Source organism: Streptomyces sp. NPDC050433 (assembly GCF_044458565.1).
Taxonomy (GTDB): domain Bacteria; phylum Actinomycetota; class Actinomycetes; order Streptomycetales; family Streptomycetaceae; genus Streptomyces.
In genome coordinates this window covers 1-56,392 of sequence record NZ_JBITIB010000001.1, presented here as the reverse complement: position 1 = coordinate 56,392, position 56,392 = coordinate 1, and the positions used below count along the sequence as shown (strand labels likewise).

General features: G+C 69.4%; 51 protein-coding genes, 4 tRNA genes and 2 pseudogenes (1 of these 57 cut by a window edge). 14 read left to right on the top strand and 43 right to left on the bottom strand.

Annotation, left to right across the window (positions count from 1 at the left end):
• From ACIBLA_RS00285 to ACIBLA_RS00265, 5 genes are all read right to left on the bottom strand, one after another.
• A protein-coding gene (locus ACIBLA_RS00285) for a MauE/DoxX family redox-associated membrane protein (RefSeq protein ID WP_363240235.1) crosses the window boundary here: on the bottom strand, positions 1-470 show its 5' portion. It extends 433 nt beyond the left edge of the window; the window shows 470 of its 903 coding nt (coding positions 1-470); it begins with the start codon at positions 468-470; its stop codon lies beyond the left edge, outside the window.
• Positions 471-498: 28 nt separating this feature from the next.
• On the bottom strand, positions 499-1,116 hold the full coding sequence (locus ACIBLA_RS00280) for a cell wall protein (RefSeq protein WP_363240236.1): 618 nt from the start codon (positions 1,114-1,116) through the stop codon (positions 499-501).
• A 14-nt stretch (positions 1,117-1,130) separates the two neighbouring features.
• Positions 1,131-1,553: a hypothetical protein gene (locus ACIBLA_RS00275; RefSeq protein WP_363240237.1), complete on the bottom strand. Its 423-nt coding sequence runs from the start codon at positions 1,551-1,553 to the stop codon at positions 1,131-1,133.
• 164 nt (positions 1,554-1,717) lie between these two features.
• Positions 1,718-2,386, bottom strand: a complete 669-nt coding sequence (locus ACIBLA_RS00270; protein WP_363240238.1) for a GPP34 family phosphoprotein — start codon at positions 2,384-2,386, stop codon at positions 1,718-1,720.
• A 129-nt stretch (positions 2,387-2,515) separates the two neighbouring features.
• Positions 2,516-2,989: an NUDIX hydrolase gene (locus tag ACIBLA_RS00265; RefSeq protein ID WP_399197388.1), complete on the bottom strand. Its 474-nt coding sequence runs from the start codon at positions 2,987-2,989 to the stop codon at positions 2,516-2,518.
• Positions 2,990-3,199: 210 nt separating this feature from the next.
• Between ACIBLA_RS00265 and ACIBLA_RS00260 the strand changes: the two genes are divergently transcribed.
• The gene (locus tag ACIBLA_RS00260; RefSeq protein WP_363240240.1) at positions 3,200-3,628 is read left to right on the top strand and encodes a hypothetical protein; all 429 of its coding nucleotides are present in this window, start codon (positions 3,200-3,202) and stop codon (positions 3,626-3,628) included.
• 5 nt (positions 3,629-3,633) lie between these two features.
• Here the strand turns inward: ACIBLA_RS00260 and ACIBLA_RS00255 are convergent, their stop codons facing one another.
• The gene (locus ACIBLA_RS00255; RefSeq protein WP_399197387.1) at positions 3,634-6,480 is read right to left on the bottom strand and encodes a poly(A) polymerase; all 2,847 of its coding nucleotides are present in this window, start codon (positions 6,478-6,480) and stop codon (positions 3,634-3,636) included.
• A complete protein-coding gene (locus ACIBLA_RS00250) occupies positions 6,480-8,192 on the bottom strand; it encodes an RNA ligase family protein (protein ID WP_399197386.1) in 1,713 nt (570 codons plus the stop codon). The genes ACIBLA_RS00255 and ACIBLA_RS00250 overlap by 1 nt, the downstream gene beginning before the upstream one ends.
• 691 nt (positions 8,193-8,883) lie before the next feature.
• Between ACIBLA_RS00250 and ACIBLA_RS00245 the strand changes: the two genes are divergently transcribed.
• Both ACIBLA_RS00245 and ACIBLA_RS00240 read left to right on the top strand, forming a co-directional pair.
• Positions 8,884-9,741, top strand: coding sequence for a helix-turn-helix domain-containing protein (locus ACIBLA_RS00245; protein ID WP_399197385.1), 858 nt, complete (start codon positions 8,884-8,886; stop codon positions 9,739-9,741).
• A 49-nt stretch (positions 9,742-9,790) separates the two neighbouring features.
• Positions 9,791-10,378 carry a Uma2 family endonuclease gene (locus ACIBLA_RS00240; RefSeq protein WP_399197384.1) on the top strand — a complete coding sequence of 196 codons (588 nt, stop codon included), beginning with the start codon at positions 9,791-9,793 and terminating at the stop codon, positions 10,376-10,378.
• A 119-nt stretch (positions 10,379-10,497) separates the two neighbouring features.
• Here ACIBLA_RS00240 and tuf read toward each other — a convergent pair whose 3' ends face one another.
• The 14 genes from tuf to ACIBLA_RS00170 all read right to left on the bottom strand — a co-directional run bounded on the left by tuf (position 10,498) and on the right by ACIBLA_RS00170 (position 28,651).
• The gene (gene tuf / locus ACIBLA_RS00235; RefSeq protein WP_023539362.1) at positions 10,498-11,691 is read right to left on the bottom strand and encodes an elongation factor Tu; all 1,194 of its coding nucleotides are present in this window, start codon (positions 11,689-11,691) and stop codon (positions 10,498-10,500) included.
• Positions 11,692-11,857: 166 nt separating this feature from the next.
• Positions 11,858-13,987 (bottom strand): elongation factor G, encoded by a 2,130-nt coding sequence (gene fusA / locus ACIBLA_RS00230; RefSeq protein ID WP_363240245.1) that lies wholly within the window; start codon positions 13,985-13,987, stop codon positions 11,858-11,860.
• Positions 13,988-14,025: 38 nt separating this feature from the next.
• On the bottom strand, positions 14,026-14,496 hold the full coding sequence (gene rpsG / locus ACIBLA_RS00225) for a 30S ribosomal protein S7 (protein ID WP_023539364.1): 471 nt from the start codon (positions 14,494-14,496) through the stop codon (positions 14,026-14,028).
• A gap of 3 nt (positions 14,497-14,499) precedes the next feature.
• Positions 14,500-14,871, bottom strand: coding sequence for a 30S ribosomal protein S12 (rpsL, locus tag ACIBLA_RS00220; protein WP_003948652.1), 372 nt, complete (start codon positions 14,869-14,871; stop codon positions 14,500-14,502).
• 354 nt (positions 14,872-15,225) lie between these two features.
• A complete protein-coding gene (locus tag ACIBLA_RS00215) occupies positions 15,226-19,131 on the bottom strand; it encodes a DNA-directed RNA polymerase subunit beta' (RefSeq protein ID WP_363240246.1) in 3,906 nt (1,301 codons plus the stop codon).
• A gap of 128 nt (positions 19,132-19,259) precedes the next feature.
• Positions 19,260-22,742, bottom strand: coding sequence for a DNA-directed RNA polymerase subunit beta (rpoB, locus tag ACIBLA_RS00210; protein WP_363240247.1), 3,483 nt, complete (start codon positions 22,740-22,742; stop codon positions 19,260-19,262).
• Positions 22,743-23,341: 599 nt separating this feature from the next.
• On the bottom strand, positions 23,342-23,728 hold the full coding sequence (rplL, locus tag ACIBLA_RS00205; protein WP_363240248.1) for a 50S ribosomal protein L7/L12: 387 nt from the start codon (positions 23,726-23,728) through the stop codon (positions 23,342-23,344).
• 85 nt (positions 23,729-23,813) lie between these two features.
• On the bottom strand, positions 23,814-24,371 hold the full coding sequence (gene rplJ, locus ACIBLA_RS00200; RefSeq protein WP_363240249.1) for a 50S ribosomal protein L10: 558 nt from the start codon (positions 24,369-24,371) through the stop codon (positions 23,814-23,816).
• A 294-nt stretch (positions 24,372-24,665) separates the two neighbouring features.
• A complete protein-coding gene (locus ACIBLA_RS00195; RefSeq protein ID WP_399197383.1) occupies positions 24,666-25,625 on the bottom strand; it encodes a hypothetical protein in 960 nt (319 codons plus the stop codon).
• A gap of 142 nt (positions 25,626-25,767) precedes the next feature.
• Positions 25,768-26,490: a 50S ribosomal protein L1 gene (rplA, locus tag ACIBLA_RS00190; RefSeq protein WP_363240251.1), complete on the bottom strand. Its 723-nt coding sequence runs from the start codon at positions 26,488-26,490 to the stop codon at positions 25,768-25,770.
• Positions 26,491-26,587: 97 nt separating this feature from the next.
• Positions 26,588-27,022, bottom strand: a complete 435-nt coding sequence (rplK, locus tag ACIBLA_RS00185; protein ID WP_023539372.1) for a 50S ribosomal protein L11 — start codon at positions 27,020-27,022, stop codon at positions 26,588-26,590.
• 202 nt (positions 27,023-27,224) lie between these two features.
• On the bottom strand, positions 27,225-28,100 hold the full coding sequence (nusG, locus tag ACIBLA_RS00180) for a transcription termination/antitermination protein NusG (protein WP_399197382.1): 876 nt from the start codon (positions 28,098-28,100) through the stop codon (positions 27,225-27,227).
• A gap of 79 nt (positions 28,101-28,179) precedes the next feature.
• A complete protein-coding gene (secE, locus tag ACIBLA_RS00175; protein WP_363240253.1) occupies positions 28,180-28,470 on the bottom strand; it encodes a preprotein translocase subunit SecE in 291 nt (96 codons plus the stop codon).
• Between the two features lie 108 nt (positions 28,471-28,578).
• A tRNA-Trp gene (locus ACIBLA_RS00170) sits at positions 28,579-28,651 on the bottom strand.
• A 226-nt stretch (positions 28,652-28,877) separates the two neighbouring features.
• Here ACIBLA_RS00170 and ACIBLA_RS00165 point away from each other — a divergent pair.
• Both ACIBLA_RS00165 and ACIBLA_RS00160 read left to right on the top strand, forming a co-directional pair.
• Complete coding sequence (locus ACIBLA_RS00165) at positions 28,878-30,104, top strand: pyridoxal phosphate-dependent aminotransferase (RefSeq protein WP_363240254.1); 1,227 nt, start codon at positions 28,878-28,880, stop codon at positions 30,102-30,104.
• 141 nt (positions 30,105-30,245) lie between these two features.
• The gene (locus tag ACIBLA_RS00160; protein WP_363240255.1) at positions 30,246-31,304 is read left to right on the top strand and encodes an adenosine deaminase; all 1,059 of its coding nucleotides are present in this window, start codon (positions 30,246-30,248) and stop codon (positions 31,302-31,304) included.
• A 17-nt stretch (positions 31,305-31,321) separates the two neighbouring features.
• On the opposite strand, the gene ACIBLA_RS00155 is transcribed toward ACIBLA_RS00160, so the two are convergent.
• Positions 31,322-31,924 carry a helix-turn-helix domain-containing protein gene (locus tag ACIBLA_RS00155; protein ID WP_363240256.1) on the bottom strand — a complete coding sequence of 201 codons (603 nt, stop codon included), beginning with the start codon at positions 31,922-31,924 and terminating at the stop codon, positions 31,322-31,324.
• A 107-nt stretch (positions 31,925-32,031) separates the two neighbouring features.
• Between ACIBLA_RS00155 and ACIBLA_RS00150 the strand changes: the two genes are divergently transcribed.
• A complete protein-coding gene (locus tag ACIBLA_RS00150) occupies positions 32,032-32,667 on the top strand; it encodes an NAD(P)H-binding protein (protein ID WP_363240257.1) in 636 nt (211 codons plus the stop codon).
• Positions 32,668-33,215: 548 nt separating this feature from the next.
• Here ACIBLA_RS00150 and ACIBLA_RS00145 read toward each other — a convergent pair.
• The 7 genes and pseudogenes from ACIBLA_RS00145 to ACIBLA_RS00115 form a co-directional block, all read right to left on the bottom strand.
• Positions 33,216-34,271 carry a UDP-N-acetylmuramate dehydrogenase gene (locus ACIBLA_RS00145; RefSeq protein WP_363240258.1) on the bottom strand — a complete coding sequence of 352 codons (1,056 nt, stop codon included), beginning with the start codon at positions 34,269-34,271 and terminating at the stop codon, positions 33,216-33,218.
• A gap of 68 nt (positions 34,272-34,339) precedes the next feature.
• Positions 34,340-34,843, bottom strand: a pseudogene (locus ACIBLA_RS00140) (MFS transporter); the annotation flags it as partial.
• Positions 34,844-34,931: 88 nt separating this feature from the next.
• Positions 34,932-35,360, bottom strand: a complete 429-nt coding sequence (locus tag ACIBLA_RS00135) for a MaoC family dehydratase (protein WP_363240259.1) — start codon at positions 35,358-35,360, stop codon at positions 34,932-34,934.
• A 5-nt stretch (positions 35,361-35,365) separates the two neighbouring features.
• The gene (locus ACIBLA_RS00130) at positions 35,366-35,818 is read right to left on the bottom strand and encodes a MaoC family dehydratase N-terminal domain-containing protein (RefSeq protein ID WP_363240260.1); all 453 of its coding nucleotides are present in this window, start codon (positions 35,816-35,818) and stop codon (positions 35,366-35,368) included.
• A gap of 118 nt (positions 35,819-35,936) precedes the next feature.
• A complete protein-coding gene (rpmG, locus tag ACIBLA_RS00125; RefSeq protein WP_003956487.1) occupies positions 35,937-36,101 on the bottom strand; it encodes a 50S ribosomal protein L33 in 165 nt (54 codons plus the stop codon).
• Between the two features lie 84 nt (positions 36,102-36,185).
• A tRNA-Met gene (locus ACIBLA_RS00120) sits at positions 36,186-36,258 on the bottom strand.
• 47 nt (positions 36,259-36,305) lie between these two features.
• Positions 36,306-36,378: transfer RNA gene (locus ACIBLA_RS00115), tRNA-Thr, on the bottom strand.
• Positions 36,379-36,685: 307 nt separating this feature from the next.
• Between ACIBLA_RS00115 and ACIBLA_RS00110 the strand changes: the two genes are divergently transcribed.
• Complete coding sequence (locus ACIBLA_RS00110) at positions 36,686-37,975, top strand: amidohydrolase family protein (RefSeq protein WP_399197381.1); 1,290 nt, start codon at positions 36,686-36,688, stop codon at positions 37,973-37,975.
• 72 nt (positions 37,976-38,047) lie between these two features.
• Positions 38,048-38,707: an SDR family oxidoreductase gene (locus ACIBLA_RS00105; RefSeq protein WP_399197380.1), complete on the top strand. Its 660-nt coding sequence runs from the start codon at positions 38,048-38,050 to the stop codon at positions 38,705-38,707.
• 59 nt (positions 38,708-38,766) lie between these two features.
• Here ACIBLA_RS00105 and ACIBLA_RS00100 read toward each other — a convergent pair.
• Positions 38,767-38,848 (bottom strand) — tRNA-Tyr (locus ACIBLA_RS00100).
• A gap of 226 nt (positions 38,849-39,074) precedes the next feature.
• Between ACIBLA_RS00100 and ACIBLA_RS00095 the strand changes: the two genes are divergently transcribed.
• Entirely contained in the window at positions 39,075-39,563 is a 489-nt protein-coding gene (locus ACIBLA_RS00095; RefSeq protein ID WP_164252294.1) for a YajQ family cyclic di-GMP-binding protein, read from the top strand.
• A gap of 107 nt (positions 39,564-39,670) precedes the next feature.
• Entirely contained in the window at positions 39,671-40,330 is a 660-nt protein-coding gene (locus tag ACIBLA_RS00090) for an alpha-ketoglutarate-dependent dioxygenase AlkB family protein (RefSeq protein ID WP_399197379.1), read from the top strand.
• Positions 40,331-40,356: 26 nt separating this feature from the next.
• On the opposite strand, the gene ACIBLA_RS00085 is transcribed toward ACIBLA_RS00090, so the two are convergent.
• From ACIBLA_RS00085 to ACIBLA_RS00025, 13 genes are all read right to left on the bottom strand, one after another.
• A complete protein-coding gene (locus ACIBLA_RS00085) occupies positions 40,357-40,626 on the bottom strand; it encodes a GlsB/YeaQ/YmgE family stress response membrane protein (RefSeq protein WP_363240264.1) in 270 nt (89 codons plus the stop codon).
• 323 nt (positions 40,627-40,949) lie between these two features.
• Positions 40,950-41,342, bottom strand: a complete 393-nt coding sequence (locus ACIBLA_RS00080; protein WP_399197378.1) for a YccF domain-containing protein — start codon at positions 41,340-41,342, stop codon at positions 40,950-40,952.
• A complete protein-coding gene (htpX, locus tag ACIBLA_RS00075; RefSeq protein WP_363240266.1) occupies positions 41,339-42,202 on the bottom strand; it encodes a zinc metalloprotease HtpX in 864 nt (287 codons plus the stop codon). The genes ACIBLA_RS00080 and htpX overlap by 4 nt, the downstream gene beginning before the upstream one ends.
• A gap of 188 nt (positions 42,203-42,390) precedes the next feature.
• Positions 42,391-43,962, bottom strand: a complete 1,572-nt coding sequence (locus tag ACIBLA_RS00070) for an NADH-quinone oxidoreductase subunit N (protein ID WP_399197377.1) — start codon at positions 43,960-43,962, stop codon at positions 42,391-42,393.
• Positions 43,959-45,539 (bottom strand): NADH-quinone oxidoreductase subunit M, encoded by a 1,581-nt coding sequence (locus tag ACIBLA_RS00065; protein WP_363240291.1) that lies wholly within the window; start codon positions 45,537-45,539, stop codon positions 43,959-43,961. Before ACIBLA_RS00065 ends, ACIBLA_RS00070 begins: the two co-directional genes overlap by 4 nt.
• A 27-nt stretch (positions 45,540-45,566) precedes the next feature.
• Positions 45,567-47,573, bottom strand: a complete 2,007-nt coding sequence (locus tag ACIBLA_RS00060; RefSeq protein WP_399197376.1) for an NADH-quinone oxidoreductase subunit L — start codon at positions 47,571-47,573, stop codon at positions 45,567-45,569.
• A complete protein-coding gene (gene nuoK / locus ACIBLA_RS00055; protein WP_399197375.1) occupies positions 47,570-47,968 on the bottom strand; it encodes an NADH-quinone oxidoreductase subunit NuoK in 399 nt (132 codons plus the stop codon). Before nuoK ends, ACIBLA_RS00060 begins: the two co-directional genes overlap by 4 nt.
• On the bottom strand, positions 47,968-48,543 hold the full coding sequence (locus tag ACIBLA_RS00050) for an NADH-quinone oxidoreductase subunit J (RefSeq protein ID WP_399197374.1): 576 nt from the start codon (positions 48,541-48,543) through the stop codon (positions 47,968-47,970). Before ACIBLA_RS00050 ends, nuoK begins: the two co-directional genes overlap by 1 nt.
• Positions 48,540-49,115 carry an NADH-quinone oxidoreductase subunit I gene (locus ACIBLA_RS00045; protein WP_363240271.1) on the bottom strand — a complete coding sequence of 192 codons (576 nt, stop codon included), beginning with the start codon at positions 49,113-49,115 and terminating at the stop codon, positions 48,540-48,542. Before ACIBLA_RS00045 ends, ACIBLA_RS00050 begins: the two co-directional genes overlap by 4 nt.
• Positions 49,116-50,084, bottom strand: coding sequence for a complex I subunit 1 family protein (locus ACIBLA_RS00040; protein WP_363240272.1), 969 nt, complete (start codon positions 50,082-50,084; stop codon positions 49,116-49,118). It abuts the gene before it with no gap.
• Positions 50,081-51,025 carry an NADH-quinone oxidoreductase subunit C gene (locus tag ACIBLA_RS00035; protein WP_399197373.1) on the bottom strand — a complete coding sequence of 315 codons (945 nt, stop codon included), beginning with the start codon at positions 51,023-51,025 and terminating at the stop codon, positions 50,081-50,083. The genes ACIBLA_RS00040 and ACIBLA_RS00035 overlap by 4 nt, the downstream gene beginning before the upstream one ends.
• Complete coding sequence (locus ACIBLA_RS00030) at positions 51,025-51,636, bottom strand: NADH-quinone oxidoreductase subunit B family protein (protein ID WP_363240273.1); 612 nt, start codon at positions 51,634-51,636, stop codon at positions 51,025-51,027. Before ACIBLA_RS00030 ends, ACIBLA_RS00035 begins: the two co-directional genes overlap by 1 nt.
• Positions 51,627-52,028: an NADH-quinone oxidoreductase subunit A gene (locus ACIBLA_RS00025; protein ID WP_363240274.1), complete on the bottom strand. Its 402-nt coding sequence runs from the start codon at positions 52,026-52,028 to the stop codon at positions 51,627-51,629. The genes ACIBLA_RS00030 and ACIBLA_RS00025 overlap by 10 nt, the downstream gene beginning before the upstream one ends.
• 256 nt (positions 52,029-52,284) lie before the next feature.
• On the opposite strand from ACIBLA_RS00025, the gene ACIBLA_RS00020 reads away from it, so the two are divergent.
• The 4 genes and pseudogenes from ACIBLA_RS00020 to ACIBLA_RS00005 all read left to right on the top strand — a co-directional run.
• A complete protein-coding gene (locus ACIBLA_RS00020; protein ID WP_399197372.1) occupies positions 52,285-53,496 on the top strand; it encodes a sensor histidine kinase in 1,212 nt (403 codons plus the stop codon).
• A 230-nt stretch (positions 53,497-53,726) separates the two neighbouring features.
• Entirely contained in the window at positions 53,727-55,043 is a 1,317-nt protein-coding gene (locus tag ACIBLA_RS00015; RefSeq protein ID WP_363240276.1) for a sensor domain-containing protein, read from the top strand.
• Between the two features lie 187 nt (positions 55,044-55,230).
• Positions 55,231-55,902, top strand: a complete 672-nt coding sequence (locus ACIBLA_RS00010) for a response regulator transcription factor (protein ID WP_363240277.1) — start codon at positions 55,231-55,233, stop codon at positions 55,900-55,902.
• Positions 55,903-56,186: 284 nt separating this feature from the next.
• A pseudogene (locus tag ACIBLA_RS00005) lies at positions 56,187-56,392 on the top strand (2-oxoglutarate ferredoxin oxidoreductase subunit alpha); the annotation flags it as partial.

The following is a 56,392-nucleotide window of genomic DNA, read 5'->3' as shown; positions in this document are numbered from 1 at the left end:
GTGGCGGCGGCCAGGAATCCGAGCGACGCGGCGGGCCGCCCCGAGACCGTGGACCACCAGCTGTCGTGCGTCATGGCCGCCGCCACGCCGCTCACCAGCACCATCCCGGCGCGTGCGAACGCGCGCCAGGTGATCGGTGTGTCCTCGTCCGCCGAGCAGCCGCACGACGACTCCGGGGCGAGCACCCGCCCGTAGGCGAGATAGCCGAGAAAGCCCACGCCGAGAAGGGCGGCGGCCGTCCCCGGCACCGGGTGCGCCGGAAAGGCCAACAGCCCTGCGGCGATGAGCAGTTCGCCGGCGCCGACGCCACGCAGCACCGTCGCCGCTCGCTCGCTGCTGCTCAGCATGCGGGCCAGCGCCGTCTTCGGCGCCTGGAGTACGGTGCCGCGGCTGAACAGTTTGACCGCGCCGGTCCAGCCCAAGAGACCGGCAAGGACCAGCGGGGCGAGGCCCGTTGTCAGTGAGAGCATCTCTCCGTCTCCCTCCTCGCTCCCGCCGTCAGTGCCCGACGGAGATACGGACGACGTCCACGGAGTTGTCGGACGGCCGCCAGGCGCCGAGGACTTGGGCACTCTGCCCGATACGCAACCGGGACAGGTCGGACGTGACCGCACGGCCGGCGTACGAGGCGTTCGTCGTGTCCGGGAGGACGTTGCCGACGACTTCGTGCTGACCGTGGGCGAGATGGAGCCGGTTCTTGGCGATGCCGCGGATCTGGGTGTCGAGGTTCACGATGTTCACCCACACCGCGTCGGCGGCGACGGTGCCGTCGGGCATCGGCACACCGCGGGCGTAGAGCCCGTCACCGATCTCGATCGCCGCGGCGGTGACGGCATGGACCTTCCACACGCTGGTGGCGTTGGTCATCTGGACACGCGCGTGGTCACCGTAGGAGCCGGCGACCTCCAGGACGCTGCCGGTGATGCCGGTGATCCGGCCCTCCACGAAGGAGGACTTGGCGATCGCGGGGTCGAGTGACGGCTCGGCGGCGAAGGCGGAGTCCGCGTCGAGGCCGCCGAGCGCGGTCGCGCCGACGATCGTGGCGCCGCTGAGGGCGGCGGTGGTGAGGAAGCGACGGCGGCCCAGGCCGCGTTGGTCGTCCTGACGAGTAGTCATGTCCGCTTCCTCCCTCACTCGTAGATGTAGACCGGCAACTTGCCGGAGCTGAGGTTGCCGATGGCCGAGAAGGCCGCCGGGGTCAGGTCCAGGACGCGGTTGGTGCGGCAGGCGCCGTTGCAGCAGGTCGCCTCGCCGCACCATTCCTTCGTACGCGGTCCGCAGTCGGTGATCGTGATGCAGACCGTCGCGCCGGAGCACTGGTGTCTGACGTTCATCACGGCGCCGCAGCCGCGTCTGGGGATGTTCTCGCCGCACAGGTCGGGCCGGGTGATGTCCCAGCACGCCTGTGACGCGTTGGGCCAGGCGCCGTGGTTGGCGCTCGACCGGCAGTTGCCGCAGGCGCCGCCGCCGGCGCTGCCGCACGGTCCCCACGCGGAACCGCAACAGAACCAACTCGTTTCACCAGCCCACAGGCTGGTGGATCCGCAAGCCATCGTGCCGCCTCTCTCGATTCAGAATTGACGAGTCCATGTCAAGTTCAGGAGAAGGTCGTGCGCTCGAAGCAACCCCATGATGCTGTCATCTACGCGCGTTGGCTAGAGGGCGAGTCGCCCCCTGCCGAGAGGGCGGCTCGCCCCCCTCCCGGCAGGCTGCGTTACTAGCTGGTGACGGCGACGGCCGTCCCCACGGACACCGCCGCCCCGGTCCGCACCACCGCGACGTTCACCGCTTCGGCGCCCCAACTGACCTGCTCCAGCTCCTTCGCACGCTTGTAGACCTTGCCCGACCACGGGATGGACCGGTGCAGGCTCGGCAGGGTGCCGCTCGCCGACAGCAGTCCGACCAGCGCCGCCGTACGGGCATCGGGCTCCGCGCCGTCCACCAGGACGGCACGGACCCTCTCCACGAGAGCCTTCTTGTGCCCGGTGTCCGCGGCCGTCGTCGCAGTCGTACGGAACAGCCCCAGCGTCTTCTTGGTCTCCCGGCGCAGCATGCCTCGCTCGACGAGCCGGTCGAGGACGGTCTCGCGCAACCCGGTGCCGATCTCGATGAGGAGGGTCTGCACACCTCGCTTCCGGGCGGCGACCTTCTCATGGGCGGCCCGGAGCACAGGATCCGCCGGCGGATCACCGGCGACGGCGTGCACCTTCAGGCCGTTCATTCCCCGGTCGTTCTCGTCGACCCTGACATGCTTGCCGAGACCGAGCTCAACGAGAACGGCGCCGCCCAGCGTGTAGTACAGCGTGCCCTCGCCCGCGATCGCTCCCGACTTGTCGTCGAACATCAGCAGCAGCAGGTCTTCGACGATGAGCGTCTCGTTCCGCATGGTCTCTTCATCCAACCGTTGGCATCGGAGGGCCGCAGTCAGGGGCGGGCCCTGTGGCCAAGCTAGGCCGGGACGAGGAGTGGGAGCAGAGCGGTCTGTCACCACTCTTCATGACAGATGTCATGAGGGTCAGTGCTGGATCAGCCCGCCGACCGCGACCGGAGCGACGTGGCCGGTCGCCGGAAGCGTCCGGGCCAGGGTCAGGCCGATATCGACCAGCGACGACCGGCGAAGGCCGGCCACGTCGGGAATCGGAGTCCAGACGGACTCCGCGATCTCGCCGTCCGGCTCGGGCCGCAGTTGGCCGCCGGTGATACGGACCTGGTAGAAGACGCCGACATTCTGGTGTTCCGGTCCGCCGGGGACCGCGCGTTCTGCCGCGGGGATGATCCTTGAGTCCACGCCGAGCAGGCGCTCGACCACCGCGTCGCAGCCGGTCTCCTCGGCGACCTCCCGGATCACCGCGTCGTACGGATCCTCCGCGTGCTCGACCCTGCCGCCCGGAAGCGTCCAGGTGGCCTCGCCTTTCAGCGGTACGTGACGCGCGAGCAGCACCCGCCCGCCCTCGATGCACACGGCGTACGCCGCCAGCCGGAAACTCATCCCGATCACTCCCCACCGAGTCCCCACCGAGCCGGTCGGCCCGTCACCCACATGAGTGAATCTCGGGCAACTGGGCTGGTTTATCCACGAGTTGGCGTGCATATTCTCGCGGTGGGCCTCCAGCGCCGGGTACACCCCTTCGCCGCGGCCGGCGGTCCAACCGGTACACCAGCCCGGACTGCCGGGCCATTTCCCCGCAGGAGGTCGTATATGCGCACCCGACTCGCCACCGTCCTCGGCGCCACCGTCATCGCCACGGGTACGGTCCTGTCCGCCCCCGCTGCTCAAGCGCAGCCCCAGGCCATTTCGGTCCCCTTCCACGTGGCGAACGGCAACACTTGGACCGACGGCACCATCACTTTCTTCGACCGCTCGGTGACGATCACGGGTACGCACAAGTCAGTCAGCACAGCAAGCTACCTGACCTACCGAAACACCAGCGGTTACACCCTTGCCTCCGGCGGAGGTCAGATGGGATACAGCCGCAACGACCTGTCCGAAGAAGCCCGTGGCAACACCAGGGCGTTCACCTTCAACGTCCCGGCCGATGCCCCGGGCGGCGCCGCCATCGTGCGCGTATGCCTCACGGACGGCTTGTTCACGCCCTTGACCTGCGACCTCTACACCCGGTCGGGCTGAGCAATTCACTGCTGGGGCGCCGACAGCGCGGGGCGGGAAAGTGTCGGCACGTCGCCGCCCCGCGCCCACGTGACCTCGACGCCCCGCAGACCCCGGCCCCACGCCTCCACGATGCCCGCGAGCGCCGCCGCGCCCGGTGGGTCGGTGCCGAGGCCGATCGCGTAGCGGACGGATTCGCCGTCCGTCGCGTACGGCCACGGCCAGGCGTGCGCGTCCCGTACCCCGGCCGCTTCGAGCGCGGTGAGCAGCGCCCGTACGCGGCCCCGGAACCGGCCCAGTGTGTCGGGGCGTCGCGTGTCCACCGTCGCCACCGCCCAGGCGGCGTGCCTGCGGTGCAGGGGCGGGGGCGCCGACAGCGTGGCGCGGTCGGCGCCGCCGGTCTCCAGGAGTTCCCAGGCCCGGTACAACTCCTGGACCAGCAGGTCACGGTGGCCGGGGCCGACCTGTTCCGTGCAGCTGCGGATCGGGGCGGTCGGGGTCAGGACGGTGACGGGGGCGGCGGTGGCGGCGGTGGCCGGGGCTGCGGCCAGGGCGCCGGTGACTCCGAGGCCGACCGGTAGCCGCCAGTCCCACGCCGCCCAGGTCCCGAAGAAGTGCCTGAGCAGGTCGTCGCCCACGAGGCTGCCGGCCTCACGGGTCGTGCGCGCCGCCAGCACCGCCCAGGCCAGACCGGGCAGCCCGCCGAACGGCGCCGAGTCCAACCCCCGCGCCCCCGCCCAGGTCTTCACGTCCCTCGCCAGCCCGGCGAACGCGTCGTGACGGTCGCCGACCGCGTCCCGTACCGCCGCCGCGTCGCTCACCGCGCTCAGCGCGACCGCCGCCGCCTCGCCCAGCTCGGCGCGGCGCTCCACGGCCCGCACCGGGTCCATGTCCCCGGTCGCCACCACCGCAAGGTCGACGTCCAACTCGCCCACCGCGAACCGGAGTCCGGGCACGCGTGCGCCCACCACCTCCCTTACGGGAGATGTGGCGCTCACCCGCCGCCGTATCCCCTCCATGTCCACCGCCTCGCCCGGCAGCACCGCCACCAGGTCCAGATCCGCCCCGGCGGACGCGCAGCCCATACGGCGGGAGCCGACGACGTGTACGGCGCCTTCGGGCAGGGTGCGGGCGAGCAGGCGCGCGCTCTCGTCGGCGTCGGCGGTGGGCTTCTTCAGAACTGGCGGGTCGTCAGCGAGCCAACTCACCTCCCCCGTACCGAGCGCCACCGTCGCCCGTACCCGCATCGGCTCGTCACCCCTGCGCGACAGCAGCACCAACTCACCGACCACAGACTGCACTTCGCCGACCCGTGCCTCGATGCCCGCCGCGACCCGCTGCGGGTCGTGGCTCCGCCCCAAGGTCAGATGCGGCGTGAAGCCCTCGGCCCGCCGCCCCGCGCAGCGCGGGAAGCCTCGCTCCAGCGCCCGCCGAAGCCCGGCCCACTCGGCGTCGCCGTCCGCCGCCGGGTCGAGCCAGAGCGTGGCGTCCTCGCGGTGCCCGAAGGTGTGCACCCCGCCCAGCCGCACCGTGAAGGGCGCGGTCCCGGCGGCGGCAGCGGCCACCAGCGGGGCCGCGCGTTCGAAGTCGGACTCGGGGACGAAGCCGAAGAGCACGTTCACGTGCGGCGGCCAGCGGTCGACCTGCGGGTCGTGCTCCCGCCGTACGGCCTGGATGGGGCCCCAGAGTTCGCGAGGAGGGATCCAGGCGACAGCGGTACGGGCGGTGGCGGCCACATCGAGCACATCGAGCACATCCACAGACACGCCGGCCGCCCCGAGGCCGACCTCCGCCGCCACCCCGTAATGGTCGGAGATGTAGAGCCCGTTCGCGTCCGGCGTGTCCCCGACCAGAGCCGCGCCGACCACCATCCCGCGCCCCCGCAGCAGCACCCGGTCCAACCGTCCGGCGCGCCCGGACAGCGAGGCCACCGCCGCCAGCGGATTGGCGACCGGATCGAACGTGGGCGTCGAGTCCTCGGAGCCGTACACCTCGCTCCAGGCGTCCCGCAGCCCGAGCACGGCGGCCGGCCCTTCGCTCCCACCGGCGCCGTCGTTGAAGTCACCGAGCAGGATCAGCTCGGCATCGACTGCGCCCAACCCCTCGGCGAGGGCGGCGAGTTCGTTACGGCGCCGGGCCGCGCCGTCCGTGGAGTGGTCGCTGCTCAGGTGCGTGGCGGCGACGACGAGCGGACCGGCCGCGGTCTCCACGGTGAGCGCGGTGACGGCCTTGTGCGAGCCGAGGATGTGGTGCCCCGCCTCACGTACGGGCAGTCGGCTCAGCAGCAGCAGCCCGTCGTCGTCCACGGCACGCCCGTCCGGGGCGCTGCCGATGGTGTAACTCGCCCGCACCCAGGGGGCGTTCAGCAGCATCGCCAGCAGATCCCGCTCGACCTCCTGGAGCGCGATGACGTCGGCGTCCGACTCCTCAAGGGCCGCGAGCAGCAGGGGACGCCGCGCGGCGGTATGGACGCGGTCGCTGTCGTAGCGGTCCCACAGCGTGTTCCAGGTGAGGACGCGCGGCGACGCGACCGTCGACGGAAGGGCGATCCCGGCCGGGCGCCAGCCCTCGGGACCGTACGCGTAGGGCGTCCCCGCGGTGAAGAACGGCGCCCGCAGCAGCCGGGGTTGGCGCACCCGCCCCGCGTCCGTGGTGTCGATCCGGTCGACGCCCGTGGCCCGGTCCCAGACCACCTCGCCGTCCGCCTCCACGAACAGCACGCGGTGCCACGGGATGTCGCCGCCGGGCACGAACGCGGGCAGCGGGATGCGGCCGGGGCTCGTGCCGCGCCGGCTGACGCCGAGGACGAAGCGCGCGGGGTCGAAGCGCGGGTCCCAGCGCACCTGGTGGTAGAGCTGATCGCTGGTCCGCATCACAGTCCCCCGCTCTCGACGCTGTCCGCGTCCTCGATGCCGCCGCCCGCCCCCACGTACCACGTACGGTGCGCGTCCCCCGGATACGGCGGTACGAAGCGGTGCAGCTGCCCCGCGAGTACGTCGGCAGGCACCGGGTGCGGCCGTACGCCGTTGCGCCTGATCAACTCGGCCTCGTCCACGAGCAGCACCGCGTGCGTGACGAACGCGTCGCGCCGCCGCGCCAACGCCCCCACGAGTGAACGCTGTTGCCGGTTGAGCGAGGTGGCGTCCCACACAACCGTGCCGCCCGTACCGCCCCGCGCGAGCGCCTGGTCGAGCCGGTCGAGACCGTCCCGGAGGACGTCCCCGTTGGCCCGCTGATCGGCACGCGCGCCGCGCTCCTCGCGCAACTCGTCCAGCGAGATCCGCGCCCCGATGCCGGTGAGTCCTCCTACGAAGGTGCTCTTCCCGCTCCCCGACGGACCGACGAGATGGATCAGCCGGGGAAAGTCCCCGGACCGCCACCGCCACGTCGCCGCCACCGCCTCCTCGACCGTGCTGAGGCGCCCCTCGGCCCAGGCGTCGCGGGCCTGCGCCCAGCACCGTTCGGTGGCGTCCGCACCCAGCCCGTCGAGCGCGGCGCGCAACCCGCGCCGCAGCGCCTCCAACGGCTCACCGTCCAGCAGCCCCGCCTCCTCGGCGATCAGCGCGGACCACTCGACCTGCTCCCCCGGCCGCCCTTCGGCCACCGCCCCGGCGACGGCGTGCAGCAACCCCAGGTCGACGGCGACGGCCATCCGCGCGAGCCCGGCACGGCGCGCCTCGTCGGGAAAGGGCCGGTGCAACCTCCCCTGCAAACCCACCAGGTCCGCGACGCGCCGCGCCTGCCCCATCCCGAGCGGCGCGACGAGCGCGCCGGCGAGCCGCCCGCGCGGCACGCGGTGCAGGAACGCGGCGAGGACCCCGCCCAGCCGGTCGTCCCCGTACCGCCCGGCGGCGTCGAGCCGCCCCGCGGCCTGCCGAGCCGCGCGCTCGTCGCCCTCCACACCCACGGCTCGCGCCAGAGCCCCCGCGTCCACGGCACCCCCCGACCGCACATCCCACAACGCGGCACCCGCCCCGAGCCCGTTCTCCACGACGGCGGCGTGCATCCAGTGCGTATCGGTCTGTACGTGGTGCGGCCGGACCCACTTGGCGAGCCGTCGCCCGAACTCCTCGCGTACGAAGCCCTCGACGGTCCGTACGACGTACCCTTCCTGCCGCGCCGGGTCCAACTTCAGTGCGCGCAGGGCCCGTTCGTCGAACACACCACGCCACAACACCACCGGCACCGGAATCCCCAGCCGCCGCAGCACCCGCACGGTCTCGTCCCAGCCGAGACAACGCTCGCCGTCCCACACGGAGAAGCCGTAGAACCAGCTCTCCAGGTCCTCGTACGCGAGGGAGTGCCGGGCGTACATGTTCTCCCCGCACACCCGCGTCCCGTCCGGGATCAACGCCCCGATCCGCCCCTGAAGCGCCTTCACCCACGCCCGCGACGGATGATGCCCGGAATCCAACGACCGGGCGTGCAGCCCGTCGCCGTACAGGGTGGTGTTCTCGCCGTCCATCTTCTCGGTGACGACGACTTCCCGCCCCCGCAGCCCGTCCAGATCGCCGACCCGCACATCGTCGGAGGCGACACCGGGCGACCAGGGCAAGTGGGCCGTCCTCGGATACGCCGTACGCATGCCCACTCCCCCGTGGCCCCGTGACCGCTTGCCCGGTAACCCTAGGAGCCCGACGGAACACGATCCATCGAATAACACCGAGGAAAAGCGAGGGCCCCGGAATGGGTTACGGAACGCGTCTTGAACACGCCATCGCCGAGATGGAGAGCCGCGACGACATCACGACGGAAAGGCGGCCCCCGAACAAGGAGTTGACGCCGGAGCGGCAGGCACCAAGGGCACATGGGGCTGGCACTATCTCTTCGCCGACGTCGACCTGACGGAAGTGAAATACCACGACGCCGTCGACAACCTCACCGCGATATTCGAGACCTTCCCCGTCCTGTTCCCCGACCACGACTACGAGCCGATGCGCGTACGCCTCCTCGAACGCCTTTGACCAAGTCGTGGGGGGGGGGGGGGGGGGGGGGGGGGGGGCCCGGCGCCCCCCCCCCCCCCCCCCCCCCCCCCCCCCCCCCCCACGACCCGGCCTCTCACGACCCAACTGATTAAAGGCACTTGGAAAGAAGGACCCTTTCCAACCCCTCCAACCCGTCCGTCACCCACATGGGTGATCTCGACCAACTGAGCTGGATTTCGGGCGGGTTGGCTGGCATATGCTCACGGCGACAACTCCACACATACGACGGCCCCCGGCCGGGACTGGCATCCCGATCGAGGGCCTGACCACGAAGGAAGCAACACCTTCCCCATGGCTCCTCAGCACTTTAGCGCGCCCCCGTGCGCCGAGTCCCCGGTTCCCCGCCCCACTCCCGGATCAGGTGTCGTCCACGACAACACCCGGCACACGAACCGCTACACGGTCGTCGGCAACCACCTCGCCCAGCACCGCGAGTTGACCCTCGTCGCGATCGGACTCGCCGTCCACATCCAGTCGCTTCCCGCAGGCGCCCGGATCGGCATCAAGTGCCTCACGGCCCGCTTCCCGGAGAGCGAGGCACGCATCGCCTCCGCGCTGCGCGAGCTGGAGGCGGCCGGCTATCTGGAACGCACCCGGCAACGCCTTCCCAACGGCCGCGTCATCACCCGCACGGTCTCCCACAACCAACCGGGCGCCGGTCCAGCACCCGCGCGCCCGGCCCTCAGGCCCACGCCCGCCCCGGCACCCGAGCCGCCCAACGCACCGACGGCTCCCGCTCCCCCACCGACCCCAAAACCGCCGCTCCCCGCACCCGCGGCCGAGGACCCCGCCCGCCTCAGCACCGCCGTCGCACTCCTGGCCGGCCTCCGCCGAGAGGACCCGCGCCTGCTGCTCACGGAGCTGGAGATCAAACGCCTGGCCCCCGCCGTCTCCGCCTGGCTGGAACGGGACGTCCCACCCGACGCCGTACACCGCGCGCTGACCGTGCGCTTCCCCGACGATCCGCGCCACCCTGCGGCGATCCTCGCCCACCGCCTCACCACCCAGCTCCCACCCCCACTCCCGGCCCGCCAGGCAACCCTCCGCCCAGCCCCGCTCCAGACCTGCGAAACCTGCGACCGCGCTTTCCGCTCTCCGGCGCCGGGCCACTGCCGCGGCTGCCGCCCAGACCTCAAAGAGGCCGCCTAGCATGAACGTGACGACCCTTGCGCCTGAGCACAGACGAGGAGCGCGCGCCATGACCATGGCCCCGGACGACGCACGGCACAGCACCCACCTGTACCGAACAATGCGGGACTTCGTTCAGTCCATGGACGACACGCTTCCCGGCAAGTTCGAGATCACCAAAGAAGGAATCGTCCACGACATGATGGCGCCCATCGGCCCCCACGAGCTGACCGCACTGCGTGTACGGAAACGCCTGGAGAAGGCGATGCCGGAAGAGCTGGTGGCCCACACGGGAACGCCCGATGTCGAAGACGAACCGGGACACATTCTGCGGCACCCAGACATCATGGTGATCGCCGAGGCGGACATGGAGGTCCGGGGTTCCTTCGCTCCCCGGACCCTCATCGCCGCCATCGAAGTGGTCTCCCTCTCCAACCCGGACAACGACTGGGTGGGCAAGATGCGGGACTACCCCCTGCTCGGCATCCCCGTGTACGTGATCTTCGACCCCCGTACGGGCTCAGGCGCCGTCCTGTCCGACATCCACCCGACGCCGGACGGCCCCCGCTACGCCACCCGGAAGGACTTCCAGTACGGCGAGGACGTCACCATCGCCGACTGGACAATCCCCACTGACAAGCTCCCCCGTTACGCGTAGGCCGGCGCCCCGCTCAGCACTCTCCCGCACAGCAGAAGGGCCCGTACGACCGAAGTCGTACGGGCCCTTCCGTTGGATGCTCCGAGAAGCTACCCGGTCAGATCAGACCTGATCGGCAATTACTTGCTGATCTTGGTGACCTGGCCGGCGCCCACGGTCCGGCCACCCTCACGGATGGCGAACTTCAGGCCCTCCTCCATGGCGACCGGCTGGATCAGCGAGACCGTCATGAGGGTGTTGTCACCCGGCATGACCATCTCGGTGCCCTCGGGGAGGGTCACGACGCCGGTCACGTCAGTCGTACGGAAGTAGAACTGCGGGCGGTAGTTGTTGAAGAAGGGGGTGTGACGACCACCCTCGTCCTTCGACAGGATGTAGGCCTGGGCCTCGAACTCGGTGTGCGGCGTGACCGAACCGGGCTTGATGATGACCTGGCCGCGCTCGACATCCTCGCGCTTGATGCCACGGAGGAGCAGACCGACGTTCTCACCGGCCTGGCCCTCGTCGAGCAGCTTGCGGAACATCTCGATGCCGGTGACCGTGGTGGTGGTCTTCTCGGTCTTGATACCGACGATGTCGACGGTCTCGTTGACCTTGAGCACACCACGCTCGATACGGCCGGTGACGACCGTGCCGCGGCCGGTGATCGTGAAGACGTCCTCGATGGGCATGAGGAACGGCTTCTCGACGTCACGCTCGGGCTGCGGGATCGACTCGTCGACGGCCTTCATCAGGTCGAGGACGGTCTGGCCCCACTCCTTGTCGCCCTCAAGGGCCTTGAGCGCCGAGACCTTGACGACCGGCAGGTCGTCGCCCGGGAACTCGTACTCGGAGAGGAGCTCACGGACCTCGAGCTCGACGAGCTCAAGGATCTCCTCGTCGTCCACCATGTCGGCCTTGTTCAGCGCGACGACGATGTACGGCACGCCGACCTGGCGGGCCAGGAGCACGTGCTCCTTGGTCTGCGGCATCGGGCCGTCGGTCGCGGCGACCACGAGGATGGCGCCGTCCATCTGCGCCGCACCCGTGATCATGTTCTTGATGTAGTCCGCGTGACCGGGGCAGTCGACGTGCGCGTAGTGACGCGACTCCGTCTGGTACTCGACGTGCGCGATGGAGATGGTGATACCGCGCTGGCGCTCCTCAGGAGCCTTGTCGATCTGGTCGAAGGCCGAGGCCTCGTTCAGGTCCGGGTACGCGTCATGCAGCACCTTGGTAATGGCGGCCGTGAGGGTCGTCTTACCGTGGTCGATGTGACCGATGGTGCCGATGTTGACGTGCGGCTTAGTCCGCTCGAACTTCGCCTTCGCCACTGGGGTCCTCCTGGAGTGGTTCTGTACGCCTTACTCATCGGCGCCAGGTGATCTTTGCTGGGATGCCGGGGCCCGGGGCACCGGTCACCCCGCACGGTTTCCCGTACGCGGTGTCCGGCGGCCCCAGGGCTTGCCGGTGACAAGCCTAAAGCGTGCTCGGGACGAGCTACTCGCCCTTGGCCTTCGCGATGATCTCCTCGGCGACGTTCCGGGGAACCTCGGCGTAGGAGTCGAACTGCATCGAGTAGCTTGCGCGACCCGACGTCTTGCTGCGGAGATCGCCGACGTAGCCGAACATCTCCGAGAGGGGCACGAGGCCCTTCACGACGCGAGCGCCGCTGCGCTCCTCCATGGCCTGGATCTGGCCACGGCGGGAGTTGAGGTCGCCGATGACATCGCCCATGTAGTCCTCGGGCGTGGTGACCTCGACGGCCATCATCGGCTCGAGAAGTACGGGAGACGCCCGGCGGGCACCGTCCTTGAACGCCTGCGAACCGGCGATCTTGAAGGCGAGTTCCGAGGAGTCGACCTCGTGGTAGCCACCGTCGAGAAGAGTGACGCGCACGCCCACCATCTCGTAGCCGGCCAGGATGCCGAACTGCATGGCCTCCTGCGCGCCCGCGTCCACCGAGGGGATGTACTCACGGGGGATACGGCCACCGGTCACCTTGTTCACGAACTCGTAGGTCGCGTCGCCGCCCTCGATGGGCTCCAACGCGATCTGCACCTTCGCGAACTGGCCGGTACCACCGGTCTGCTTCTTGTGCGTGTAGTCGATGCGCTCGACGGCCTTGCGGATCGTCTCACGGTAGGCGACCTGCGGCTTACCGACATTCGCCTCGACGCGGAACTCGCGCTTCATGCGGTCGACAAGCACCTCGAGGTGAAGCTCGCCCATACCACCGATGATGGTCTGGCCGGTCTCCTCGTCCGAGTGAACCTGGAAGGAGGGGTCCTCCTCCGCGAGTCGCTGGATGGCGACACCCAGACGCTCCTGGTCACCCTTGGACTTGGGCTCGATCGCGACCTGGATGACCGGCGCCGGGAAGTCCATGGACTCCAGGATCACCGGGTTCTTGTCGTCGCTCAGCGTCTCACCGGTGGTGGTCTGCTTCAGGCCCATGACGGCGACGATGTCGCCGGCGCCCACCGACTCGATCTCCTCACGCTTGTTCGCGTGCATACGGTAGATCTTGCCGATGCGCTCCTTCTTGCCCTTCACGGAGTTCAGCACCGCGGTGCCGGCCGTCAGGCGACCGGAGTAGATCCGGACGAAGGTGAGCTTACCCAGGTGCGGGTCGCTCGCGATCTTGAAGGCGAGGCCGGAGAACGGCTCGTCGTCGGAAGGCTTGCGCTTGATGACCTTCTCCGGGTCCTTGACGTCGTGGCCTTCGATGGCGTCGACGTCGAGGGGGGAAGGCAGGTAGCGGACGACCGCGTCGAGCAGGGGCTGAACGCCCTTGTTCTTGAACGCGGTTCCGCAGAAGACGGGCGTGACGGTGACGGAGTCGGCCGCACCCTTGGAGGCGAGCGTGATACGGCGGATCGCCGTGTGCAGCTGCTCCTCGGTGGGCTCCTGGCCCTCCAGGTACAGCTCCATCATCTCGTCGTCGTTCTCGGACACGACCTCAAGGAGCTTGCCGCGCCATTCGTCGGCGGCCTCGGTGTGCGTGTCCGGGATGTCGACGACGTCGTACATCTCGCCCTTGGTGGCCTCGGCGGACCAGACGAAGGCCTTCATCGACACGAGGTCGACGACGCCCTTGAAGTCCGCTTCTGCACCGATCGGAAGCTGCATGACGATCGGAACCGCGCCGAGGCGGTCCGAGATCATGTCGACGCAGCGGTGGAACTCCGCGCCGGTCCGGTCGAGCTTGTTGACGAAGCAGATACGCGGCACGCCGTAGCGGTCCGCCTGACGCCATACGGTCTCGGACTGCGGCTCGACGCCCGCCACGCCGTCGAACACCGTGACAGCGCCGTCGAGGACGCGGAGCGAACGCTCCACCTCGACGGTGAAGTCGACGTGACCCGGTGTGTCGATGATGTTGATCGTGTGATCGACATCGTTGAGCGGCCAGTGACAGGTCGTCGCGGCAGACGTGATCGTGATGCCGCGCTCCTGCTCCTGCTCCATCCAGTCCATCGTGGCAGCGCCGTCGTGGACCTCACCGATCTTGTAGCTCACACCGGTGTAGAACAGGATCCGCTCGGTGGTGGTCGTCTTGCCCGCGTCGATGTGGGCCATGATCCCGATATTGCGGACCTTGGCCAGGTCAAGCGAAGTGGTGGCCATGAGGCTCAATCTTCTCTCGGTCTCGATGTGGGCGCCGGCTACCAGCGGTAGTGCGCGAAGGCCTTGTTGGACTCGGCCATCTTGTGCGTGTCCTCACGCTTCTTGACCGAAGCGCCGAGGCCGTTGGAGGCGTCGAGCAGTTCGTTCATGAGGCGCTCGGTCATGGTCTTCTCGCGACGGGCGCGGGAGTAACCGACCAGCCAGCGCAGCGCGAGGGTGGATGCGCGACCGGGCTTGACCTCGATCGGCACCTGGTAGGTGGCGCCGCCGACGCGGCGGGACTTGACCTCAAGAGACGGCTTGACGTTCTCAAGCGCGCGCTTCAGCGTGATGACCGGGTCGTTGCCGGTCTTCTCGCGGAGGCCTTCCATGGCGCCGTACACGATCCGCTCGGCGGTGGAACGCTTGCCGTTGAGCAGAAGCTTGTTGATCAGCGACGTGACAAGAGGAGAACCGTAGACCGGGTCGATGATGACCGGGCGCTTCGGGGCAGGGCCCTTACGAGGCATTGTTTACTTCTCCTTCTTGGCGCCGTAGCGGCTGCGGGCCTGCTTGCGGTTCTTGACACCCTGGGTGTCCAGGGAACCGCGGATGATCTTGTAGCGAACACCCGGCAGGTCCTTCACACGGCCACCACGCACGAGCACGATGGAGTGCTCCTGCAGGTTGTGTCCCTCACCCGGAATGTAAGCCGTGACCTCGATACCGGAGGTCAGCCGCACACGCGCGACCTTCCGCAGGGCGGAGTTGGGCTTCTTCGGGGTGGTCGTGAACACACGCGTGCAGACGCCGCGGCGCTGAGGGGAACCCTCAAGGGCGGGCGTCTTGTTCTTCTCGACCTTGTCCTGCCGGCCCTTCCGGACCAGCTGCTGGATCGTAGGCACTACTTCTCCGGTTTCTGTGTGCCGTCGGTAAAACTAACCTGGAACATTCACCGACCCACGCGGTCGGGTGTGTCGAATACTGCAAGATCCCGCTGGAGGCGAGGAAAGCGCAGATCGCGGTGGCCTTTGTCCGAACTCACCATGCGGTTGAGGACACGCACAGGAGCCCAGGCACACCCCAGGCACAAGGTCTGAGCGTACCTACCTCATGGACTCCGGTCAAAACAAATGCCCCGCACCCGCTGTCGGCCCCCTCACACTCCCGGCCGACACCCGGTTCGCGGACGCCGAAAGGCGGTCACCCCGTACGAAACGGGGTGACCGCCCTTCGGTTCGCTACCTACTGATCGCTGCTTACTGGTTGTACGGACCGTAGTCGTAGTCCTCCAGCGGAACGGCCTGGCCGGAGCCCGTGCCGAACGGGGAGTAGTCGATGTCGTCGTAGCCCACCGCCGAGTACATCGCGGCCTTGGCCTCCTCGGTGGGCTCCACCCGGATGTTGCGGTAGCGGGAGAGACCCGTGCCCGCCGGGATGAGCTTTCCGATGATGACGTTCTCCTTGAGACCGATCAGGGAGTCCGACTTGGCGTTGATCGCCGCGTCGGTCAGGACCCTGGTCGTCTCCTGGAAGGACGCCGCCGACAGCCACGACTCCGTGGCCAGCGAGGCCTTGGTGATACCCATCAGCTGCGGACGGCCGGAGGCCGGGTGGCCGCCTTCCGTGACCACGCGACGGTTCTCGGTCTCGAACTTCGAGCGCTCGACGAGCTCGCCCGGCAGCAGTTCCGCGTCGCCGGACTCGATGATCGTCACGCGGCGCAGCATCTGCCGGATGATGATCTCGATGTGCTTGTCGTGGATCGACACGCCCTGCGAGTTGTAGACCTTCTGGACCTCGCCGACCAGGTGGACCTGGACCGCGCGCTGACCGAGGATGCGCAGCACGTCGTGCGGGTTGGTGGCACCCACGGTGAGCTTCTGGCCCACCTCGACGCGGTCACCGTCGCCGACCAGCAGACGGGCGCGCTTGGAGATCGGGAACGGCGTCTCCTCGCTTCCGTCGTCCGGGGTGACGACGAGCTTCTTCGTCTTCTCGGTCTCCTCGATGCGGACGGAGCCCGCAGCCTCGGAGATCGGCGCGACACCCTTGGGCGTACGGGCCTCGAAGAGCTCGACGACACGCGGCAGACCCTGCGTGATGTCGTCGCCCGCCACACCACCGGTGTGGAAGGTACGCATCGTCAGCTGGGTGCCGGGCTCACCGATGGACTGGGCGGCGATGATGCCGACCGCCTCACCGATGTCGACCAGCTTGCCGGTGGCCAGCGAACGGCCGTAGCAGAAGGCACAGGTGCCGACCGCGGACTCACAGGTCAGGACCGAGCGGGTCTTGACCTCCTCCACGCCGGCCGCCACGACCGCGTCGATCAGGACATCGCCCAGGTCGACGTTGGCCGGCGCGATGACCTTGCCGTCCACGACGACGTCCTCGGCGAGCATCCGCGCGTACACGGACGTCTCGACGTCCTCCGCCTTGCGCAGGACACCGTCGGCGCCGCGCTCGGCGATCCGCAGCTTGAGGCCGCGGTCGGTGCCGCAGTCCTCCTCGCGGATGATGACGTCCTGCGAGACGTCCACCAGACGACGGGTCAGGTAACCCGAGTCGGCGGTACGCAGGGCGGTGTCGGCCAGACCCTTACGGGCACCGTGCGTGGAGATGAAGTACTCCAGCACGGACAGGCCTTCACGGAAGGACGCCTTGATGGGACGGGGAATCGTCTCGTTCTTGGCGTTGGACACCAGACCACGCATACCGGCGATCTGACGCATCTGCATCATGTTTCCACGAGCGCCCGAATTCACCATCATGAAGATGGGGTTGGTCTTCGGGAAGTTCGCGTTCATCGCCTCGGCGACCTCGTTGGTCGCCTTGGTCCAGATCGCGATGAGCTCCTGGGTGCGCTCGTCCTTGGTGATCAGACCGCGCTCGTACTGCTTCTGGACCTTCTCGTCCTGCGCCTCGTAACCCTGGACGATCGCCTTCTTCGCCTCGGGCACGACGACATCGGAGATGGCGACGGTGACGCCGGAGCGGGTCGCCCAGAAGAAGCCGGCCGCCTTCAGGTTGTCGAGCGTCGCCGCCACGATGACCTTGGGGTAGCGCTCGGCGAGGTCGTTGACGATCTCGGAGAGCTGCTTCTTGCCGACCGAGTAGTCGACGAACGGGTAGTCCTCGGGCAGCAGTTCGTTGAAGAGCGCGCGGCCCAGGGTCGTACGCAGCCGGAACGGGTCGCCCTGCTGCCACTCGGCGTTGGTCTCGCCGTCCTCGCCGACCGGCGGGGTCCAGCCGCGCGGCGGGATGGTGCCCACCGGGAAGCGGATGTCGACCTTCGCCTGGAGCGAGAGCTCGCGGTTGTCGAACGCCATCGTGGCCTCGGCGCTGGAGCCGAAGGACCGGCCCTCGCCGATGACTTCGCGCTCCTCCTCGTCCGTGGTGAGGAAGAAGAGGCCGAGCACCATGTCCTGGGTGGGCATGGTGACGGGACGGCCGTCGGCCGGCTTGAGGATGTTGTTCGAGGACAGCATCAGGATGCGGGCCTCGGCCTGCGCCTCCGCGGAGAGCGGCAGGTGGACGGCCATCTGGTCACCGTCGAAGTCCGCGTTGAACGCGGTGCAGACGAGCGGGTGGATCTGGATGGCCTTGCCCTCGACCAGCTGCGGCTCGAACGCCTGGATGCCGAGGCGGTGCAGGGTCGGAGCACGGTTCAGCAGCACCGGGTGCTCGGCGATGACCTCTTCGAGGACGTCGTACACGACGGTGCGGCCACGCTCGACCATGCGCTTGGCCGACTTGATGTTCTGCGCGTGGTTCAGGTCCACCAGGCGCTTCATCACGAACGGCTTGAACAGCTCCAGCGCCATGGCCTTCGGCAGACCGCACTGGTGCAGCTTGAGCTGCGGTCCGACGACGATCACGGAACGGGCCGAGTAGTCGACTCGCTTGCCGAGGAGGTTCTGACGGAAGCGGCCCTGCTTGCCCTTGAGCATGTCGGACAGCGACTTCAGCGGACGGTTGCCGGGGCCCGTGACCGGGCGACCGCGGCGGCCGTTGTCGAAGAGCGCGTCGACGGCCTCCTGAAGCATGCGCTTCTCGTTGTTCACGATGATCTCGGGGGCACCGAGGTCAAGGAGACGCTTGAGGCGGTTGTTGCGGTTGATCACGCGGCGGTACAGGTCGTTCAGGTCGGAGGTCGCGAAGCGGCCACCGTCCAGCTGCACCATCGGACGCAGGTCCGGCGGGATCACCGGCACACAGTCCAGCACCATGCCCTTGGGGCTGTTGCTGGTCTGCAGGAACGCGGAGACGACCTTGAGGCGCTTGAGCGCGCGGGTCTTCTTCTGGCCCTTGCCGGTACGGATGATCTCGCGCAGCCGCTCGGCCTCTTCGTTCAGGTCGAAGGACTCCAGGCGCTTCTGGAGCGCCGCGGCGCCCATCGAGCCGTCGAAGTACGTGCCGAAGCGGTCACGCAGCTCGCGGTAGAGCAGCTCGTCGCCCTCCAGGTCCTGGACCTTGAGGTTCTTGAAGCGGCTCCACACCTCGTCGAGACGGTCGATCTCGCGCTGCGCACGGTCGCGCAGCTGCTTCATCTCACGCTCGGCACCTTCGCGCACCTTGCGGCGCACGTCGGCCTTGGCGCCCTCGGCCTCCAGCTCGGCCAGGTCGGTCTCAAGCTTCTTGGCGCGGGCTTCGAGGTCGGAGTCGCGACGGTTCTCGACCTGCTGGCGCTCGACGGAGACATGCGCCTCCAGCGAGGGCAGGTCGCGCGTACGGCGCTCCTCGTCCACGAACGTGATCATGTACGCGGCGAAGTAGATGACCTTCTCAAGGTCCTTCGGCGCGAGGTCGAGCAGGTACCCCAGCCGGGACGGAACGCCCTTGAAGTACCAGATGTGGGTGACGGGAGCGGCAAGCTCGATGTGGCCCATCCGCTCACGGCGCACCTTGGCGCGCGTGACTTCGACGCCACAGCGCTCACAGATGATGCCCTTGAAGCGGACACGCTTGTACTTGCCGCAGTAGCACTCCCAGTCCCGTGTCGGACCGAAGATCTTCTCGCAGAAGAGTCCGTCCTTCTCGGGCTTGAGCGTGCGGTAGTTGATGGTCTCCGGCTTCTTCACTTCGCCGTGGGACCAGGTCCGGATGTCGTCCGCGGTGGCGAGGCCGATCCGCAGCTCGTCGAAGAAGTTGACGTCGAGCACTTGTCGTCAATCCCTCTTTCGGGGTCGAGTCTCAATTGATGGTCTGAGGGGGTCCCCCCACGCCCCCAGGGCGTAGGGGGAGGGTCCTGGGAGAGCCGGCCGGATACGTGATCCGGCCGGCGAACCCGTCAGACCTCTTCGACGCTGCTCGGCTCTCGCCGGGACAGGTCGATACCGAGCTCCTCCGCCGCGCGGAAGACGTCCTCGTCCGTGTCGCGCATCTCGATGGACATACCGTCCGAGGACAGCACCTCCACGTTGAGACAGAGCGACTGCATTTCCTTGATGAGCACCTTGAAGGACTCGGGAATGCCGGGCTCGGGGATGTTCTCGCCCTTGACGATGGCCTCGTAGACCTTCACGCGGCCGGTCACGTCGTCGGACTTGATGGTCAGCAGCTCCTGGAGGGCGTAGGCGGCGCCGTATGCCTCCAGCGCCCACACCTCCATCTCACCGAAGCGCTGACCGCCGAACTGGGCCTTACCACCCAGCGGCTGCTGGGTGATCATCGAGTACGGACCGGTCGAGCGGGCGTGGAGCTTGTCGTCGACCAGGTGGTGGAGCTTGAGGATGTACATGTAGCCGACGGAGATCGGCTCGGGGAACGGCTCACCGGAGCGGCCGTCGAACAGGTGCGCCTTGCCGGAGGCCTTGACCATCCGCTCGCCGTCGCGGTTCGGGATCGTGGACTCGAAGAGTCCGGAGATCTCGTCCTCGCGGGCGCCGTCGAAGACGGGTGTCGCGACGTTGGTACCGGCGGCGACCTCGTCGGCGCCGATGCTCTTCAGCCGCTCCATCCACTCCTCGCTGCCCTCGACCTTCCAGCCCTGGCTGGCGAGCCAGCCGAGGTGGATCTCAAGGACCTGTCCCGGATTCATCCGGGACGGGACGCCGAGCGGGTTCAGGATGATGTCGACCGGGGTGCCGTCCTCAAGGAACGGCATGTCCTCGATCGGCAGGATCTTGGAGATGACGCCCTTGTTGCCGTGCCGGCCGGCGAGCTTGTCACCGTCGGTGATCTTGCGCTTCTGGGCGACGTAGACGCGGACCAGCTGGTTCACGCCCGGAGGCAGCTCGTCGCCCTCCTCGCGGTCGAAGACGCGGACACCGATGATCTTGCCGGTCTCGCCGTGCGGCACCTTCAGCGAGGTGTCGCGGACCTCACGGGCCTTCTCACCGAAGATCGCGCGGAGCAGGCGCTCCTCCGGCGTCAGCTCGGTCTCACCCTTGGGCGTGACCTTGCCGACGAGGATGTCCCCGGCCGTGACCTCGGCACCGATACGGATGATGCCGCGCTCGTCGAGGTCCGCGAGGACCTCTTCGGAGACGTTCGGGATGTCCCGGGTGATCTCCTCCGGGCCGAGCTTGGTGTCACGGGCGTCGACCTCGTGCTCCTCGATGTGGATCGAGGAGAGGACGTCGTCCTGGACCAGCCGCTGGCTGAGGATGATCGCGTCTTCGTAGTTGTGGCCCTCCCAGGGCATGAACGCCACGAGGAGGTTCTTGCCGAGCGCCATCTCGCCACGCTCGGTGGCAGGACCGTCGGCGAGCACCTGGTTCTCGACGACCCGGTCACCCTCGGAGACGATGACCTTCTGGTTGACGGACGTGCCCTGGTTGGAGCGGGAGAACTTGGCGATGCGGTACGTGGTGTACGTGCCGTCGTCGTTGGCGATGGTGATGTAGTCCGCGGAGACCTCCTGGACCACACCCTCCTTCTCCGCCTTGATGACGTCACCGGCGTCGACCGCGCAGCGGTACTCCATGCCGGTGCCGACGAGCGGCGCCTCGGAGGTGATCAGCGGCACGGCCTGGCGCATCATGTTCGCGCCCATGAGGGCACGGTTGGCGTCGTCGTGCTCCAGGAACGGGATCATCGCGGTCGCGACCGACACCATCTGGCGCGGCGAGACGTCCATGTAGTCGACGTCGTCACCGGGGATGTAGTCGACCTCGCCGCCACGGCGGCGGACGAGGACGCGCGGCTCGGTGAACCGCATCTCCTCGGACAGCGTCGCGTTGGCCTGCGCGATGACGAAGCGGTCTTCCTCATCGGCGGTGAGGTAGTCGACCTCGTCGGTGACGACACCGCCGACGACCTTGCGGTACGGGGTCTCGACGAAGCCGAACGCGTTGACCCGGCCGTACGAGGCGAGCGAGCCGATCAGACCGATGTTCGGGCCTTCGGGGGTCTCGATCGGGCACATGCGGCCGTAGTGCGAGGGGTGCACGTCACGGACCTCGAAGCCGGCCCGCTCACGGGAGAGACCACCGGGGCCGAGCGCGTTGAGCCGGCGCTTGTGGGTCAGACCCGACAGCGGGTTGTTCTGGTCCATGAACTGCGACAGCTGGCTGGTGCCGAAGAACTCCTTGATGGAGGCGACGACCGGCCGGATGTTGATCAGGGTCTGCGGCGTGATCGCCTCGACGTCCTGGGTCGTCATGCGCTCACGTACGACGCGCTCCATCCTCGCCAGACCCGTACGGACCTGGTTCTGGATGAGCTCGCCGACGTTGCGCAGACGGCGGTTGCCGAAGTGGTCGATGTCGTCGGTCTCGACCAGGATCTGGGTGCCGCTCTCGCCGACCGTCTCGGTCTCACCGGCGTGCAGCTTCACCAGGTACTTGATCGTGGCGATGATGTCGTCGGTGGTGAGCACACCGGCGTCCAGCGGCTCCGCGGCGCCGAGCTTCTTGTTCACCTTGTAGCGGCCGACCTTCGCGAGGTCGTAGCGCTTGGGGTTGAAGTAGAGGTTCTCGAGCAGCGTCTGGGCCGCCTCGCGCGTCGGGGGCTCGCCCGGCCGCAGCTTGCGGTAGATGTCGAGCAGCGCGTCGTCCTGGCCCTGGGTGTGGTCCTTCTCCAGAGTGGCGCGCATCGACTCGTACTCGCCGAACTCCTCCAGGATCTGCTCGGTCGTCCAGCCGAGAGCCTTGAGCAGAACGGTGACGGACTGCTTGCGCTTGCGGTCGATACGGACACCGACCATGTCGCGCTTGTCGATCTCCATCTCCAGCCAGGCACCCCGGGACGGGATGATCTTGGAGGAGAAGATGTCCTTGTCGGACGTCTTGTCGATCGACGAGTCGAAGTAGACACCCGGCGAGCGGACCAGCTGGGTCACCACGACACGCTCGGTGCCGTTGATGACGAAGGTGCCCTTGTCCGTCATGAGCGGGAAGTCGCCCATGAAGACCGTCTGGGACTTGATCTCGCCGGTCTCGTTGTTGGTGAACTCGGCGGTGACGAAGAGCGGGGCCGCGTACGTGAAGTCGCGCTCCTTGCACTCGTCGATCGAGTTCTTGGGCGGCTCGAAACGGTGGTCGCGGAACGTCAGCGACATCGACCCGGAGAAGTCCTCGATCGGAGAGATCTCCTCGAAGATCTCCTCCAGACCCGACTTCCTGGGGACGTCCTGGCCGCTCTCTAGAGCTGCCTCGACACGCGCCTTCCATACGGCATTGCCGAGCAGCCAGTCGAAGCTCTCGGTCTGCAGCGCGAGGAGGTTCGGAACCTCAAGGGGCTCCTTGATCTTTGCAAAGGAGATGCGCAGCGGGGCGGTGCTGGCGCCGTTGTTCGTATTCGTGGTCGAGGCGTTGCGCGAGGCGGCCAAGAGGGGGTCCTTCCGAGGGCTCGGACTCACTACGCGCGTACCGGTCCCGAGCTGGACACACCGGATGACAGGCCAGGAAAGGCCAGGTCAGTCGGCGATGTCATGCATGGGGGTGCCCCTGGTGACGGGCAGGGAGCAGCTAACAGGCAGCGCAAAGGGTCAGTGTAGCCACTTGGCACACTGATGTCCAGGCCGGGTTCTGCGAGACCCTCGTTGTTCTCAACACCTTGTCTCAACTGCGTTCAGACCCACGCCGTAGGCGCACATCGATCCTGCCCTCTTCGCCGCCGATCCATGCCTCGGATTCGGATCGATATGGCGACGCGTCCCTGAGAATTGCGCGCTGCGTGCGGTTCGTCAAGGCCCCCCGCCCCGTACGGATCGTCACCGGTCGTACGGAAGGCACGGCGATGATCACCATACTCGCCGCCGGCCGAAGAGCAAGGAACCGCTCGTACAACGGAGCAGGGCGGTCACCCGTACGGGGGACCGCCCTGCTCGTCAACGCTGTGCGCCTCGTCGGCGCGGGTCGCTTTCACACCGGCTCACGGGCGGCCGTTACGGCTCCGGGAGACAGGTTTCAGCGGGGTCCTACAAGGTCACTTGACCTCGACGGAGGCGCCGGCGCCCTTGAGGGACTCGGCAGCCTTCTCGGCGGCCTCCTTGGCGACCTTCTCGAGGACGGGCTTCGGGGCGCCGTCCACGAGGTCCTTGGCCTCCTTGAGGCCCAGCGAGGTCAGCTCACGCACGACCTTGATGACCTGGATCTTCTTCTCGCCGGCACCCGTGAGGATGACGTCGAACTCGTCCTGCTCGGCCTCGGCCTCGACAGCGGCACCGGCGGCACCGCCGGCGGCGGCGACGGCGACCGGGGCGGCGGCCTTGACGTCGAACTTGGCCTCGAACGCCTTGACGAAGTCAGACAGCTCGATGAGGGTCAGGGTCTCGAACTGCTCAAGCAGCTCGTCCTGGGACAGCTTCGCCATGATGGCGTCCTTCCACTAATTCGGCAGGTGCCGGATGTTTATGTGACGGCGGGCGTACGGGGGCCCGCTGCGACGCGGCGCCGAACTACTCGGCGTCGGCCTCGGCGGGAGCCGGCGTACCGGCACCGCCCTGCTCGACCTTGGCGCGAAGGGCGTCCGCGGTGCGGACGAACTCCGACAGCGGGGCCTGGAACGTCGCCGCGGCCTTGGCCATCGACGCCTTGATCCCACCGGCCACCTTGGCGAGCAGCACCTCGCGGGACTCGAGGTCCGCGAGCTTCTTGAACTCGTCGGCGCTGAGCGCCTTGCCATCAAGGACACCGCCCTTGATGACGAGATTCGGGTTGTCCTTGGCGAAGTCACGAAGACCCTTCGCCGACTCCACCGGGTCACCGGTGACGAAGGCAACCGCCGTCGGACCCGCGAACAGGTCGTCCAGCGTGTTGATCCCGGCCTCGTTGGCCGCGATCTTGGTCAGCGTGTTCTTCACCACGGCGTACTGGGCGTTCGCACCGAGGGAACGGCGCAGCTCCTTGAGCTGCGCCACGGTGAGACCCCGGTACTCGGTCAGCACTGCGGCGCTCGAACTGCGGAACTGCTCCGTCAGCTCGGCCACCGCGGCAGCCTTGTCGGGCCTTGCCATGAGCGTCGGCCTCCTTCCGGGTGATGAGGACCGCTCAGAAGGGGCTGAACAATGCGAAACGCCCCGGCGCAGGCGCACGGGGCGTAGCTCAACCGGGACGAACCCGGGAACTCTCCTCGATCACCTACGCGGGTCGTCCGCTTTCAGCGGATCCTTCGGCCGCCTCACCCTCTTGCGAGAGCGCGACGACGACCAGCGGTCTTTGGCTTCGTGTGAAGAGTACGTGACCGGGTTGTCCGCAGGCAAATCCGGTCGCCGGGGCCGTAAACCCGCCCCGGCGACGGAATGTGTGGATCAGATCCCGGAGCCGTCCGCCCCCGCGCCGGACTCGTCACCGAGGCCGCCCAGCATCTCGAACAGGTCGACGGTGTCAGCGGCCGGCGGCGCCTGGACGGAGGCCTTGGCCCCGTAGTCGCTGTAGTTCGCGCTGATCTTCACCTCGCCCTGCGGGGAGTCCATCCCGACCTTCATCTGCACCGGGTAGTCGTCCTCGTTGACCCAGACCTCGGTGTCGTACCCCTCGATGCCGGACTTCTCGATGTTGGCGAGGAGGTCCTTGCGCTCCTTCTCGCTGAGCACCTTGAGCCCCTCGTTCGACTCCATCATCTCGGCGACCGTGAGCGTGCCCTTGTAGTGCTGGGTCTCGACCCCGTCGATCTTCTCGGAGCCGACATGCTTCACGTTCGGCGAGTCGAGCAGCAGCGCGAGCTGCTGGGCCGGGTCCTGGTTCATGTTCTCCATGCCGCCGGTCAGCTCCTTGGCGACCGCCGGGTCCCCCGAGGCCTCCGCCGCCGCGGCCAGGTCCAGCTTTATCCAGCGCTTGCCGTCCATGTCCTTGGCCGCCTCGGCGCCCATGTCCATGTACATCGCGTTCTTGACCCACACCATCCGGATCTCGTCCGGGGCCTCGGGCTCGGACTGCATCATCGAACCGGACACGGTCATGTCCATCACCGTGGGGTCCCACCCCATGACACCGGACAGCTCCATGTCGCCGCCGCCCGCGCCACCCGTCATGCCCTGCGGCATCGACATCGTCATCGTGACCTTGGCGGACTTCGCCTCCGCCGTCTTCTCGTACGCGGCCGTCAGTACCTCCGTCACCGCGGAACGCGACTGCGGCGCGTCCTTCGCCGACGAACTCCCGGCCTTCTCCTTCGTGTCCGAGTCACCGCCCTGACAGCCCGCGACGCCTGCCACCAGCGCCACGGCCGTCAGCGAAACGCCAACACGCCCCCATGCCGACATGGTCATTCCCCACCCCTTTTTCCGATGTTCCTTGTTGCACGGTAACGCACGGAAGTGACAGCCGGCGCAAGCAAAAACCGGTCCTGGCACCTCAACAGAGGTGCCGGGACCGGCTCTTGACACGCGATGACGCGACTGCCGTCCAGGGTCAGACGGAGGCCGGGTCCTCCTCGACGAGGAGGTTACGAGTGCGGTTGGCGTCCAGCGGAATGCCGGGGCCCATCGTCGTCGCCAGGGTCGCCTTCTTGATGTAACGGCCCTTCGCGGCGGACGGCTTGAGACGGAGGATCTCCTCCAGCGCCGCGGCGTAGTTCTCGACCAGCTTCGTCTCGTCGAAGGAGACCTTGCCGATGATGAAGTGCAGGTTCGAGTGCTTGTCGACGCGGAACTCGATCTTGCCGCCCTTGATGTCGTTCACGGCCTTCGTGACATCGGGGGTGACAGTGCCGGTCTTCGGGTTCGGCATCAGACCACGCGGGCCGAGGACGCGGCCGAGGCGGCCGACCTTGCCCATGAGGTCCGGGGTGGCGACGACGGCGTCGAAGTCGAGACGGCCCTTCTGGACCTCTTCGATCAGCTCGTCGGAGCCGACGATGTCGGCGCCCGCGGCGCGCGCTGCCTCGGCACGGTCACCGGTCGCGAAGACCAGGACCCGGGCGGTCTTGCCGGTGCCGTGCGGGAGGTTCACGGTGCCACGGACCATCTGGTCCGCCTTGCGCGGGTCGACGCCCAGACGCATGGCGACCTCGACGGTGCCGTCGAACTTGGTGGTGTTGGTGTCCTTGGCGAGACGGACGGCCTCAAGCGGAGGGTAGATACGCTCCGCGTCGATCTTCGCGTCCGCGCTGCGGAGTGCCTTGCTGCGCTTCACTTCTGCTCCTGGTGATTCATTCAGGTGTGGAGTTCGTGGTGCGGGCCGCGCATGGCCCTGCCACTTGGCGCGCCCGAGCGGGCACGCCGGTCGGGACTCAGCCCTCGACCGTGATGCCCATGGAACGGGCGGTGCCGGCGATGATCTTCTCGGCGGCGTCCAGGTCGTTGGCGTTCAGGTCGGGCATCTTGGTCGTCGCGATGTCACGCACCTGGTCGCGGGTGAGCTTGGCGACCTTCTTGACGTGCGGCTCGCCGGATCCCTTGTCCACACCAGCGGCCTTGAGGATCAGCTTCGCGGCCGGCGGAGTCTTGGTGATGAAGGTGAAGGAGCGGTCCTCGTAGACCGTGATCTCCACCGGCACGACCATGCCACGCTGCGACTCGGTCGCGGCGTTGTAGGCCTTGCAGAACTCCATGATGTTGACGCCGTGCTGGCCCAGCGCGGGGCCGACCGGCGGTGCCGGGTTGGCCGCGCCGGCCGAGATCTGGAGCTTGATGAGCCCCGTGACCTTCTTCTTCTTGGGAGGCATGTGCTCTCTCCGGGTCCTAGTGAGAGTGTTCCGGCCCAGTCATCCGGTCATCCGGATGCGGGCATACCGCGCAACGATAACGGGTACAGCTGCACGGCCAAAAACCGAGCAGGTCAGACCCTCTCCCGCGAGCGGGCGGCAGCCCCCTGCGAAAGCCTGTCTGACCTGGACGGAAGTGGCTTGCGAGCGCGCGAGCCGCGCGTCAGTTCTTCTGGATCTGGTCGAAGCTCAGCTCGACCGGGGTCTCGCGGCCGAAGATCTCGACGAGGCCCTTGACCTTCTTCGAGTCGGCGTTGATCTCGTTGATCGTCGCCTGGAGCGTCGCGAACGGGCCGTCGGTGACGGTGACCGAGTCGCCGACCTCGAAGTCCAGCACCTGGACCTCGACCTTGCGGGACGGCACCGGCTTGCCCTCGGCCTCGGCCGCCTCGCGCGCGGCCTTCTCCTCGGCCTCGGGGGCGAGCATCTTGACGATCTCGTCCAGCGTCAGCGGGTACGGGTCGTAGGCGTTGCCGACGAAGCCGGTGACGCCCGGTGTGTTCCGTACGACGCCCCAGGACTCGTTGGTCAGGTCCATCCGCACCAGGACGTAGCCCGGCAGCTTGTTCTGGCGGACGTTCTTGCGCTCGCCGTTCTTGATCTGGACGATCTCTTCCTCGGGCACCTCGGCCGAGTAGATGAAGTCCTCGACGTTGAGCGAGACGGCGCGCTGTTCCAGGTTGGCCTTCACGCGCTTCTCGTAGCCCGCGTACGTGTGGATCACGTACCACTCGCCGGGCAGCCCGCGCAGCTCCTCGCGGAGCGCGGCGACCGGGTCGGCCGCGGCGGCGGGCTCCTCGACGAGATCGATGTCGTCGCCGTCGGCCGCGGCCTCGGCGGTGTCATCGGCGTCGGCGTCGGCGTCGCCGGACTCCGCGTCCTCGACGTGCAGCGCCGACTCCTCGGCCGGCTCGCCGGCCTCGGCGTCAGCGGCTTCGGCCTGGTCTGGCTCGACAGCGTCCGCCGCCTCGACGATGTCGGTCTCGTCCTTGCGGGACTCGACCGCCTCGTTGGCGTCGTTCAGGTTCGGGTCAGACACTTGGCTGCTTCTTCCTGGCTTCACGATGGGTGGAACATGCGGAAAGGGGCGCCGGTGGGCGCCCTCCGCCTCCGCGGCTCTAGCCGAAGACGTACTTGACTACTCTCTGGAAGCCGTAGTCCATCACGGTCACCAGACCGATCATGACGACGACGAAGACGATCACGACAGTCGTGTAGGTCGTCAGCTGGTTGCGAGTCGGCCAGACGACCTTGCGCAGCTCCGCGACGATCTGTCGGTAGAAGAGCGCGAGACGGCCCAGCGGGCCCTTCTTGCCGCGCTTGCCACCCTTGCGGGTCTTCTTGCCCGACTCTGCTGTCTCTTCATCGTCAGCATCAGGCTTGTCGATGGAGCCCACGGCGTCCGTCACGCTCTCTCACCTGATTCCGGGTCGTGGCCGTGCCGCGCCCGGTGGAGCCGCACGGCAGTTCTTTTGAAGTACGTACATGCGCACACATCCTGGCGAAGGAGTGTGTAGCAGGGCCGGAGGGACTTGAACCCCCAACCGCTGGTTTTGGAGACCAGTGCTCTACCAATTGAGCTACGACCCTTTGCTTTTTCCCCAACCTACCGCATCCGACCGGATGCACGGTGTGTGCGGATCGGCGACGGCGGCTGAGGGCCAACGACCAGTGAGTGTACGTGCTCGGGGGCCTTGCGTCGAACAGGTAACACCGGACCGGCCCTTGTCGGAACCTGTCCACTCTCTGTCGGCGGGCTGTCCAGTCGGCGAAACCCCTGTGCCCGGGTCTCGGCGGTTCTGGGACCATGGCCCGCATGAGCGCTGCAATTCCTCCGACCGAGCGCCGGGTCTCCGCCCGAGTCGGCGCAATCTCCGAGTCCGCCACCCTCGCCGTCGACGCCAAGGCCAAGGCCCTCAAGGCCGCCGGCCGGCCGGTGATCGGCTTCGGCGCCGGTGAGCCCGACTTCCCGACCCCCGGCTACATCGTCGAGGCCGCGAGTGAGGCCTGCCACAACCCGAAGTACCACCGCTACACCCCGGCCGGCGGGCTTCCCGAGCTGAAGGCCGCCATCGTCGCGAAGACGCTGCGTGACTCCGGCTACGAGATCGACCCCGCCCAGGTCCTGGTGACCAACGGCGGCAAGCAGGCGATCTACGAGGCGTTCGCCGCGATCCTCGATCCGGGCGACGAGGTCATCGTCCCGGCGCCGTACTGGACGACGTACCCCGAGTCGATCCGGCTGGCCGGCGGTGTCCCGGTGGAGGTCGTGGCCGACGAGACCACGGGCTACCGGGTCTCCGTCGAGCAGTTGGAGGCGGCGCGCACGGAGCGTACGAAGGTCGTGCTCTTCGTCTCGCCCTCCAACCCGACGGGCGCCGTCTACAGCCGCGCGGACACCGAGGCCATCGGCCGCTGGGCCGTGGAGCACGGCCTGTGGGTCATGACGGACGAGATCTACGAGCACCTCGTGTACGGGGACGCCGAGTTCACCTCGCTGCCCGCGGCCGTGCCGGAGCTGCGCGACAAGTGCGTCGTGGTCAACGGCGTCGCGAAGACGTACGCGATGACCGGCTGGCGGGTGGGCTGGGTCGTCGGCCCCAAGGACGTGGTGAAGGCCGCGACGAACCTCCAGTCGCACGCGACGTCGAACGTGGCCAACGTGTCGCAGGCCGCCGCGCTCGCCGCCCTGACCGGCAGCCTCGACGCGGTGGACGAGATGCGGACCGCCTTCGACCGGCGCCGGAACACCATCGTCCGGATGCTCAACGAGATCGACGGCGTGGTCTGCCCGGAGCCGGAGGGTGCCTTCTATGTGTACCCGTCGGTGAAGGCCCTGCTCGGCAAGGAGATCCGGGGCAAGCGCCCGGAGTCCTCGGTCGACCTGGCCGGCCTGATCCTCGAAGAGGCCGAGGTGGCGGTTGTGCCGGGTGAGGCCTTCGGTACGCCGGGGTATCTGCGGCTGTCGTACGCGCTGGGCGACGAGGACCTGGCCGAGGGTGTGGCGCGGCTGCAGAAGCTGCTGGCGGAGGCGCGCGACTGAGCCGCGGCTGAGACGCGGCTGATCGTCGTCGACGAGATACGGGTTCCCGGCGCCGTCCGGGGACCCGTTCTTTCGTTCGGGGAACGACCCGATGGTGGAAAGGGACTCCCGGAGTCCGCCTGTGTACGGCAAGATCCATGGATGGAGAACGTTTCCGGCCCCCCGCGCCTCCCGCGTGACGACCGAGCCACCCGCGACATCCGTCTGCTGCCCAAGGCCCATCTGCATCTGCACTTCACCGGCTCGATGCGGCCCACGACCCTGCTGGAGCTGGCCGACAAGTACGGCGTCCATCTCCCCGACGCGCTCACCGGCGGTGAGCCGCCCCAGTTGCGGGCGACCGACGAGCGGGGCTGGTTCCGCTTCCAGCGGCTCTACGACATCGCCCGGTCGTGTCTGCGCTCCCCCGAGGACATCCAGCGGCTGGTCCGCGAGGCCGCCGAGGAGGACGTCCGGGACGGCTCGCAGTGGCTTGAGATCCAGGTCGACCCCACCTCGTACGCCCCGCTGCTCGGCGGGCTGATCCCGGCGCTGGAGATCATCCTGGACGCCGTGGACTCGGCGTCCAGGGACACCGGGCTCGGGATGCGCGTCGTGGTCGCGGCGAACCGCATGAAGCACCCGCTGGACGCCCGCACGCTGGCGCGGCTCGCCGTGCGGTACGCGGACCGGGGCGTCGTCGGCTTCGGCCTGTCGAACGACGAACGCCGGGGCATGGCACGGGACTTCGACCGGGCCTTCGCCATCGCGAGGGAGGGCGGGCTGCTCGCGGCGCCGCACGGCGGGGAGTTGAGCGGGCCCTCGTCGGTACGTGACTGCCTGGACGATCTGCGCGCGACGCGGGTCGGGCACGGCGTACGGGCGGCCGAGGACCCGCGGCTGCTGCGCAAGCTGGCCGAGCGCGGCGTGACGTGTGAGGTGTGCCCGGCGTCGAACGTGGCGCTGGGCGTCTACGAGAAGCCCGCCGACGTACCTCTGCGGACGCTGTTCGACGCCGGGGTGCCGATGGCGCTGGGCGCCGACGACCCGCTGCTCTTCGGCTCGCGGCTGGCCGCGCAGTACGAACTCGGACGCAAGCACCACGGGTTCACGGACGTGGAGCTGGCCGAGTTGGCGCGTCAGTCGGTACGGGGGTCGGCGGCGCCGGCCGGGACGCGGGACAAGCTGCTGGCCGGGATCGACGGGTGGCTGGAGGACTGAAGGCGTCGGGGTCTATGTCAGGGGTTGAGGCCGGAGAGGGCCGTACGCACCAGTGCCGGGGCGAACTCGTCGAGCGGGGTGACCTGTTCGCCGTCCGGGAAGGCCTTCAGGAAGGCCCGCTGGAGGCACGCGCCGAGCAGGAGCGAGGCCACGGCGTCGACGTCGGCATCGGCCCGTACGCGGCCGGCCTCGCGTTCGGCACGCAGATAGTCGGCCAGCGAGCGCAGCGGCCGGTGCGGGCCCGCTCCGAGGGCGTGGACGCCCTCGGCGTGCCGTCGTAGCAGCGCCGGTTCGGCGAAGAGCGAGGCGCCGATCGGGAAGGTCGCCTCGTAGAAGAGGGCCGCCTGGCGGACGACCTCGGTGAGATTGTCCTCGACGCTCTGTCCGGCGCGCGCGTCGAAGGGTCCTTCCGCGAGTTCGGAGAGGAGCGGGCCGAGGCGGGGCAGCCGTTCCTCCAGTACGCGCAGGAAGAGTTCCTCCTTGCCGGAGAAGTACTTGTAGAGGGCGGCCTCCGAGCAGCCGGCGGCGCGGGCGATCTCCTTGGTGGTGGCGCGTGCCAGCCCGATGCTGCCCATGAGCTGGGCGGCGGCGTCCAGGATGCGGGCCCGCGCGGGCTTCATGTCTCTGCGCTCCGATCGCCATGACGTGGCTTGACGTGAGGTGAATGAGTACTCACCATAGAGGTGAGTGAATACTCACCCACCATAGTACGGAAGAGGCGAGAACGATGAAGCTCACCGTGTTCGGGGCGACCGGGGGCGTCGGCCGGGAGATCGTGCGGCAGGGCCTGGCGGCGGGCCACCAGGTCACCGCGGTGGTACGCGACCCGGCGCGGCTGGAGGTCACCGGGGACCGCCTTGAGGTGTTCACCGCGACCGCGTTCGACGACCCGGAGACGCTGCGGCCGGCCGTGGCGGGCCGGGACGCGGTGCTGTCGGGCGTCGGCCCGCGCGGGCGCAAGGACGCGGGTGTCGCCGCGCCGGTGACCCGCTCGATCCTGCGGGCGATGGACGCGGAGGGGGTGCGCCGGCTGGTGGTGGTGAGCGCGGCCCCGGTCGGCGAGGTGCCGCCGGACGAACCGCTGCTGGGGAGGGTGGCCATGGGCGTGATCAAGGTCGTGCTCAAGCCGGTCTACACCGACCTGGCCCGCATGGAGGAGGAACTGACCAGGAGCGGCGCGGACTGGACCTCCGCCCGGCCTCCGCAGCTTGTGGACAAGCCGCTGACGGGCGTCTACCGCACGGTGGTGGGCGCGAACCCCCGCGCCGCCACCAAGATCGGCCGCCCGGACCTGGCCCACGCGATGCTGACGATGCTCGACGACCCGGCGACGGTGAGGCAGCCGGTGGGGGTGGCGTACTAGGCCGAGCCACCGCCTGTCGAAGCCTGCCCGGCCGGCGACAGCCCGGCGCGTTGTCGTCGACCGCCTGCTGCTGGCGGACCGCGCCGCCGTGCGGGCACCCCGGCCGCCGTGCGGGCGGGCCGCGCCGCTGCGCGGGCACGCGAAGTCCCGCCCGGCTCACGACGGTTGGGGGCACTGCCTTGCCCCACTGCGGCCAGGCGGGGGCAGCCCCCGGCGCATAGCCGTCGACCGCCTGCGGCAGGCGCCCGGCCGCCCGGCAGAGACACCGGCCGCTTTGCGGACGGGCGTCGCCACAGGCTCGCCACGCTTGGGGCTCAACCCCGGCGCGCAGTCGTTGGCCGCCCACGGCAGGCGGAGACGTTGCCGCTTCACCCGAACACGCGAAGCCCCTTCCGGCCCGCCACGCATGGGGCACAGCAACGCGGTGCTGCTGCCGCCCGCCCCGCGGACGGGCCGCGCCGTGGCGCGGGCACGGCCAGTGGCCCGGCCTCGTCGGCAGGGCCGAAGCCGTGCGTTCAGGTAGCGGGCCGGCAGGCTCCCGGCGGCGGTCAGAGGTTGACGCCCACCGTCACCGGTTCGTTCACCAAGGTGATCCCGAACGCCTCGTGCACCCCGGCGACGACCTCCCGCGCCAGCGCGAGCAGGTCCTCCGTGGTGGCGGTGCCGCGGTTGGTCAGGGCGAGCGTGTGCTTCGTGGAGATGCGGGCCGGGCCCGTGCCGTAACCCTTCGTGAAGCCCGCGCGGTCGATCAGCCACGCCGCCGACGTCTTCGTGCGGCCCTCCCCCGCCGGGAACGCGGGTGGCGTGACGTCCGGCCCCAGTCGCTCCGTCGCGCGGGCGAGGAACGCCGCGTACTGCGCGTCGTCCAGGATCGGGTTGGTGAAGAAGGAGCCGGCCGACCAGGTGTCGTGGTCCGCCGGGTCGAGCACCATGCCCTTGCCCGCGCGCAGTTCGAGTACCGCCCGGCGGGCGGTGGCCGCCGGGACCCGGTCGCCGGGTTCGACGCCGAGCGCGCGGGCCGTCTCGGCGTACTTGAGCGGCGCAGAGAGCCCGCCCGCGTCCTCCAGCGCGAACCGGACACGCAGGACGACGTAACGCTCGGGATGCTGCTTGAAGCGGCTGTGGCGGTACGAGAACCGGCAGTCGGCGTTGGCGAGGGTCAGTGTCTCGCCGGTGGCGCGGTCGTAGGCGACGACCTCGGTGATCGTGCTGGACACCTCCTGGCCGTACGCGCCCACGTTCTGGATCGGCGTGGCGCCGGCCGAGCCGGGGATCCCGGCCAGGCACTCGATGCCCGCCAGGCCCGCCTCGACGGTGCGGGCGACGGCGTCGGTCCAGGTCTCGCCGGCGGCCAGTTCCAGCGCCGTACCCGCGAGGTCGAAGCCGCGCGTCGCGATCCGCAGGGCGGTGCCGTCGAAGCCCTTGTCGCCGATGACCAGATTGCTGCCGCCGCCGATGATCAGGAGCGGCGTGCCCGCGTCGTCCGCCTCGCGCACGGCCGCGACGACCTCGGCGTCGGTGGTCGCGGTGACCAGCCGGGTGGCGGGGCCACCGAGGCGGAAGGTGGTCAGAGGGGCGAGGGGGGCGTCGTGGAGTTCCTGCACGGGGCAAGACTACGGTCCGGTCCTGGGATGATGAGTCCTCGGGCCGGACCGCGTCGCACCAGGGGCCGTCAGACGGCCGCCGTCTCGCGCTCCTTCTCCACCGCCGACTCCTGTACGACGAGCGTGGCCTTCCGCCCCGCCCGCCGCCCCGGCATCGCCAGGCCCGCCAGTGCCGCGAGCCCCACCGCGCCGGAGCCGATCCACAGGGCCGGGACCGTGCCGTCGACGAAGATCTGCGGGCTCTCGTAACCGCCCCGCGCGGAGAACACCGCCCCGAGGATCGCGACACCGAGCGCTCCGCCGACCTCCCGGAGCGCGTTGTTCGCGCCGGACGCGATCCCCTGCTCGGCGGGTCGGACGCTGGACATGACCAGGCTGGCGGCCGGGGCGAAGTACAGGGCCATACCGAGCCCGCTGACGACGAGGGCGGGCAGCTGCGCCGCGTACGACACGCCGGGCTCGATGACCATCGCGAACAGAGCGAGCCCCACGGCCTGGAGCGCGAGGCCCGCCGTGACGACGGGCCGGCCGCCGATACGGTCGGAGAGGATCCCGGCGAGCGGCGCGACGATATTGGTCAATAACTAACTCGTCAAGCCCTGGAGGCGCGCCGGACGATCCCGTGTACGGGGCCGTCCGGCGCGCCAGGGAATCAGCGACTCAGGCCAGCTGGACGACGGCGCGGGACATCCCCAGCACCTTCTTGCCCTCGCTGGTCGCCGTCAGGTCCACGCGCACCCGGTTGTCGTCGAGCTTGTCTGCCACCTTGGCCGCCACCTCGATGACCGCGCCCGTACCGTCGTTGGGCACCACGACGGGCCTGGTGAAGCGGACACCGTACTCCACGACGGCACCCGGATCGCCCACCCAGTCGGTCACCACCCGGATCGCCTCCGCCATGGTGAACATGCCGTGCGCGATGACGTCGGGCAGCCCGACCTCCAGGGCGAACTTCTCGTTCCAGTGGATCGGGTTGAAGTCCCCGGACGCACCCGCGTACCGCACCAGGGTGTCGCGCGTCACCGGGAAGATCCCGGCCGGCAGCTCCGTACCGACCTCGACGTCCTCGTACGCGATCTGCGTGGCCATCGTCATCACTCCCCCTCGGCGCCGCGCGCCACCAGCTTGGTCCAGGCGGTCACGACGTGCGCGCCCGCCTCGTCGTGCACGTCGCCGCGGACATCGAGGATGTCGTTCCCCGCCATCGACTTGATGCCCTCGATGGTCGAGGTGACGGTCAGCCGGTCGCCCGCCCGTACGGGACGGGTGTACGCGAACTTCTGGTCACCGTGCACGACCCGGCTGTAGTCCAGCCCGAGCTGCGGATCCGCGATGACCTCACGCGCCGCCTTGAAGGTGATCGCGAAGACGAAGGTCGGCGGAGCGATCACGTCGATGTGGCCGAGCGCCTTCGCCGCGTCCGGGTCGGCGTACGCGGGATTGGCGTCACCCACCGCCTCGGCGAACTCGCGGATCTTCTCCCGGCCGACCTCGTACGGCTCGGTCGGCGGATAGGTCCGCCCGACGAAGGACTGGTCGAGCGCCATGGACTCGTTCCCTCCTGATGAGACTGCCCTGATGAATGGTGCACAACTATGTATCGGGCACGACAAACGACGCGAGGCCGCCCCCCGTTAAGGGGACGGCCTCGGGTGTGAGCCTGGTTCAGCGCGTTTCGCGGTGAGCTGTGTGCGAGTTGCAACGAGGGCAGTGCTTCTTCATCTCAAGACGGTCCGGGTTGTTGCGCCGGTTCTTCTTGGTGATGTAGTTCCGCTCCTTGCACTCCACGCAGGCCAGCGTGATCTTCGGGCGGACGTCGGTGGCAGCCACGTGAGTGCTCCTGGACAGATTGACGGGTTAACGCATAAAAGAGTAGCCGATCGAAGGACCGTCCCTACCATCGGCTACCGTGTGTAGCGGTGACCGGACTTGAACCGGTGACACAGCGATTATGAGCCGCTTGCTCTACCGACTGAGCTACACCGCTGTGATGTCGGATCCCCTCGCCCGGAGGCGAGGAGCGCCGTACACCAGAGCCCCAATACGGAATCGAACCGTAGACCTTCTCCTTACCATGGAGACGCTCTACCGACTGAGCTATTGGGGCGAGCGATGAAGACATTACACGGTCCGTCGCCGATCGCCCAAATCCGTTTCGGGGTCTCCCGCCCGCCTCTCGTCCCACCTGTCCCATCCGTCTCGGATCCGTCCCGGAAGGCTTCCGGGAGGCCGTCGGACGGGCGTTCGGGCGGGTGTGGGGACGGCGTGGGAAAGGGGCTCGGAGGCCGTTCCGTACACCAGGAGAAGCCACGCCGGTATGACTATTTCCTTCCTCCTCGAACCCCGCGCGGGGCGCCTCTAGGCTCGACGCACGCTGCGTGATCTTGCACGCCACAGCCCCACCCAGGAGCGCGATGCCCGACAGCCAGCCGCCGCAACCACAGCCGCAGCAGCCGTCGCAGCCGCAGCCCTCGTTCGGCGCCACGGCGAACGCCACCGCGCTGCTGCTGCGCGGGGCGCGGCTCACCGACGGCCGCGTCGTCGACGTACGGCTGAGCGGCGGCCGTATCGAAGCCGTCGGCACGGCCGGCAGTCTCATCGCGCTCGGCGGCTGCGTGGACCTCGACGGGTATCTGCTCCTGCCCGCCCCCGCCGAGCCGCACGCGCACAGCGACACCGCGCTGAGCGCCGTCGCGCCGGACGGGCCGGTGTCGTACGACCCCGACGACGTGCAGCGTCGCGCGACCGAGGCCGCGCTGCTCCAGGTCGGACACGGCGCGACCACGCTGCGTACGCATGTGCGGATCGGTGACGCGCAGGAGTTGGCTCCCATGGGGGCGGTGCTCCAGGCGCGGCGTTCGCTGCGTGGACTGGGCGATCTGACGGTCGTCGCCGTCCCGCGCCTGCTGACCGGGGTCGCCGGCGCCGACGGGCTCGCGATGCTGCGGGACGCGGTGAAGATGGGCGCGGGGGTGGTGGGCGGCTGCCCGGACATCGACCCCGATCCGACCGGCTACGTGGAAGCGGTGCTGGCGGTCGCCGCCGAGCACGGCTGTCCCGTCGACCTCCATACGGACGGCGGCGACCCGGCCCGGCTCGCGCGCCTCGCGGCGATGGCGGGCGGGCTGCGGCCCGGCGTCGCGATCGGGCCCTGCGCGGGTCTGTCCCGGCTGCCGGGGGACGCGGCGGGGCGGGCCGCCGACCAGCTGGCGGCGGCGGGTGTGACGGTCGTGTGCCTGCCCCAGGGCGGCTGCGGCGGTGTCGAGCAGCAGGGCGTGCAGCGGGGCGTGGCGCCCGTACGGCTGCTGCGTGCCGCCGGGGTGCGGGTGGCGGCGGGCGGCGGCGCCGTACGGGACGTCGCGAACCCGGTGGGACGCGGGGATCCGCTCGAGGCGGCGTATCTGCTGGCCTCCCAAGGAGAACTGCGGGCGACGGAGGCGTACGAGACGGTGAGCACGGCCGCGCGGGAGGCCATGCGGCTGCCCGAGGTACGGGTGGAGGCGGGCTTTCCGGCCGAGTTGCTGGCGGTGCGCGGGGAGCGGCTGGAGGGGGTGCTGTCGCTGGCGTACAGCAGGATCGTCATTCACCGGGGCCGGGTGGTGGCCCGGACGAACGCCGTGCGGGAGTACTGCGACTCGGCGGTGGCCGTCGCGCTGGACCTGCCGAGGCAGGGCCGGCAGGGGCGCCCGGAATCGGCGCCGTGAGTGGCGGGACGCGCTCCTCCTACGGAGGTGGCGTGTGAGCGGTGACGGCCCGTCGGACGTACGGTCGTAAGCATGCGAATTGTCATCGCCGGAGGACACGGTCAGATCGCGCTGCGGCTGGAGCGGTTGCTCGCCGCACGCGAACACGAGGTCGCGGGCATCATCCGCAAACCCGGACAGGCGGAGGATCTGAGGGCGGCGGGCGCCGAACCCGTCGTGCTCGACCTGGAGTCGGCCTCACCGGACGAGGTGGCGGCGGCCCTGCGGGGCGCGGACGTGGCGGTCTTCGCGGCCGGGGCGGGGCCGGGCAGTTCCACGGAGCGCAAGGACACCGTCGACCGGGGCGCGGCGGTCCTCTTCGCCGACGCGGCGGAACAGGCGGGCGTACGGCGCTATGTGATCGTCTCGTCCATGGGCGCAGACCCGGCCCAGCAGGGCGACGAGGTCTTCGACCACTACCTGCGCGCCAAGGGCGCGGCGGACGCGTACGTCCTGGCCAAGCCGGCTCTCGATGTGACGGTGCTGCGCCCGGGGATGCTCACGAACGACGCGGGCACGGGCCAGGTGAACCTCGCGCCGTCGACGGGCCGTGGTCCGGTGCCACGGGACGATGTGGCCGCGACACTCGTGGAGTTGGTGGAGACGACCGCGACGGTGGGCCTGACGCTGGAGCTGATCAGCGGGACGGTGCCGGTCGCGGAAGCCGTGAAGAACGCGGCGTCGTCCACCTGAGGGATACGAAGAAGGCCCCCGGTCCGCGTCTCCGCGGGCCAGGGGCCGTCCGTTCCGTGTGGCGGCGCCAGGATTCGAACCTGGGAAGGCTAAGCCGGCGGATTTACAGTCCGCTCCCATTGGCCACTCGGGCACACCGCCATGGGATGTCGCCGTGGGGTGGACGCTGTGTGCGCCGCTCCGTGGCAACGACGTAAACGATACCCGATACGCGGGGGTGCTCCGCCACCGGATTGATCAGGCCGGGAGGGGGCCGGGATGACTAGGCTTTGCGGCAGCGGGCCGGGAGCCCGGCCGTAGTTTCGGCATCAGTTGCGGCGGCAGTCGCAGCACTCTTTCCAGTACCCGATCCAAGGAGCCACAGGACATGGCCGACTCCAGTTTCGACATCGTCTCGAAGGTCGAGCGGCAGGAGGTCGACAACGCCCTCAACCAGACCGCGAAGGAGGTCTCCCAGCGGTACGACTTCAAGAACGTCGGAGCCTCGATCGCCTGGTCCGGCGAGAAGATCCTTATGCAGGCCAACACCGAGGAGCGGGTCAACGCGATCCTCGACGTCTTCCAGTCCAAACTGATCAAGCGGGGCATCTCGCTGAAGGCGCTGGACGCGGGCGAGCCGCAGCAGTCCGGCAAGGAGTACAAGATCTTCGCCTCCATCGAGGAGGGCATCTCCCAGGAGAACGCGAAGAAGGTCGCCAAGATCATCCGCGATGAGGGCCCGAAGGGCGTCAAGGCGCTCGTGCAGGGCGACGAGCTGCGGGTCAGCTCGAAGAGCCGGGACGATCTGCAGGCCGTACAGGCGCTGTTGAAGGGGCAGGACTTCGACTTCGCGCTGCAGTACGTGAACTACCGCTGACCGACGGGCGGGCAGGCGGGCACGGCAGGGCACAACGGGGGCGGTTGGCCGGGACTTCTCGGCGGCGGCCCTCGTTGCGTTCTTACCGGCGTGGGGTGGGGTGGGGCATGAGTGGGGAGTTGTTTCCGCGGGCGCGGGCCGTCGTCGCCGACGGGGCAGTGCATGTGCCGGGGTGGCTCACGGCGGAGCGGCAGCGGGAGTTGGTGGAGGCGTGCCGGGGGTGGGCGCGGGGGCCGGTGCCGCTGCGGCACACCACCCTGCCCAACGGGGGCGTGATGTCCGTGCGGACGGTCTGTGTGGGGTGGCACTGGCAGCCGTACCGCTACACCCGTACCGCCGGGGACGTGAACGGCGCGCGGGTCGCGCCGTTTCCGCAGTGGCTGGTGGAGTTGGGGCGCGCGGCTGTCGACGAGGCGTACGGGGAAGGGGCCGGGGCCGGCTACGCGCCGGACACCGCGCTGGTCAACTTCTACGAAGGCGGCGCCAAGATGGGCATGCACCAGGACAAGGACGAGAAGTCCGGGGCGCCCGTGGTGTCGCTGAGCATCGGCGACAGCTGCGTCTTCCGCTTCGGCAACACGGAGACGCGGACGCGTCATTATACGGATGTCGAGTTGGCGTCCGGCGATCTCTTCGTCTTCGGCGGGCCGTCCCGGCTCGCGTTCCACGGCGTCCCCGAGGTGTATCCGGGGACCGGCGACCCGGCGAGCGGGATGCGCGCCGGGCGGCTGAACATCACGCTGCGGGAGACGGGGCTCGGGGGCTGAGCCGTGGTTGGTCGCGGCTGGTCGCGTCAGCGGGAGCGGGAGTGGCCGAAGAGGAGGCGGTAGACGATCAGCAGTACGAGTGAGCCGCCGATCGCCGCCGCCCAGGTGGCGCCGTCGTAGAAGTCCGTGGTGATCGGGCGGTCCAGCCAGCGGGACGATATCCAGCCACCGATGAAGGCGCCCGCGATACCGATCAGCGTCGTGCCGACCAGGCCACCCGGGTCCCGGCCGGGCAGAAGGATCTTGGCGACGGCTCCGGCGAGGAGTCCGAGGACGAGCCAGCCGAGGATGGTCATGGCGGGAACCTGCCTTTCGTGCGGTGTCCACACGGAAGACGCCCGTGGGGTCGGCCGCGGTTGCGGAGGCCGGTGGGGTGGGGCGTACGACACAGCGGACTACGTCGCACGCGGGGGCGTCTTCGACGCCGTGTTATCCCGGCAGCCCGTCGACTACCCCTGTACGGGCGGGACATACGTGGGCGCGTGATCATGTGTGGCGGACCGCTCGCGGCGGCTCGGCCTCCGTACAGAGGCCGAGGCGGCGGTCGGGCTCGGGGCCGTGTCGGGTCGCCCGGCCCGACGGTCGTGTGAGGTCGGTGGCAGCGCTCAGATCAGTGATGTCACCAGCCCGCGAACGCCTCGTCCGTACGGACGATGTCGCGGCCGAAGGGCAGCAGCGAGACCGGGATCATCTTGAAGTTCGCGATCCCCAGCGGGATGCCGATGATCGTCGCGCAGAGCGCGATTCCGGTGAAGATGTGGCCGAGGGTGAGCCACCAGCCGGCCAGGACCAGCCACAGCACGTTGCCGACGAACGACGGTGATCCCGCGTCGGGGCGCTCCACCGTCGTGTAGCCGAACGGCCACAGTGCGTACCGGGCGATTCGGAACGAGGCCACCCCGAAGGGGATACCGATGACCGTGATGCACAGGAGCAGTCCCGCGAACACGTAGCCGAGGAACAGCCAGAAGCCGCTCACAACCAGCCAGATGATGTTGAGGATTGTCTTCATGGTCGGCCACCTGCCATCCGTTCTAGTCGGGCGATCCGCTCCGCCATCGGCGGATGCGTGGAGAACATCCTCGATACACCCTGTCCGGGCCGGAACGGATTGGCGATCATCAGGTGACTCGCCGTCTCGATCCGTGGCTCTGGCGGCAACGGCAGCTGTTTCGTCCCTGCTTCAAGCTTACGCAAGGCGCTGGCGAGGGCCAGCGGGTCGCCGGTGAGCTGGGCGCCGGACGCGTCCGCCTCGTACTCCCTCGAACGGCTCACGGCGAGCTGGATCACCGAGGCCGCCAGCGGGCCGAGGAGCATCACCAGCAGCATGCCGACGATGCCGGGGCCCTCGTCGTCGTCCGAGCGGCCGATGGGGATGAGCCAGGCGAAGTTCACCAGGAACATGACGACCGAGGCGAGGGCGCCGGCGACCGAGGAGATCAGGATGTCGCGGTTGTAGACATGGCTCAGCTCATGGCCGAGGACCCCGCGCAGCTCCTGCTCGTTCAGGATCTGGAGGATCCCGTCCGTGCAACAGACCGCCGCGTTGCGGGGGTTGCGGCCCGTGGCGAACGCGTTGGGGGCCTGGGTCGGCGAGATGTAGAGCCGTGGCATCGGCTGTCGCGCGGTCGTGGACAGCTCGCGGACGATGCGGTAGAGCTCCGGTGCCTCGAACTCGCTGACCGGGCGCGCGCGCATGGCGCGCAGGGCGAGCTTGTCGCTGTTCCAGTACGCGTACGCGTTCGTGGCGAGCGCGACGACGACCGCGACGATCAGCCCCGTCCGGCCGAAGATGCTGCCGATGACGATGATGAGTGCGGACAGTCCCCCGAGGAGTGCGGCGGTCCTCAACCCGTTGTGCCGGCGGTGCACGGAACGCCCTCCAAATCGTGCGGCAGGGGAACCCTTTACGTGATGCTTCTCCACTCTCCAGTGGACCCTTCCTCACTGGTCAACGCCAGGCGAGGGTCACGGGTTCCCTGGCGCGCCCGCACGGGGGTATACGCCGTACGAGTGGCGGTGGGGACGGGTGGGACGGGCTCCGGGGCCGGGCGCGTGCCTCAGAAGAGGCTTTCGGCGGCGAAGCGCAGAACGAGCTGGGGCGCTCCCGACAGGGCGGCGCCCGCGGCGGTCGTCAGGCCGATCGCGGCGATCACCGGGGCCGGGGCGGCAGGGAGGCGCGCGGGCCGCAGGGCCGGTTCGGGTTCGGCGGCCGGGGTCTGGGCCGTCTCCGGGGCGTGGAAGAGGGCGGCCGTCCATTGGAGGTAGTAGTAGAGCGCGATGACGACGTTGAGGGCCATCACGACGGCCAGCCAGCCGAGCCCCGCGTCGACGGCGGAGGAGAAGACCGTGACCTTCGCGAAGAGGCCGACGATGCCGGGCGGCAGTCCCGCGAGGCAGAGCAGGAAGAAGCCCATGGCGAGCGCGACGAGTGGCCGCTCGGACGCGAGGCCCCGGTAGTCGGAGAGGCGGTTCAGGGGCTTCGTACGGGCCACCAGGGCGGCCACGGCGAAGGCGCCGAGGTTCACGACGGCGTACATCAGGGCGTACGCGACGGTGGAGCCGATCTGGTCCGTGCCGGCGTACGCCGCTGCCGCGATCGGCACCAGCAGATAGCCGGCCTGGGCGACGGACGACCAGGCGAGGAGGCGTACCGCGCTCCACGCGCGCGTGGCCGACTGGCGCAGCGCGGCGACGTTGCCGACGGTCATGGTGAGCGCCGCGAGCACCGCGACGGCCGGGCCCCAAACGTCGGAGTGGCTGGGGAAGGCGATGACCGTCACCAGGATCAGGCCGGAGAATCCGACGGCCTTGCCGACGACGGAGAGGTACGCCGCGATGGGCAGCGGCGCGCCGATGTAGGTGTCGGGGACCCAGAAGTGGAAGGGCGCGGCGGCGGCCTTGAAAGCGAAGCCGACAAGGGTCAGGGCGACGCCCGCCGATGCGAGGGTGTCGAACTTTCCGGGGACGTCGTCGAGCCGGCCGGCCAGCTCGGTGAGATGCAGGGTGCCGGTGGTGGCGTACACGAAGCTGACGCCCAGCAGCATGACGGCGGTGGCCGTGACGGAGGAGAGGAAGAACTTGAGCGCCGCCTCGGACGAGAGGCGGTCGCCGCGCTTGAGGCCGACGAGGGCGAAGGCGGGGAGTGTGGCGACTTCGAGGGCGACGACGAGGGTCGCGAGGTCGCGTGCGGCGGGCAGGAGGGCGGCGCCGGCCGCCGAGGAGAGCAGCAGGAACCAGAATTCGCCCGGCGGGAGCTTCTTGCCCGCGCCGAGTTCGGTGATCGAGAGCAGCGCGGTCAGAAGCGCGCCGCCGAGTACCAGGAGCTGGATGACGAGCGTGAAGTGGTCGACGGTGTAGCTGCACACGGCGGCGTCGGCGTCGGCGGTCAGGCAGAAGGTGGACCGGTCGCCGGCGCGGAGCGGGATGAGCAGCAGGAGCGCGGCGGCGAGGCCGGCGATGGAGAGGGCGCCGAGGAGCGGTTTACGGCGTTCCGGGACGAACAGGTCGGCGACCAGGACGATCAGCGCGACGGCGGCGGTGAGGGCCGGGGGTGCGATGGCGAGCCAGTCGACGGACTGGACGAGGCCGGCGGCGCTGTCGGCGGCGCCCTGGGCAGCGGCCACGATCACGACTTGCCTCCTGCGAGAAGCTTCTGCACGGCCGGGTCGGTGAGGCCGAGGAGAACGGCGGGCCAGAGTCCGGCGAGGACGGTGAGGGCGACGAGCGGGGTCCAGGCGGCGAGTTCGTAGCCCTGGACGTCGGCGAGTTCGGGCGTCGCGTCCCGCTGGTCCTTCGGCTCCACGGCCTGCTGGGGGTGCGCGCCCATGCAGACGCGGCGGACCACGATCAGCAGGTACGCGGCGGTGAGCAGCGTGCCGAAGCAGGCGATCGCGGTGAAGGTGATGAAGGCGGGGCGGCTGAGACCGTCGGCGGGATCGAAGGCGCCGAACATCGCGAGCATCTCGCCCCAGAATCCGGCGAGTCCGGGCAGGCCGAGGGAGGCGACGGCGGCGAAGGCGAGCAGTCCGCCGAGGCGCGGTGCGCGCCCGTACAGCGCCGCGCCGGTGGCGCCGGCGAGGGTGTCGAGGTCGGCGGTGCCGTAACGGTCCTTGAGCGCTCCGACCAGGAAGAAGAGCAGTCCGGTGATGAGGCCGTGGGCGACGTTCGCGAACAGCGCGCCGTTGACGCCGGTGGGGGTCATGGACGCGATGCCGAGCAGCACGAAGCCCATGTGGCCGACGGAGGAGTACGCGATCAGGCGCTTGAGGTCGCCGCCGGCGCCCCGGCGGGCGAGGGCGAGGCAGGCCAGGGAGCCGTAGATGATGCCGACGACGGCGAAGGCGGCGAGGTATGGCGCGAAGATCCGCATCCCGTCGGGTGCGATCGGCAGGACGATACGGACGAACCCGTACGTACCCATCTTGAGCATGACCCCGGCGAGGAGGACCGATCCGACGGTCGGGGCGGCGGTGTGAGCGTCTGGGAGCCAGCTGTGCAGCGGCCACATCGGGGTCTTGACCGCGAGCCCGATCCCGATCGCCAGAACGGCTGTGACCTGCACGAATGTACTGAGCCCACGGCCGTTGTCAGTGCCGAGTGCCACTATGTCGAATGTGCCCGCGTGCAGCCCGACGAGCAGCAGGCCGAGCAGCATGACCACGGAGCCGAGCAGCGTGTAGAGGATGAACTTCCAGGCGGCGGCCTGCCGTCCGGCACCGCCCCAGCGGGCGATGAGGAAGTACATGGGGATGAGCACCATCTCGAAAGCCAGGAAGAAGAGCAGCAGGTCGAGGACGGCGAAGGTGGCGAGGGTGCCGGATTCGAGGACGAGCAGCAGGGCGACGAAGGCCTTCGGGGAGGGGCCTGTCGGGGGCTTGAAGTAGCTGTAGAGCGCGCAGAGGAAGGTCAGCAGCGCAGTCAGGACCAGAAGGGGGAGAGAGATGCCGTCGATGCCGAGATGGATGCGCACGTCGAGTGCGGCGATCCAGCTGATGTCCGTCGTGGCCTGCATCCTCGACGGCTCGTCGTGGTCGAAGCCGAGCGCGAGGACGATCGCGGCGATGAGGATCGCGCCGGTCACGGTCACGCCGTGGCGTAGTACGGCCTGGTCGGGGCTTGTGCCCCGGAGTCCGGGCGGGGCGGGGAGCAGCGCCGCCGCAGCGCCCAGCAGGGGGGCGACGACGATGAACGCGAGAAGGAACTGCATCACGGACGTGCTGATATCGATCACGGCTCACGCTCCGGCGGCGACGAGTACGGCGGCGATCGCCAGGACGACCGTTCCGGCGAGCAGGGCGCCCAGGTAGGTCTGCACATTGCCGGTCTGCGCGCCGCGTACGGCGGTGCCGAGCCAGCGTGTGCCGGTGCCCGCTCCGCGTACGTAGGTGTCGACGACCTCGCGGTCGAGGAAGCGGACCAGCCGGGCCGCGCCCTGGACCGGGCGTTGGAACAGGACGCGGTAGACGGCGTCCAGGTGGAAGCCGGCGGCGGCGTGCGGGTGGAGCCTGCCGAGCAGTAGCCGGCCGGGGTCGGCGGGGTCGGGGGCCGAGGCGATGTTGCCGTAGGCGGGGATGTGGCTGGCGATGGCCTCGATCTCGGCGAGGGCGGGCTCGGCGTCCGGATGCGCGGCGACGGCGCCCATGGGGGTGCGGGCGGCGAGTGCCGTGGTGTGGCTCCAGGCGCCGTAGGTGACCAGTCCGCCGACGAGGGCGACTCCCGTGCCGAGTACGGCGGTGGTGACGGTCGGGGCGAGGCTTTCGGCGCCCAGCCAGGGGGCGATGAGACCGACGGTCACGCCGAAGGCGAGCGAGGGGACGGCGAGTATCCACAGGACGGCGTTCATCGACAGCGGCTGCTTGCCGTGGTCGGCCGCTTCGGCTCCCCGGCCCCGGAAGGCGAGGAGCCACAGGCGCGTCGCGTAGGCGGCGGTGAGGAGGGCGGTGAGCAGGCCTGCGACCAGCACGGTCCAGCCGGCGAAGACCGGGGCGGTGTCGGAGTCACCGAGCGCGGTGTGCTCGGCGGCGACGAGGACGGCTTCCTTGGAGAAGAAGCCCGCGAAGGGCGGGATGGCGGCGAGCGCGAGCAGCGCGATCGTCATCGTCCAGAAGGCGTCGGGGACACGTTTGGCGAGGCCGCCCATCCGGGACATGGCAGCGAGCGAGTTGGTGCCGGCGGCGTGGATGATCACACCGGCGCCGAGGAAGAGAAGCGCCTTGAAGGCGCCGTGCGAGATGAGGTGGAAGACGGCCGCGCCGCGGTCGCCCACGGCCAGCGCGCCCGACATGTAGCCGAGTTGGCCGATGGTCGAGTAGGCGAGGACGCGTTTGATGTCGTCCTGGGCCAGAGCGGCGATGGCCGAGCCGACCATGGTGATGGCGGCCATCACGGCGAGCACCACTAGGGCAGCCGCCGAGGCGGCGAAGACGGGAAGGAGACGGGCCACGAAGTAGACACCGGCGGCGACCATCGTCGCCGCGTGGATCAGCGCGGAGACGGGGGTGGGGCCGGCCATCGCGTCGGGCAGCCAGGTGTGCAGCGGGAATTGGGCCGACTTGCCCGCGACGCCGGCGAGCAGCAGCAGCGCGATCACGGTGGGGTGGTCGAGCCCGCCGTTCCCGACGGCCTGGAGGACGCCGGTGATCCGGAACGTACCGGTGTCGACGGCGAGCGCGAACAGACCGAGCAGGAAGGGGACATCGCCGAGCTTGGTGACCAGGAAGGCCTTCAGGGAGGCGGCGCGTGCCTCGGGTGTCTCCCAGTAGTGGCCGACGAGGAAGTACGAGCAGATGCCCATGATCTCCCAGCCGACCAGCAGCACCATCAGGTCGCCGGAGTAGACGACGAGCAGCATCGCGGAGGTGAAGAGGGAGACGAGCGCGGCGTACGAGGGGTAGCGCGGGTCGTCGCGCAGATAGCCCGTGGAGTAGATCTGCACGCAGGTCGCAACGACGCCGACCAGGATCGCGACGAGGGCGGCGAAGCCGTCGATGTACAGGGCGAGATCGATCGGGACCGAGCCGGTGGGGGTGAGTTGGGTCGCGGCGTCGATGGGTGCGCGGGTGCCGCCGTGACCGTTGCTCTGGCGTACGGCGACGATCGCGGCGAGTACGGCGGCGGTGAGGGGCGGCAGCACGGCCAGGGGCCGGACGAATCCGGGGGCCGTACGGCCCAGGAGCAGTCCGGCGACCGCGCCGAGGAACGGCAGGAGGGGGACGAGGACGGCGAGGGTGGTCGTGGTCACGCGGTGGCCTCAGCCTTCTTTGCCCGTGCGGCGGCTTCGGCGTCGGCTCCGGCTCCGGCGGACTGGGCCGCGGCTTCGTCCGTCGCGTCGCTCTCGACGCTGTCGCGGAGCCGGTCGACGTCCGAGGTGCCCCGGTTGCGGTAGACCATCAGGACGATCGCCAGGCCGATGCCGATCTCGGCGGCGGCGATGGCGATCACGAAGAGGGTGAGGGCCTGGCCCGCGTGCAGGGTGTCGCGCAGCCACACGTCGAAGGCGACGAGGTTGAGATTGACGGCGTTGAGCATCAGCTCGACGGACATCAGGACGAGGATCGCGTTGCGGCGGGCGAGTACCCCGTACAGACCGGTGCAGAACAGCAGCGCCGCGAGCACGGCCGGATAGGCGAGATGCATCAGCGCTGCTCCTTGCCGCGAGCGGCCTCGCTCTTGCGGGACAGGACGATCGCGCCGATGAGCGCGGCGAGCAGAAGGACGGAGAGTGCTTCGAAGGGCAGGACCCAGTGCCGGAAGAGGAACTGGCCTGACACCTCGGTGGATCCCTGGGCGGGGCCGTCGAGACGGATCCAGGTCGTACGGAACGCGTCGACGACGACCCACACCAGCGCGACGGCGGCGGTGAGCGCCACCGCGAGCGCGACCCACCGGTTCTCCGAATCCGCGTCGGGGGAACGGCCGATGGGGGCCTTCGTCAGCATCAGCCCGAACAGAAGGAGGACGACGACGGAACCGACGTAGATGAGGACCTGTACCCAGGCGATGAACTCGGCCGTCAGCAGCAGGTATTCGACGGCGAGGCCGCCGAGCGCGACGACGAGCCACAGGGCGGCGTGCACCAGCTGCTTGGTCGTGACGGTGATGACGGCCGCGCCGAGGGTGACGAGGCCGACGAGGAGAAAGGCGATCTCGACGCCGGTCGGGGACAGGAAGCCGGGGTGGGCGGCGAGGGGAGCCGCCGCGAGGGGGGTCATTCGCCGTCCTCCCGTTCCTGGGGCGCGGCTGCCGCGGCCTCTGCCGCCTCAGCGGCGGCGAGTTTGTCGGCCGTCTTGCGGGCGGCGGCGATCTCCTTCGGTTCCTCGGCGCCCGGGTCGAGGGCGGGCGGGGCCGGCACGGTCCACATCCACTCGCGGAGTTTGTCGCGCTCGTGGGTGAGTTCCAGGATGTCCGTCTCCGCGTACTCGAACTCCGGTGACCAGAACAGCGCGTCGAAAGGACAGACCTCGATGCAGATACCGCAGTACATGCAGAGCGAGAAGTCGATGGCGAACCGGTCGAGGACGTTCCGGCTGCGCTCCCGACCGCCGGGAGCCGCGGCCGGCAGCGTCTCCTTGTGGGAGTCGATGTAGATGCACCAGTCGGGGCACTCACGGGCGCAGAGCATGCAGACCGTGCAGTTCTCCTCGAACAGGCCGATCACGCCACGGCTGCGGGGCGGGAGTTCGGGCTGGGTGTCCGGGTACCGCGCGGTGACGGTCTTCCTGGTCATCGTACGAAGAGTGACGGCCAGCCCCTTGGCCAGGCCGCTACCGGGGATCGGAGGCACTTACTGGATCACCACCTTGACGATGCCGGTGAGGGCGATCTGGGCGAGGGCGAGCGGGATGAGCACGGTCCAGGCGAGCTTCTGGAGCTGGTCCTCGCGCAGCCGCGGATAGCTGACGCGCAGCCAGATGACGACGAAGGCGAGGAGGAAGGTCTTGAGGAGGGTCCAGAGCCAGCCGAGGTCGTCACCGCCGAACGGGCTGTGCCAGCCGCCGAGGAAGAGGACGGTGGTCAGTCCGCACAGGACGACGATGCCCGCGTACTCGGCGAGCAGGAACAGCGCGAACCGCAGGCCGGTGTATTCGGTGTAGGCGCCGAAGATGATCTCGGAGTCGGCGACCGGCATGTCGAAGGGAGGGCGCTGGAGTTCGGCGAGCCCGGCGACGAAGAAGACGAGGGCGCCGACGATCTGCCAGGGCACCCACCACCACTCGAAGGCGTCGAGGATGCCCGGCAGGGAGACGGTGCCGGCCGCCATCGCGACGGAGGCGGCGGTGAGCAGCATCGGCAGTTCGTACGCGAGCAGTTGGGCGGCCGTGCGCAGACCGCCGAGCAGGGAGAACTTGTTCGCCGACGCCCAGCCGGCCATCAGCGACCCGAGAACGCCGACGCCCATCACAGCGAGCACGAAGAAGATCCCCGCGTCGACGACCTCCCCGACCGCGCCCTCCTGGGGGCCGATCGGGATCGCGACCAGTACGAGGAGGTAGGGCAGCAGGGCGACGGCCGGGGCGAGTTGGAAGACCCGGCGGTCGGCGTCGGCCGGGACGATGTCTTCCTTCTGCGCGAACTTCACACCGTCGGCGACGAGTTGGGCCCAGCCGTGGAAGCCGCCGACGTACATGGGACCGAGGCGGCCCTGCATATGGGCCATGACCTTGTGCTCGGTCTGCCCGATGACAAGGGGAAGGACGAGGAATGCGGCGAAGACGATGACCAGCCGGATGGCGACGTCGAGCACGTCGTTCACGCGTCTCCTCCGGGGCCGTCGTGGGGTTGGCCACCGTGTCCGGGTGGCGTCTCCGGCTCGGGGGGCACGTCGGCCTCCGGAGTCGGCTCGGCCTCCGGCATCGGCGTCGGCGTCGGCTCGGCCTCGGGCGTCGGCTCGGCGTCCGGCGTCGGCTCGGTCTTCGGCGTGACCGACGGCTCCTGTGCGGGCTCTCGTCTCCGCTCGGCGGAGTCCGGGCCCGCCGTGCGCCAGGGGGCGTCCGTGGAGGCGGGTGGCTGTTGGCTCGTGGAGCCGTCCGTGGCGCTGCGGGTGCGGCGGGGCGGTCGGTCCCCCGATGCGCGGGGGGTGCGGGCCGGGCGGGCGGGGGCCGGGGGGAGTTGGCCCTTGAGCGGGCCCCATTCGTTCGGGTCCGGGACGCCCGGAGGGAGCATCTGGCGGCGCTTGGGCCCCCCGTGACCCGGCGCGGACTCCCCCGGCTCCTTCGCGCCCGGCCAGGCCTTCGCGACGCGGGCCGCGAGGACGAAGTCCTTGCGCAGCGGGTGGCCCTCGAAGGTCTCGGGCAGCAGCAGATGCACCAGGTTGGGATGGTCGCTGAAGGTGACGCCGAACATTTCGTACGTCTCGCGCTCGTGCCAGCCCGCGCCCGCGTAGACCCCGACGGCCGTGGGCAGTTCGGCCGCCTCGTGCGGGACGGTCGTACGGACCAACAGGCGCCGTACGGCGCCTGGTTCGACCGAGGCGACGTGCGCGGCGACGCGGAAGCCGGTGCCCGGTTCGTCGACGGCGCTCAGCCAGTCGAAGTAGGTGCACCCCAGGGCGTCTCGGGCGGTTTCGAGCGCGGTCAGCCAGGAGGCGGCGGGGACGTCGACCGTCAGGAGGTCGTACGCGCGCTCCGCCGTGGCGTCCGCGCCGAAGATCTCGGCGACGGAGTCCGGCAGGCTGTCGTACGCGTCCGAAGTCATCAGGTGCTCTCCCCCGGCGTCGGCGGGGCCGCGACCAGCCCGCTGCGCAGCGCTGCCGTGCTGGGCCGCTGCCCCTCGGAGCCGTAACGCTTCCCCAGCGACTCGCGGGAGATCTTCTCCTGGAGCTTGAGGATCCCCTGGAGCAGCGCCTCGGGACGCGGCGGGCAGCCCGGTACGTAGACGTCGACCGGGATGATCTGGTCGACGCCCTTCGTGACGGAGTACGAGTCCCAGTACGGGCCACCGCAGTTGGAGCAGGCGCCGAAGGAGATCACGTACTTGGGCTCGGGCATCTGCTCGAACAGCCGCTTCACCGCCGGTGCCATCTTGTCCGTCACCGTGCCGGACACGACCATCAGGTCCGCCTGGCGCGGGCCGGGGGCGAGAGGGATGACGCCGAGCCGGATGAAGTCGTGCCGGGCCATCGAGGCGGCGATGAACTCGATGGCGCAGCAGGCGAGTCCGAAGTTGAAGACCCAGAGGCTGTAGCGGCGGCCCCAGTTGAGGACCACCTTCATCGGCTGCGGCGCCAGGCGGGAGAGCACGCCCAGGCGTTGCGGGTTCGGCAGCTCGACCGGTGCGTGGTCGGGCGCGGCAGGGGTCACGTCCATTCCAGGACGCCCTTCTTCCATGCGTAGAGCAGTCCGACGGCCAGGAAGCCGAGGAAGATGAACATCTCGACGAGCGTCGTCGCGCCGTATCCCGGAGCCGCGAAGACCGTCGCCCACGGGAAGAGGAAGATCGAGTCGACGGCGAAGATGACATACAGGAAGGCGTAGACGTAGTAGCGGACCTGGGTGTGTGCCCAGCCCTCGCCCACCGGGTCGACGCCGCATTCGTACGTAAGCAGTTTCTCGGGCGTCGGTACCACCGGCCGCAGCAGCCGGCCCGCCCCGAAGGCCACGGCGACGAAGAGTACGCCGACGACCACGAGCAGTCCGACCACCGAATAGCTCTGGAAGTACTCCGACGCGAGAACGGTCGTTTCCGGCACGTCCGTCAACCCGCCCCTCGCTCCGCCGATCGGTGTTCCTGAGATTCCCGGTCCGTGATCTGTACGGACGGGAGTCTAGGCCCTGCTAAAGGGACCGTAAGCAGTCGGTTCCGCATCAGTCATGGCGGGGTCATGACCAGATCCCGCACCGGCCGGTTCCGGTGCTGGTCGCGCCGCTTTTCGGGGCGTGGTGGGGTTATCCCCACCCCGGCTCCCCCAGCCACCCCATGGCGTGGGCTGCCACGGCCGTGCAGGCTAGGGGCTTATGAACGCCCGCGACAGCCTCCCCGACGACGACCGGCCGCTGCCGGCCCCACGTTTCGCCTTCGGACGGCAGACCTGGAAGGAGATCGCCCATCTCCTGGCCAATCTGCCGGTCTCGATCGCCGGCTTCGTCTATGTCGTGGTCGTCGTGCCCACCGGTGCCGCCCTGTCCGTCACCGTGATCGGCCTGCCCTGGCTCACCGCCGGCCTCGCCGGCGCCCGGCTGCTGGGCAAGGCGGAACGGGCGCGGGCGCGCGCCCTGCTGGGCGTCCGGATCGACGAGCCGAGTCCGCTGCGCGGCCGGAACCGCCGCGAGAGGCGCGCACGCGGTTCCGAGGGGTTCTTCTCCTGGCTGTGGACGGGGCTGAAGGACCCGGTGGGATGGCGGACCACGCTGTACGAGTTCATCCGGCTGCCGTGGGGGATCCTGACCTTCGCGATCACCACGGTGAGCCTGTTCGTCCTGTGGCCGGTGCTGCCGCACATCGCGCGCGGGCTGACCAATGTGGACCGGGCCATGGTGCGCGGGCTGCTGTCACCGTCGGACGAGTTGGAGCGCCGGATCGCGGAGCTGGAGTCGGACCGGGGTGTCGTCGTGGACACGGCCGCCGCCGATCTGCGCCGTATCGAGCGCGATCTGCACGACGGTGCGCAGGCCCGGCTGGTGGCCCTGGCCATGGGGCTCGGCCTCGCGAAGGAGAAGCTGCTGGACGACCCGGAGACGGCGGCGAGCATGGTCGACGAGGCGCACGGCGAGGTGAAGCTGGCCCTCCAGGAGCTGCGCGACCTCGCGCGGGGCATCCACCCGGCGGTCCTCACGGACCGGGGCCTGGACGCGGCGCTGTCCTCCGTCGCCTCCCGCTGCACCGTCCCGGTCAAGGTGGACGTCGAGCTGGCCGAGCGGCCGGCGGCGGCGATCGAGGGCATCGCGTACTTCACCGTCTCGGAGCTTCTGCAGAACGTCAGCAAGCACAGCGGGGCGCGCATGGCCAGCGTCGAGGTGTGGCGCGCGAAGGACCGGCTCCTGATCCAGATCCAGGACGACGGGCGCGGGGGCGCGCGGCTGGACGGCGGAAGCGGTATGGCGGGCCTGGCGGAGCGGCTGGGGGCCGTCGACGGGCTGTTCGTGATCGATTCGCCGGTCGGGGGTCCGACGGTCGTCACAGCCGAACTCCCGTGGCGCGAGCGCGAGCGCGACGGTGACCGGTCCTGAGCGGTCCTGTCCGGAAGCCGACAGAAGACGACAGAAGACGACAGAAGCCGGCGGAAGTCAGCGGAAGTCGCGCCAACACGGGTACGGGGCGGCGTAAAACCGCACCACCGGGGTGGGGAAAACCCCAGGGCGTACTCGGATACTCCCCTCATGGTGCGGGCGCGGCCGACGGATCAGCATGGGGATACGACCTGAAGGACGACCGCCCCGCTCGCAGAACGGACGACACGATGGCCATCGATTACGGCGTGCGCACAGAGCCACAGCGCCACACCCTTCCTCCGGCACTGCGCGCTCCGTTCGAGGCCCGCATGGTGAAGGAGTTCGTCTATCTGCTCCTCAACCTGCCGATGGGCATCCTCTTCTTCGTCTACGTCGTGACGACGCTCTCGGTCAGCGCGGGGCTCCTCGTGACCTTCCTCGGCATTCCGCTGCTGGCCGCCGCGCTCATCGGCTGCCGGGGTCTGGGCGCGGTCGAGCGGGTGAGGGCACGGGCGCTGCTGAATCTGGACGTCGCGAGCCCGCTGCCGGTGCGGGGGGAGAAGGCCGGAGTGATGTCCTGGGTCGGCGCGGTGCTCAAGAGCGGGGTGTCCTGGCGCCATGTGCTCTACGGCTTCCTGCACTTCCCGTGGGCGCTGTTCTCGTTCGTCACGTCCGTGACCTTCGTGGTCACCGGCTGGAGCCTCTTCCTCTATCCGCTGTGGCAGTGGGTCTTCCCCGCGTATCTGAACCAGGACGGCATCGCGATCTTCAGCGACGGCTCCCGTGATTTCTATGTGGACACCCCGTTCGAGATAGCCGCCACCAGCGTCGTGGGTCTCGTCCTCGTCCTCGCCTCGCCGTGGCTGGTGCGTGGACTGGCCGGTGTGGACCGGCTGTTGGTGGCCGGTCTGCTCGGCCCGTCCCGGCTGGCGACACGCGTCTCCGAGCTGGAGTCGGACCGCGGGGTCGTGGTCGACACCGCCGCCGCGGACCTGCGCCGTATCGAGCGCGATCTGCACGACGGTGCGCAGGCCCGGCTGGTGGCCCTGGCCATGGACCTGGGGCTGGCGAAGGAGAAGCTGCTGGCGGACCCGGAGGCGGCGGCGCGGATGGTCGACGAGGCGCACGGCGAGGTCAAGGTCGCCCTTCAGGAGCTGCGCGACCTGGCGCGGGGCATACACCCGGCGGTCCTCACCGACCGGGGCCTGGACGCGGCGCTCTCCTCCGTCGCCTCCCGCTGCACCGTCCCGGTCCAGGTCGAGGTCGATCTGGACTCCCGCCCGGCGGCGGCGATCGAGGGCATCGCGTACTTCACCGTCTCGGAGCTGTTGCAGAACGTGAGCAAGCACGCCCAGGCCGGGCGCGCCTCGGTGGACGTGTGGCGGATGCAGGACCGGCTGATGCTCCAGGTCTCGGACGACGGCCGGGGCGGCGCGAACACCTCGTCGGGCAGTGGTCTGGCCGGTCTCGCGGAGCGGCTCGACGCGGTCGACGGGATCCTGGTCGTCAACTCGCCGGTCGGCGGGCCGACGACGGTGACGGCGGAGCTGCCCTGGCGGAAGTAGGACAGAGGACGCCAGACGTACGAGACGCGGCTGCGGCGCACCGGACATCGTCCGGTGCGCCGGAGTCGTGTCTATCGCTTTGATCAGTTCCCGGTGGGTGGGCGCATGCCGATACGAATACTGGGATGCTGGGACCGCAGGGCGGACGCGGAGCGCGTCCGCACATCGACATGGGGGCGACACGGCCGTGGAGGACAGGGTACGAGTGGTCATCGCCGAGGATTCGGTGCTCCTGCGGGAGGGCCTGACCCGGCTGCTGACCGATCTCGGGCATGACGTCGTCGCCGGTGTCGGGGACGGCGAGGCGCTGATCAAGACCGTCGGCGATCTGGCCCGTGAGGGCACGGCGCCGGACGTGGTGGTGGCCGACGTACGGATGCCGCCGACCCACACCGACGAGGGCGTCCGGGCGGCGGTCCAGCTGCGCAAGGAGCATCCGGGCATCGGCGTGCTGGTGCTGTCCCAGTACGTGGAGGAGCAGTACGCGACGGAACTGCTCGCGGGCAGCAGCCGAGGGGTCGGCTATCTGCTCAAGGACCGGGTGGCCGAGGTCCGGGAGTTCGTGGACGCGGTCGTCCGGGTGGCGAGGGGCGGCACCGCGCTGGACCCCGAGGTGGTGGCGCAGCTGCTCGGCCGGAGCCGTAAGCAGGACGTGCTGGCCGGTCTCACCCCGCGAGAGCGTGAGGTGCTGGGCCTGATGGCGGAGGGCCGGACGAATTCGGCGATCGCCAGACAGCTGGTCGTGAGCGACGGCGCGGTGGAGAAGCACGTCAGCAACATCTTCCAGAAGCTTGGCCTGTCGCCGAGTGACGGAGATCACCGCAGGGTGCTGGCGGTACTGACGTATCTCAACTCATGACCGGCGGACGGCGGTGCTGAGCACCGGGGTCAGTCGCGGCCATCTGGTGGGCACGCGACGGGTCCTAGTCCAAAAGACTGACTTCATATCGGTACAGACAGGGATAAACACAGAGCGCCCGGGGGCGGATAAAACATGGCAAATTGCCACAAGAAAGCGTCTCAAAATGACGTCCACCATGCGAGCGGTCAAGGGAAGGCGACCCTTACCGACGTAGGGTGGCCCCTGGGCGTGCCGGTCGTGCCGGCCGGCCCCAGCAGCCGCCTCCAGGGAGGTCCAGTTCAGTGACCAGCCAGGTCAGTAGCCCAGCCGAGCACGCCGACGAGGCTGGCGACACGAATGAGTCCGTCGTCGGCGACCAGCGCACCGTGCCCGGCACGCCCGGCTCGAAAGAAGTCCGTCGTCTGGATCGGGTGGTCATCCGTTTCGCGGGTGATTCCGGTGACGGTATGCAGCTGACGGGTGACCGGTTCACGTCGGAGACGGCGTC

Excerpts from the sequence above, each read along its gene's own strand:
- rplL (WP_363240248.1), bottom strand. The coding sequence starts at position 23,728 with ATGGCGAAGCTGTCCCAGGACGAGCTGCTTGAGCAGTTCGAGACCCTG.
- ACIBLA_RS00265 (WP_399197388.1), bottom strand. The coding sequence starts at position 2,989 with ATGAGTTTCCGGCTGGCGGCGTACGCCGTGTGCATCGAGGGCGGGCGG.
- ACIBLA_RS00270 (WP_363240238.1), bottom strand. The coding sequence starts at position 2,386 with ATGCGGAACGAGACGCTCATCGTCGAAGACCTGCTGCTGCTGATGTTC.
- ACIBLA_RS00105 (WP_399197380.1), top strand. The coding sequence starts at position 38,048 with ATGCGAATTGTCATCGCCGGAGGACACGGTCAGATCGCGCTGCGGCTG.
- ACIBLA_RS00260 (WP_363240240.1), top strand. The coding sequence starts at position 3,200 with ATGCGCACCCGACTCGCCACCGTCCTCGGCGCCACCGTCATCGCCACG.
- ACIBLA_RS00130 (WP_363240260.1), bottom strand. The coding sequence starts at position 35,818 with ATGGCGCTCGACCAGTCCTTCGTCGGGCGGACCTATCCGCCGACCGAG.
- ACIBLA_RS00095 (WP_164252294.1), top strand. The coding sequence starts at position 39,075 with ATGGCCGACTCCAGTTTCGACATCGTCTCGAAGGTCGAGCGGCAGGAG.
- ACIBLA_RS00030 (WP_363240273.1), bottom strand. The coding sequence starts at position 51,636 with ATGGACGTGACCCCTGCCGCGCCCGACCACGCACCGGTCGAGCTGCCG.
- ACIBLA_RS00085 (WP_363240264.1), bottom strand. The coding sequence starts at position 40,626 with ATGACCATCCTCGGCTGGCTCGTCCTCGGACTCCTCGCCGGAGCCGTC.
- ACIBLA_RS00065 (WP_363240291.1), bottom strand. The coding sequence starts at position 45,539 with ATGCAGTTCCTTCTCGCGTTCATCGTCGTCGCCCCCCTGCTGGGCGCT.
- rplK (WP_023539372.1), bottom strand. The coding sequence starts at position 27,022 with ATGCCTCCCAAGAAGAAGAAGGTCACGGGGCTCATCAAGCTCCAGATC.
- ACIBLA_RS00135 (WP_363240259.1), bottom strand. The coding sequence starts at position 35,360 with ATGGCCACGCAGATCGCGTACGAGGACGTCGAGGTCGGTACGGAGCTG.
- rpsG (WP_023539364.1), bottom strand. The coding sequence starts at position 14,496 with ATGCCTCGTAAGGGCCCTGCCCCGAAGCGCCCGGTCATCATCGACCCG.
- ACIBLA_RS00195 (WP_399197383.1), bottom strand. The coding sequence starts at position 25,625 with ATGACCATGTCGGCATGGGGGCGTGTTGGCGTTTCGCTGACGGCCGTG.
- nuoK (WP_399197375.1), bottom strand. The coding sequence starts at position 47,968 with ATGCATCTCGCCTATCCGGCCGTGCTCGCGGCGCTGCTGTTCTGCACC.
- ACIBLA_RS00110 (WP_399197381.1), top strand. The coding sequence starts at position 36,686 with ATGCCCGACAGCCAGCCGCCGCAACCACAGCCGCAGCAGCCGTCGCAG.
- rplJ (WP_363240249.1), bottom strand. The coding sequence starts at position 24,371 with ATGGCAAGGCCCGACAAGGCTGCCGCGGTGGCCGAGCTGACGGAGCAG.
- ACIBLA_RS00255 (WP_399197387.1), bottom strand. The coding sequence starts at position 6,480 with ATGCGGACCAGCGATCAGCTCTACCACCAGGTGCGCTGGGACCCGCGC.
- ACIBLA_RS00155 (WP_363240256.1), bottom strand. The coding sequence starts at position 31,924 with ATGAAGCCCGCGCGGGCCCGCATCCTGGACGCCGCCGCCCAGCTCATG.
- ACIBLA_RS00250 (WP_399197386.1), bottom strand. The coding sequence starts at position 8,192 with ATGCGTACGGCGTATCCGAGGACGGCCCACTTGCCCTGGTCGCCCGGT.
- ACIBLA_RS00275 (WP_363240237.1), bottom strand. The coding sequence starts at position 1,553 with ATGGCTTGCGGATCCACCAGCCTGTGGGCTGGTGAAACGAGTTGGTTC.
- fusA (WP_363240245.1), bottom strand. The coding sequence starts at position 13,987 with ATGGCCACCACTTCGCTTGACCTGGCCAAGGTCCGCAATATCGGGATC.
- ACIBLA_RS00160 (WP_363240255.1), top strand. The coding sequence starts at position 30,246 with ATGGAGAACGTTTCCGGCCCCCCGCGCCTCCCGCGTGACGACCGAGCC.
- ACIBLA_RS00020 (WP_399197372.1), top strand. The coding sequence starts at position 52,285 with ATGAACGCCCGCGACAGCCTCCCCGACGACGACCGGCCGCTGCCGGCC.
- ACIBLA_RS00035 (WP_399197373.1), bottom strand. The coding sequence starts at position 51,025 with ATGACTTCGGACGCGTACGACAGCCTGCCGGACTCCGTCGCCGAGATC.
- ACIBLA_RS00080 (WP_399197378.1), bottom strand. The coding sequence starts at position 41,342 with ATGAAGACAATCCTCAACATCATCTGGCTGGTTGTGAGCGGCTTCTGG.
- ACIBLA_RS00240 (WP_399197384.1), top strand. The coding sequence starts at position 9,791 with ATGACCATGGCCCCGGACGACGCACGGCACAGCACCCACCTGTACCGA.
- ACIBLA_RS00150 (WP_363240257.1), top strand. The coding sequence starts at position 32,032 with ATGAAGCTCACCGTGTTCGGGGCGACCGGGGGCGTCGGCCGGGAGATC.
- ACIBLA_RS00090 (WP_399197379.1), top strand. The coding sequence starts at position 39,671 with ATGAGTGGGGAGTTGTTTCCGCGGGCGCGGGCCGTCGTCGCCGACGGG.
- ACIBLA_RS00050 (WP_399197374.1), bottom strand. The coding sequence starts at position 48,543 with ATGACCCCCCTCGCGGCGGCTCCCCTCGCCGCCCACCCCGGCTTCCTG.
- ACIBLA_RS00245 (WP_399197385.1), top strand. The coding sequence starts at position 8,884 with ATGGCTCCTCAGCACTTTAGCGCGCCCCCGTGCGCCGAGTCCCCGGTT.
- ACIBLA_RS00280 (WP_363240236.1), bottom strand. The coding sequence starts at position 1,116 with ATGACTACTCGTCAGGACGACCAACGCGGCCTGGGCCGCCGTCGCTTC.
- ACIBLA_RS00165 (WP_363240254.1), top strand. The coding sequence starts at position 28,878 with ATGAGCGCTGCAATTCCTCCGACCGAGCGCCGGGTCTCCGCCCGAGTC.
- ACIBLA_RS00015 (WP_363240276.1), top strand. The coding sequence starts at position 53,727 with ATGGCCATCGATTACGGCGTGCGCACAGAGCCACAGCGCCACACCCTT.